Origin of the sequence: Bacteroides sp. AM16-13, from assembly GCF_003602705.1 — a bacterium.
In the GTDB taxonomy this organism is placed as follows: domain Bacteria; phylum Bacteroidota; class Bacteroidia; order Bacteroidales; family Bacteroidaceae; genus Bacteroides; species Bacteroides xylanisolvens.
On sequence record NZ_QTLK01000018.1, the window covers coordinates 39,315 to 96,985 of the forward strand.

Consider the following 57,671-nt stretch of genomic DNA (forward strand, 5'->3'; position numbering starts at 1 on the left):
GACAAATATGCGGCTATAGCCAAGAAAATGGCGGTGAAATGGGAAGAAATGGCGAATGAGGGAGATCATTACCGTCTGGCTTTTGACCGTAAAGATACCTGGAGTCAAAAATATAACATGGTTTGGGATAAGTTATGGAACCTGAATTTATTCCCTAACAATGTAATCGGAAAAGAAATAAACTATTATTTGAGCAAACAGAATCCTTATGGACTTCCTCTGGATTCGCGTAAAGAATACACAAAATCTGACTGGATCATGTGGACAGCAGCTATGTCATCAGATAAGGAAACTTTCCAGAAATTCTCTGATCCTGTCTATAAATATATCAATGAAACAGTCTCTCGTGTACCTATCAGTGACTGGCACCATACAGACAGCGGACGATGGGTTGGCTTTAGAGCTCGTTCGGTGATTGGAGGATACTGGATGAAGCTATTAATGGATAAAGTTCAGAATAATCAATAATTTAAATCTAGTGTATTATGAAATGTAAAACTATGAAACATGGGAGCATAGGGTTACAGTGTATGATGTTGGCATTCGTTTTTGCAGTCTGTTTTACTGGCTGCAAAGATAGCAAAGACGAGACATCAGCACCTTATGATCCGAATCAGCCAGTAGAGGTAACTGATTTCACACCCAAGTCGGGAGGTGGAAAGAAGAAGATGATTATCTATGGCAGTAATTTTGGCACAGATCCTTCTCTTGTTTCCGTTAAGGTAGGTGGAAAAGAAGCTATTGTTATTAGTGCTAAAGGTACTAGTATTTACTGTTCTACGCCGGAAAGCTGTTTCGAAGGAACTATTGAAGTAAAAGTGGGTGAGCAAACTGTGATAGCATCTGAAAAATATCAGTACGAACCGCAAATGGTAGTGACAGACTTATGTGGTGATGTAGATGAATTGGGGCAGGGCGATATTGTAGAGACTGGACCGTTTGATAATTGCGGAAAGATTGATTATCCTTTTTGGTTTTCTTTCGATCCTCAACATCCTAATATCCTTTACTTGTCTCAAAATGATAATGAAAGACCTTTAAGGATACTGGATTTGGAAAAGAAAATGATCTACTCTAAAAAATTAAATGACATTAAACGTGCAACTACTATTACATGGACTAATGATGGTGATATGGTATTGGCTACTCCTCAGACTGGTAATTCTAAGAATAGAAACAACATTATCTTAAAGCGTGGAAGTAGTGTGGACGGACTAGATTTCAAAGAGTCTAGTTGGGTAGCTTTGACGCGTGGTAATGCTTGCAATGGCTCTATGGTCCTTCCGCAAACGGGAGAACTTTACTTCAATTATCGTGCAGAGGGTAAAGTGTACAGATATAATTTTGAAGAGAACGGTTATAATAACAATCCAGAAGTTCCTAAAGGAGAAGGGCTGGATGATCTTTTGGCATTTAGCGTACCTAACCAAACCGTTGACTTTAGTATGGTTCCTCATCCAACAGGTAAATATGTGTATATCATAATGCATGAATCGCATTATATACTTCGCTCCAATTATGATGATGAAACAAAAAAATTGGTGACGCCGTACATTGTGTGTGGACAATCCGGTCAGGCGGATTATAAAGATCTTGTTGGTATCAATGCACGTATCAATAGGCCCGGTCAAGGTGTTTTTGTTCTTAATGAGGAGTACAAGGCTGCCAATAAAGCTGATTGGTATGACTTTTATTTTGCAGATAGAGAGAATCATTGTATCCGAGTGTTGACTCCGGATGGAGTGGTTTCTACATTTGCCGGACGTGGTTCCGCTTCCTCAACCAGTTATAAATGGGGTAAGCAAAATGGGGAGGTGCGTGAAAGAGCACGTTTTAATCAACCGACAGCTTTAGCCTACGATGAGGCTACAAAGACTTTCTATGTAGGTGATTGGGGAAATCATAAGATTCGGAAGATTGCTAGGGAACAAGCCTCTGACGATTTAAGCATAGAAGCATCCGATGATAATCAGAACCAAGGAAATCAATAAAAAGAAGAACGCATGAGAATAAAAGAATTTATTACGATTTGTTTGTTGTTAGTCTCAGTTTCTCTCTTTGCACAAGAAAAAACGATTGAGGTGACAGGAGTCGTGACAGACATGAATAAAGAACCATTGGTAGGTGTTAATGTGACAGTGAAGGACAAACCGGGTTTAGGTGCAATAACAGATATCAACGGACGCTACAAGATTAAAACTGAGGAATTTTCTCGTTTGGTATTCTCGTATATTGGTTTCGATACGCAAGAGGTATTGGTGAAACGTCAGAATCTGGTTAATATATCAATGAAAGAATCGGAAGCTAAGGAAATCGATGAGGTTGTAATCACGGGAACTGGTGCACAGAAAAAGTTGACCGTGACTGGTGCCGTGACGAATGTAGATGTCGAGGTTTTGAAATCTAACCCTACAGCCAATCTTTCTAACGCACTGGCGGGAAATGTGTCGGGTGTGCTTGCTATGCAGACTTCCGGACAACCGGGTGTGAACACTTCTGAATTCTGGATTCGAGGTATTTCCACTTTTGGTGCCAATAGTGCTGCATTGGTGCTGGTTGATGGTTTTGAACGTGATTTGGATGAAATTAACATTGAAGATATTGAGTCTTTTACTGTATTGAAAGATGCTTCTACCACAGCAATTTACGGTTCTCGCGGTGCAAATGGTGTGGTTTTGATTACTACTAAACGTGGTAAGGAAGGCAAGATCAAAATCAATGCTAAGGTGGAAAGTTCTTATAATTCGCGCACCATCACACCTGAATTTGCAGACGGCTATAGTTATGCTATGCTGATGAATGAAGCGCGGATTACACGTAATCAGGAGAGAATGTATCAGGATGATGAAATGGAAATCTTGCGATTGGGGCTTGATCAGGATTTGTATCCGAATGTGGACTGGATGGATGTGCTGATGAAGGATGGAGCCATGACTTATCGTGCTAATCTGAATATGAGTGGTGGTGGTAGCACGGCACGTTACTTCGTATCTCTCAGTTATATTAATGAGGAAGGTATGTATAAGACGGATGAGGCTATGCGCAAGGATTATAATACCAATCCCAGTAGCCAGCGTTGGAACTATCGTCTGAATACAGATATAGACATTACTAAAAGTACACTTGTTAAAGTGGGAGTATCTGGTTCTTTGAAAAAACGTAATGCACCGGGACAAGGTGCTAACGTATGGACTTCCTTAATGGGACAGAGCCCGATCAGTATTCCCGTCATGTACTCTAACGGTTATATTCCCTCACACGGAACGGACGATAATCGCAATAATCCTTGGGTGCTTGCTACACAGAGTGGTTATAAGGAAATCTGGAACAATAAAATTCAAACCAATATTTCTTTGGAGCAAAAGTTGGATTTCATCACGAAAGGTCTACGTTTTGAGGGACGTTTCGGGTTTGATACGAGTAACCAGAGTGAAATAAACCGCATCAGAATGCCGGAAACTTGGCGTGCCCAAAGAGACAGAGATGATGACGGAAATTTGGTTTTTAAACAACAAAATGCTGAGAAGCCTATGGAACAGACTAGCTCTTCGAGTGGTGAGCGTCGTGAATTCTTAGAAGCATTTTTACAATATAATCGGGCGTTCAAAGCACATCATGTGGGTGCAATATTGAAATATACTCAGGACGCTTACCGGACTACAGTTGATATTGGTACAGATGTAAAAAATGGTGTTGCCAAACGACACATGGGATTGGCGGGACGTGTCAACTACAACTGGAACTATCGTTATTTCGTAGATTTCAATTTCGGCTACAACGGTTCGGAGAATTTTGCCGACGGACATCGCTTTGGCTTTTTTCCAGCCTTTTCTTTGGCTTGGAACATAGCGGAAGAGAAATTGGTAAAAAAACATCTGAAATGGATGAATATGTTTAAGTTGCGTTATTCATATGGTAAAGTTGGTAGTGATAAACTTAAAATAGGTGATACAGTACATCGTTTTCCTTATTTATATACTATCAAAGACGATGGAAATGGCTGGACTTGGAGTGATTATGGTTCTCCGGACAATGTCTATACAGGAATGCACTATACGCAATTAGCCTCTAACAATGTTACTTGGGAAATTGCAACCAAGCACGATGCCGGTGTGGATCTTTCTCTATTTAATGATAAGTTAACAGCTACTGTAGATTATTTCCATGAACAGCGTGACGGAATCTATATGGAACGTCAATATTTACCTGGTATTGTGGGCGTGAATAGTAATCCGAAAGCTAATGTAGGAAGTGTTCTGTCGAAAGGCTTTGACGGTAACTTTGCTTACAAACAGAAGATAGGAAAGGTTAATCTGACTGTTCGCGGTAATTTCACTTACAGCAAAAACGAAATTTTGGAGAAAGATGAAATGAATGCGGTTTACCCTTATCAAAAGGAGGCAGGTTACCGGGTGAATCAGGCAAAGGGACTAATTGCTTTGGGACTGTTCAAGGATTACGATGATATACGCAATAGTCCTCAGCAGACAGCATGGGGAAAAGTACAACCGGGTGACATCAAATATAAAGATGTCAATGGAGATGGCGTTGTTAATGACGGAGACAAAGTGGCTATTGGTGCGACAACCAAACCGAATTTAATTTATGGATTTGGTGTCTCTGCACAATGGAAAGGGTTCGATTTCAATGCACACTTCCAAGGGGCAGGCAAGTCTTCGTTTTTCATTAATGGTCCTACAGTATACGCTTTTAGTGGCAGTCAATGGGGAAATGTTCTGACAAATTTGGTGAAAAACCGCTATGTTGATGCGGAGACGGCAGCTACATTGGGCATTCCTGCTAATGAGAATCCAAATGCTTCGTATCCTCGGCTTAGTTATGGAGGGAACGATAATAACTATAGAGCTTCTACTTTCTGGCTTAGAGATGGCTCTTATTTACGTTTGAAGACATTGGAGGTAGGTTATACATTGCCTAAATCAATCGTGAACAAAATACGGTTTAATAAAATACGCGTATTTTTTATCGGTACAAACCTCTTGACGTTTGCTAAATTTAAAGAATGGGATCCGGAAATGGGAAGTACTAATGGAGAGAAGTATCCACTTGCCAAGACATTTACTTTGGGATTGACTGTGAATATCTAATTAAATACATGAAAAATGAGAAAGATATATAAACTGTGTATTGGTATTGCGTTGAGTGCGATTATTGTTGCTTGTGCGGATAAACTCGACTCTGATAAATATTTTAAAGACCGTCGTTCTTTGGAGGATGTATTTACTGATAAAGAAAATACAGAAGAATGGTTGGCGCATGCTTACTCCTTTTTAAATGGTTACAATTTGGAAGTATCTATGATGTTGAATACCATCACTAATTTTGCCGATGATATCTATTTTGGAGGTAATAGTCTTGCTGTGTATAAGGAGTTCAAGACTGGTACTTACGATGAAAGCTATCGGCATTCGTGGAGTGAAAGTTATAAAGGTATTCGTCAAGCATCTATCTTTATCCAGCATATTGATATGAACACGAAATTTACCGAAGAGGAGAGGGCCGATCTGAAGGCGCAGGCACGTTTTGTGCGTGCTTACTATTATTGGTTATTGTTGCGTAAATATGGTCCTGTGCCTTTGTTACCTGATGAAGGACTGGATTATACTGCCAGTTATGATGATTTGGCCATCCAACGTAGTTCGTATGATGAATGCGTAGAGTATATCGAATCGGAGATGCTCTTGGCTGCCAAAGATTTGCCTCTGAACCGAGCTCTTAATCAGGGCGCGCGTCCTACACGCGGAGCGGCATTGGCGGCTCGTGCCAGAGCGTTGTTGTATTCGGCAAGCCCTATTAATAACCCACGTCCGGGGGAGGCAGATAAGTTTTCGGATATGGTAGACTATGATGGAAATTGTCTGATGTCTCAAGAATATAATGAATATAAGTGGGCAAAGGCAGCAGCTGCGGCCAGAGATGTAATGGAACTTCCCGGGGAAAATAACGGACGTCGTTATGAGCTTTATCATAAGAAGGCTACTGATATTGCCGAACCTGGATATCCTGCTACCATTGCTCCTTATCAGGATGGTGATTTCTCGACAAAAACATGGAATGAAGGTGGTTATAGTGATATAGATCCTTACGAATCTTACCGGTCGGTTTTCAACGGTGCGTTAGCGATGTATCAGAATCCGGAGCTGATTTTCAGCCGTGGACGTAACCAAGGGGGGAACAGTTTGGTTGAAATGGTGAAACTTCAAATGCCGAGAACATTAGGTAATGGAAGCAATGCTTATGGTATGACAATAAAGATGTGTGATGCTTACTATATGTATGATGGCTCGGAGTTTAACCGCCAAACCTTTTTGGATACCTGTCAGGTTGGAAATCGTTTTGTGACTAAAAAGGAAGGAGAAGCAGGAACATATCCTCATTTAAAGAAGGGGGTGTGGAAAGAGTATGCATGGCGTGAACCGCGTTTCTATGCTTCCGTTTCGTTCAATGGTTGCGTGTGGCCTTTACTAAAAAATGCAGAGACAGTTGATTATAAAAATGACGTTGAGAAACAAGTTAACTATTATTACGGTATCAATACGGACGGTTTCTCCGGTACTGGTGTCTATTTACGATCCGGGATTGGTATCATGAAATATGTGCATCCGGATGATACGAATCGTAAGGAAATCAAAGCGAAAGCGGAGCCTGCTATTCGTTTTGCCGAAATCCTGTTGATTTATGCTGAAGCACTGAATGAATTGGAAGACGGCTCTTCATACGACATTTCGTCATGGGATGGATCTACTACTTATTCTGTCAGCCGTGATATTAATGAAATGAAAAAAGGTATCAGACAAGTACGTCGCCGTGCAGGTGTGCCTGATTATACAATGTCGGAATATCAGGATCGGGATGTATTCCGCAAAAAGTTGAAACGTGAACGTCAAATTGAACTTATGGCCGAAGGGCAGCGCTATTTTGATTTACGTAGATGGAAAGATGCAGAAGTGGAAGAGTCCAAGAAAAATTACGGATGTAATTTCTATATGTCGGACACAGAGGAGCAGAGAGAACAATTTTATACTCCGATTGAAATTGCAGACTTACCTACTGCTTTCTCGCGTAAACTCTATTTCTGGCCTATCAGCCATGATGAGTTGAAACGTAATAAACGGTTGACGCAGAATCCGGGATGGACGTACAATGATTAATCTCCTAATAAGAATATGATATGAAAAATATATATATATGCTTAAGTTTATTGGCTGTCATCGTCTTGGGAACCGCTTGTAATAATGAGTGGGAAGATGAGCAGTATGGACAATACGTATCTTTCAAAGCGCCTATCGCTTCAGGAGGCGATGGTGTTACTACTATCTATGTAAGATATAAGGACAATGGAAAGGTGACTTATCAGCTACCTATCATTGTCAGTGGCTCTACAGTGAATGGACAAGACAGAGATATACGTATAGCAGTAGATAAGGATACGCTGGAAACACTGAATATTGAGCGTTTTAGTCTTTATCGTCCGGAATTGTGGTATACTGAAATGGAGGAAGATAAATACGAATTCCCCGAAACAGTACATATTCCTGCCGGTTCGTGTGTAGAGCAATTGAATATAGATTTTAGTTTACAAGGTATTGATATGTTGGAGAAATGGGTTTTACCATTGACCATTGTTGATGATGGAGCCTCTGATTATCAGAGTCATCCGCGTAAGAACTATGCAAAAGCTTTGTTGAAAGTGGTTCCTTTTAACGATTATTCCGGTTCGTACACGGCTTCTTCCATGAAAGTGTACACCTATATAAATGGCAAGCCTGACAACAACGCGAGAACGACGAACAAGCGTACAGGATATGTGATAGATAACAATTCCGTATTCTTTTATGCAGGCCTGATTAATGAGGATATGGATAAAGACATACGTAAGAAGTATAAAATTAATGTACATTTTAAAGAGGATGGAACATTGGATATGGAGCCGGACGATCCAACAAACGAGATGGAATTCAAACTGATAGGAACACCTATCTACAGTAGTACATCGATTATGGACGCTACCCGTCCTTACTTGGAACGCCGTTATGTTCAAATTATGTTTGAATACGATTTTCAAGATTTTACCTATGGTGGAAGTGGTACGGAAGTTATTCCTATCAAGTATAGAGTAGAAGGAAGCATGACGCTTCAACGGAATATCAATACGCAGATTCCGGATGAAGATCAACAGATTGAATGGTAATCTTATAAATGAGTAGAGGTAGGGAAGATATTAGGAATAGTGTCTTCCCTATTTTGTTTATATATGGGGTTAGATTAGCTGTTCCTCATCTCTGTTTACCTGTTTTTTTCCTTTATTGATTTGTATTTTTCCCTTTCTCTTAAAAAACTTCTCTACTTTTGCTACATAAGTCAGTCACACGGAACCGACAAAAAGCATAGTTAATTAAATCAGAATAATTATGAACATCAAAAAACATTTGCCTTGGTTGGGAGCTTTATTACCCGTGGCCAGTATGCAGGCAGAGACAAAACCCAATGTGGTCGTCATCTATGTAGATGATATGGGAATCGGAGATATCGGTTGTTATGGAGGTAAGTTTGTTTCTACTCCGAATATTGATAAGATAGCGCAGGACGGATTGTTATTCAATCAGTATTATTCATCCGCACCGGTCAGCTCACCTTCACGTTGCGGATTGACAACAGGCAAATTCCCGATTGAAGTAGGAATTAATACCTTTTTAAATAATAAAGCCAGCAACAAGAATTGTGAACAGCGTAACTTTTTGAGTGACAAGAATCCTTCCATGGCACGTGCTTTCCAAAGTGCAGGTTATGCCACCGGACACATAGGTAAATGGCACATGGGAGGCGGGCGCGACGTACACAATGCACCTTCTATTAAAAATTATGGTTTTGACGAATATATATCGACGTATGAAAGTCCGGACCCGGAACCGGCAATCACTGCTACGAACTGGATATGGTCGGCCAAAGACAGTGTAAAACGCTGGAGACGTACCGAGTACTTTGTAAATAAGAGCATCGACTTTGTCAAACGTCATAAAGACCAGCCTTTCTTTTTGAATCTCTGGCCGGATGATATGCATACCCCTTGGGTACCGGAATTTAAGCAAAAGGATAATAAAAGCTGGAATACGGAAGAAGCCTTCATCCCTGTTCTTGCTGAAATGGACAAACAGATCGGACGTTTTATCAAAGCATTGGATGAGTTGGGATTGTCGGAAAATACAATCGTGATTTTCACTAGTGACAACGGACCGGCACCCAGTTTCCAATCCGCTCGTGCTGCCTATTTAAGAGGAACGAAGAACAGCCTTTATGAAGGTGGAATTCGTATGCCGTTCCTTATAAAATACCCCAAGAAAATAAAGGCTGGACAAGTGAATAATGAGAGCGTACTGTGTGCAGTCGATTTATATCCCTCTTTATGTGCGATAGCCGGAATTGAAACAGAGAAAGGTTATCAGGGAGACGGACAAAATTATGATAAAGTTCTTTTGGGCAAATCGAAAGCTAAACGTAAAACGGATTTGATGTGGGATTTCGGTAGAAACCAATTCTTTAAGAAACCGGGAAATGCAAACGACAGAAGTCCTCATCTGGCTATACGCAGTGGCAACTGGAAGCTATTGATAAATAGCGATGGAAGCGATGCACAGCTGTACGATATTGAAAAAGACAAATTCGAGAAGAACGATGTGGCGCAGTCGCATCCGGAAGTCGTAGCTAAGTTGAGCAAAAAAGTATGTAAATGGTTTGAGGAAAACAAAGACAAAGGAAAAGAGTAATACAGTGAAAAACAAATTATAAACCAATATTAAACTTATGAATTCTAAATTATTACTATTACCGACCGCCTTGATGGTTGCTGGCCATTCTGCAGCAGAGGCGAAAGGCAAGAAATCGGACAAACGTCCTAATATCTTGGTAATTCTTGCAGATGACCTTGGCTATTCCGATCTGGGATGCTATGGTAGCGAGATTCATACTCCTAATTTGGATAAACTGGCACAAGAAGGAGTACGCTTTAATCATTTCTATAATGCAAGTCGTAGTTGCCCGACTCGTGCTTCCCTGTTGACGGGACTTTACCAGCACCAAGCCGGAATCGGACGAATGACCTTTGATGCTCACTTGCCGGGCTATCGCGGAACACTCTCACGCAATGCCGTTACCATTGCCGAGGTGTTGAAAGAAGCAGGATATACCACCAGTATGGTTGGAAAATGGCATGTTGCAGAGACTCCACTCCGTAAAGACCAACGCGAATGGTTGGCACACCGTGTCTTCCATGATACATTCTCTGATTTATGTCATTATCCCGTCAATCGTGGGTTTGATTCTCACTATGGAGTAATTTATGGAGTGGTGGATTACTTTGATCCGTTCAGCCTGGTAGAAGGTGAAGTGCCTATAAAAGAAGTACCCAAAGGATATTATATAACCCAAGCTCTTTCTGACCGCGCTGTGCAAGAGGTAGAAGAATATGCAAAGGATGATAAACCATTCTTTATGTACTTGGCTTATACAGCACCGCATTGGCCGCTGCATGCACTTCCTGAAGATATTGAGAAATATAAGGATACTTATAAAGTAGGTTGGGAAGCTATCCGTAATGCCCGTTATGAACGTCAAAAGCAGTTGGGTATTTTTCCGGGAATGGATAACTTTTTGTCCGAACGTCAGTTTCATGACAAATGGGAAGACAATCCACATGCAGAGTGGGATGCCCGTGCGATGGCCGTTCACGCTGCAATGATCGACCGTGTAGATCAGGGTATTGGACAAATTATCGAGGCTTTGAAAAAGACCGGACAGCTTGATAATACATTGATTCTTTTCTTGTCTGATAATGGTTGCAGTAACGAAGACTGCCAGAACATGTCTGGTGGAGAGAACGACCGTCCGGATATGACTCGTGATGGAAAAAAAATCATTTACCCGCGTAATAAACAAGTATTGCCTGGACCACAGACTACATACGCTTCATTGGGAGCCCGTTGGTCTAATGTAGCGAATACTCCATTCCGCTTTTGGAAAGCCAAATCTTATGAAGGAGGAATCTGTACTCCGATGATTGCTCACTGGCCGAAAGGAATTAAAAAGAACGTGGGTGGCATGACATCTGAAATAGGGCATGTAATGGACATCATGGCTACTTGTGTCGATTTAGCGGATGCTGAATATCCAACTACCTATAAAGGACATGATATTCTTCCAATGGAAGGAAAGAGCTTGCTTCCTATCTTCAAGACCGGACATCGCAAGGGACACGACTATCTGGGCTTTGAACACTTCAACGAACGTGCTTTTCTTTCCAATGATGGCTGGAAATTAGTTCGCCCGAAAAATAACTCTCAATGGGAATTGTACAATCTGAATGAAGACCGGAGCGAGCAACATGATCTGGCTGCTAAATATCCGGAGAAGGTGGCAGAAATGTCAAAAGCCTACGAAGCATGGGCTAAGCGTTGCATGGTAGAACCTTACCCGGGACAGAAAAAAGAAATAACTGTCATTCCATTTAAAACGGAATGAATAGAACATTGAATGAATAATGGGGATGAGGTTGTTCTTGATTAAGAATCATTCATCCTCATTGATATATCTAAAGATCTTATTCTTTTGGGAATAAAAATAAGTACAAATGAAAGTTCCATATAATAATTTGGATATGCAGATGCAGAAGAGTTTCTTAATAGTGTTTATTTTAATAGTGACAAATACAGCAAATCTTGCAGCAAAAAGTTCACCTTGGGATATAGCGGACAAAATAGTAGCAGAACTTAATCCGGTGACTTTTCCTGATAAGACATACAACATTGCTGATTTTGGTGCTGTAGCAGATGGGAGAATGCCTTGCAAAGGTGCTTTTGATAAGGCTATAACACAATGTAGTGATCAAGGCGGCGGTAGAATAATTGTACCTGCAGGAACTTATTATATGAATGGACCGCTGGTATTTAAGAGTAATGTCAATATCCATTTGGAAGATGGTGCTATATTGAATTTTAGTAGTAACCAGGAAGATTATTTGCCCACGGTAATTACACGATGGGAAGGTACGGAATTGTTTAATTATTCTCCGCTGATTTACGCTTATCATGTACAGAATATCGCTTTGACTGGAAAAGGCACGATAAATGGCAATGGTTCCAAGAAATTTTCTGCCTGGGCTGATAATCAGAATATAGACAAGGAAATACTAAGACGAATGGGACGTGAAAACCTGCCTATTTACAGGCGTATATTTGGAGAGGGTTTCAGATTACGTCCAGGGTTTATCGAACCGTATGGTTGTGTAAATGTGCGTATTGAAGGTATCACAATCAAAGATTCACCGTTCTGGGTGATCCATCCGATATTTTGCAATAATGTTATTGTTCGTGATGTAACGGTTGACAGTCATAATCGGAATAACGATGGTTGTGATCCTGAATCATGCAGCAACGTTTTGATTGAAGGTTGTACTTTCTCCACGGGCGATGATGCTATTGCTATTAAGTCGGGACGGGATAATGATGCTTGGCGTATTGGACAGCCTACTGAAAATGTCGTCATTCGCAATTGCACCTTTTGGTCAAAAATAAACGGGGTATGTATCGGAAGCGAAATATCGGGAGGTGTACGTAATGTATTTATAGAAAATATTAGTATCCTTAAATCATCGAATGCCATCTATTTCAAATCGAATCTTGACAGAGGGGGATATATCGAAAATATTTATGTTCGCAACATACAGGCTGACTCGGTGCGCACAGCTTTGGTTCGCGTAGAACCGAATTATAAGGGAGAGCGATCGGGATTTCATCCTACCTTGTTCAACAAGATTACGGTCGAAAACGTAACTTGTGGGCAAACGAATGAGTGTGCTATATCCATGGCTGGATTCCCGGAACTACCTATAAGAAACATTACGTTGAAGAATATCACCGTAGATAAGGCTGTGTCGGACTATCGCTTGGAGCATGGTGAGAATATTATTTTCGAGAATGTGAGAGTAAATGGTGAAAAATTACCGGAAAAACCAGAAGCGAAAAAGATTAAGAAACTTCGTGTTTTATAAGATATACTGTCATTATTAAGTGCCAAACATACTTGTAATGGGATATTCTTTGAATTAAAAAAATATATAAGGCAACTGACTCGCAATGAGCTAGTTGCCTTTTTGAAAGTGAAAATTACTCTTGTTAGGATAGAAAAGTGAAAATTTTCAGAATGTTCTTGTTCGTATACTTACTCTTTTGTAGTAAGGAATATTATTCTATTTGTCCAATGGTAGAATACCTCATACTTCCTATCTGTCCATCTTTTCCCAGCGTTTCCGCTTGAATAATCAATGGAGTGGAATATTGATTATTATAGCATTCAATCACCGCTTTTCCATTTTCATCAGCTTGTACGGATGGATTCCAGTATAACGTCCGTCTTTTATCAACTTTGTCCATATACAGTTCCTTGGTCGGGTAGGCAGGAGAATAATATTCCAAAGGACGGGTATATCCCTGGATAACGGTTTGTCGGGTACCAAGTACGGCACTCTGACTTTTATTCAACACATCGCGTCTGGGTAGGGGAATCAGGTAGAAAACACTATATTTATCCAGTTTGCTTATATCGACTCCCGTGCTATCGGTCACCTCGGACATCTTTGTATTTTGGATAATGTCGTCATCGATACCTCCAGTGCCTTTGCTAATAATGATAGAGGCCAATCCATCCACCTCGGTCAACATCATTTGAGTTTCTGTTTCGGACAAAATGTGATTATCCATAATATAGCAGATCGGTTTCTGCCGATAAGTAAGCTTGTCATTGCTACGATCCCAATCGAATTGCGGACTCAACTTTTCCATTAATTCCGGAATAGTTGTGACAATCTTCCCATTGTCACGTAATAAATCTACAGAACGGCGTACGTCGTAATAAGCGTCGATGCTTTTCTCATTGATTTTAGTAGCCATATTACTTCCTTGCCGGCGTTTACTTTTTATTTCCACCTCATCCAATACATAAAGTCCTTCTACCTTTCGGATAGAATCCATGTATAGAGAATCAAAACTCTCGGCTTTCTGTTGCCAGTAGGCCAAGTCTTTCCATTCTGGATGAAGCTCCTTGTAGCCGTAAGCCCGCGGAGCGGGGGAGAAATTACGGTCGATCAGGATAGAAGCATCCTTATTACGTTCTTTACCGACTTTCCGGGTTTGGATCACTGCCTCCGTCGTTCCTTCAAAATCTTCCACCGGAATGCTGAAACGGCCGTTTTCATCGGTCACGGTTCCTCCGGTTATGAATTGATCGTCCTTCTTTACGATCACGCTAAGCGCAATATCTTTCAGTTTATTTTTGAGAATGGTTGATTTCACCTGCCCGTTCAGTGCTAATTGTGTTTCCGGCAATTGAAGCGGAGTGAAAGGAGCGGTAGAGATGGCTTGGCTCATGTCGTATTTACGCCATCCGTGCACCATCAATAAAACATCCAGTTCGGTTTGCTTCCGCGGAGACGGAGACGCAAAGTAATAACCGGGTTGATGGATATATCCTTTTAAATCGGAGGTTAATAGCAGGTCAGTGAAAATATTGTTGTCATACTCCAAATAATCCGACCGGACACCATCCCGGATGCTGACCGACAATTCTCCGGACACAGGTTCCCCCTTAGCATTCTTTATTTGCAATTCACAACGGATGGGAGCGTAGGGAGCATACACCTCTTTCAATTTTTTTGTCGATATTTGCAGGGGAGCACGCGGATTGGCAAAGACAAAACGTTCGCACAATGTATTGCCTGCCCGGTTGATGAGGCTGACTTGCAGTACGCCTGCCGGTAGCTTACGGGTGGGTAGAATAAACTCCTGCGGAGCATCCGACCGGCAACTAATCAATTGATGAACATACGGGCGTCCCTGATGACTGATAAATACAGCCAGTGTATCTTGAGGAGTAGCGGCATTACAGAAAACTCTCACCAAAAGGGCACCGGCATTACTGACAGTGCTCAAAACATACCCGTTAGGCAATGCCTGTGGAAGGGTAAATTCATATTTCTTTCCTTGAAAATCGACTTTAGCAATCGCAGGTTGAGCTGAAGGCGTATATTCAAAACGCCCCATTCCATCGTGCAAAGTCTCGAAAGAAGTGATTTCTGCCCCTTCTTTGGTATAGATCGTTCCCGATAATTCGATATTCCCTTCATTTTTACTCTCCGCCTTGAAAGCCACTTGCGAAGTCACCCCCTCCACTAATTGTCCTCCTTCAGGGAAAAAGCGTACATTTAACTTCTCCTCTGTTTCCGACGGACGGTTCTCCATCGACGAACTAAGTTCGTAAGTCGTGATACTACGTTCCAGCTTATCACTATTTGTCAGTTGATAAATAGGAAAAGTGCGCGAAAAGTACTGTGGTTCATTAAAAGCAAGCATCCAGCGGGTATAGGCACGTACCTCGTAATAGCCGGATAACATGGAAGGGGGAAGAATGAATTGTCCGTTTCCTTCTCCCTGTGTCAGTTTGATGATTTGTTTATCTGCTATATGCCCTGTCTGGTCTACCAACTCTACATATAGAGGACGACTGATCTGACTGAAAGTCTGTTGTTCAGCAAGAGTGACATAAGCCTTGAACCAGATCGTATCTCCGACGTAATAACTCGTATTGTCAAAATGCAAATACGCCTTCTCCCGTGGAAAGTTGTTGGCAAATGTTTGTGCCTGGTTCATGTATTGTTGGAATACAACCTTGGCGGGAGGTACTTCTCCTGACACATACGCGGTCAGGAGATTACATACAATGAGTATCAGTATGAATAGTTTGTTCTTCATGATAGCTTACTATTTTATCTTTTTCGGTCTGCTTGGAATCTTTTCGAAGATAGTCTTAATACGCTGCATATCCAGCTTGGGACGTCGGTCATAATAATAAATTCCATTTTTCTCTAAATCAATGTCGGTCAATTGCGTGTAGCAAAATCCTGTAACGTCCGGTGAGGAAGCTATTGTCTGTATCAACCCTTCCAGCCGTTCGTAGAATCCTTCTTCGTTGGTGAGCATACCTCCATACCCCCATGAGTTATCCCGTTTGGTAGATTCTGTCCAAAGTATACCTCCGAATTCTCCGATGAAAAAAGGCTGGTTGTTGTAAAATGCCATTCTGTTGTTAGGCTTCAAGTGCTGTGCAAAACGCATGGCATCAGATTCGTAGTTTCGGATGCTCCATATATCACTCATGAAATGCACATCTCCTGCAATACCGTTCACAGGACGTGAAGGGTCTATGGCTTTGGTCAGTTGATAGGTACCGATGCACAGGCGCATCATTGTACCCGTCAGGAGGGTTAATGCGTCTTCAAGCGGCTGATTGAAGGGAACCCAGGTGATGATTGACGGGTGGTTGCGATCCCGTGTGATAACTTCTGCCCATTCGCTAAGGAAGTTGCGTGATGCTACTTCGTTCTTGATATTCATCCCCCAGTTGGGAGATTCTCCCCAAGTTATAAATCCCAATTTGTCGGCCCAGTAATGGAATCTTTCTTCAAATACCTTCTGATGAAGACGTGCTCCGTTGAATCCGGCAGCTTTGCTTAATAGAATATCATTTTTCAGAGCTTCGTCGTTTGGAGCAGTCCAGAGTCCATCCGGATAATATCCCTGATTTAAGACGAGGCGTTGAAAGTAAGGTTCATTGTTTAAATAGATCATTCCATCTGCCGTATGCACCTTACGCATACCTATATAAGATTTTACCTCATCTACGGTTTCTCCGGTCGGACTTTTGATACTGTAGACAATATCATAAAGGTGTGGATCTTCGGGACTCCAGAGTTTCATGTTTTTAATGGGAAGGATGACAGGAGTTCCGTTGTTACATTTTACAGTTTTTTGAACCACCTTTTTCTGATTGTCATACAAGGTGATTTGAAGCGTCCTATCATTGGATGCCTGATAAAATTCGGGTGTGATGATTAACTGCTCTTCATCAATATCCGGAGTGGTTACGGCTGATTTCAGACCATAGTGAGAAACAGCTTCCATCCATACGGTTTGCCAAATACCTGTGACACGGGAGTAGAAACATCCATAAGGAGATATCCGGGTAGATTGCTTACCGATAGTTTGAAGCCCTGAACGGGCATCATCCGTGACATAAACAACTAGGTTGTGCTTTTGTCCCGCTTTGACGGCAGGAGTTACATCCATTGAAAAAGAAGAACTTCCTCCATAATGACTGCCTACATAATGCCCGTCAATGAAGACTTCTGCATAATAATCGACCGCTCCGAAGTGCAGTATGATTTTCTTTCCCTCCCAGTCGGAAGGTATGGATATGGGACGTTGGTACCACATCTGATTGATAAAATCGGTATAATTCACTCCTGACAGTTTACTTTCAGGACAGAAAGGGACGGTAATCGTATTACTGAATTGCTTGGCTATTGTCAACCGCCGGCTTTTCCCCGAATTGGAGAAGTCGAACTCGTATGTCCATTCACCGTTGAGATTAATCCATTCGGATCTTTCAAATTGAGGTCTTGGATATTCCGGACGAGGAATATCATTGGCTGCGTTTAATGTAAAGGATAACAATAAGCCGGCCAAAATCAGATGTGCCTTTTTCATTATTTATTTTTTTTGTTTTGCGTTTTGTGCGCAAAGTGTATTAGTTTATACAAAGATAGGACATTTGACATACAAAAGAGGAAACATATTGTTCAATAAAAGAAAAAAGCTGTTCATTCTAAAAAACATTGGTGGTAACATTGAATCAAATGTTGAAAATAGAAGGGAACTATTGTCTTTTAAATAGGGAATTTTCTTTTCGGGTATCACATATACCTGATTTTGTTCTTTATTGATTAGCATTTTTCCTTCCTTTTCCATAAACTTCTCTACTTTTGTTTTCCAGATAATTGATAATACTATGGTAAAGAAGAATTTCTTAATGACTGCCCCCTTACTGATGGCATCGTTTTGTTCGGCACAAGAGAAGCCGAATGTCGTACTGATTATGGTAGATGATATGGGTTATTCCGATATCGGCTGCTACGGTGGAGAAATACTGACCCCTAATATTGATGCGTTGGCATCCAAAGGAGTACGTTTCACACAATTCTACAACACTTCACGTTCTTGCCCTGCCCGGGCCAGTTTAATGACAGGGCTATATCAACATCAGGCAGGTATCGGTCAGATGTCCGAAGACCCGTTTAAAAATCCCGGCCAGAAGAGTCCGAATGATTGGGGAGTGCCGGGATACAAAGGATTCCTCAACCGCAATTGTGTCACAATAGCCGAAGTTCTGAAAGAAGGCGGCTACCATACCTATATGGCAGGTAAATGGCATCTGGGAATGCATGGAGAAGAAAAGTGGCCCTTGCAACGGGGATTTGAACGCTTCTACGGAATTTTGGCAGGAGCTTGCAGTTATCTCCGTCCATCGGGAGGACGCGGCTTAACCCTTGACAATACAAAACTTCCGGAGCCGGAAGCACCTTATTATACAACAGATGCATTTACCGATTACGCAATCCGCTTTGTTGATGAGCAGAAAGACGACAAACCTTTCTTCCTATATCTGGCATTCAACGCTCCTCACTGGCCGTTGCAGGCAAAAGAAGAAGATATTCAAAAATTCACGAAGATCTATCGTGAGAAAGGGTGGGATGAAATTCGTGAAGCAAGACGCAAACGGATGACTAAGTTGGGAATTATTGATCCGAATACAGAGTTCGCCGAATGGGAGAACCGGAAGTGGGACGAACTGACAGAGAAGGAAAAAGATGAAGTAGCCTACCGGATGGCCGTTTATGCAGCGCAGGTGCATTGTGTAGATTATAATGTAGGAAAACTGCTGGACTACCTGAAGAAGAATCGTAAGTTGGATAACACGCTTGTCATGTTCTTGTCCGACAACGGTGCTTGTGCCGAGCCATACGCTGAATTGGGAGGCGGGAAAGTGTCTGAAATCAACAATCCGGCTTGTAGCGTGTTCCCTTCTTACGGAAGAGCATGGGCACAGGTTTCCAATACTCCGTTCCGTAAATACAAATGCCGTTCTTATGAAGGAGGTATTTCTACCCCTCTCATCGTGTCGTGGAAAAGCAATCTGAAGAATAAGAAAGGTGAATGGTGCCGTGTTCCCGGTTATCTGCCGGACATTATGCCGACCATCCTGGAAGCAACAGGAGTCGCCTATCCGGAAACTTATCACGGCGGAAACAAAATATATCCATTGGTAGGCAGTAGCCTTTTCCCTGCTATTCAAAAGAAAGCAGACTCTATCCATGAATATATGTATTGGGAACATCAGAACAATAGAGCGATCCGCTGGGGAAACTGGAAAGCAATCCGCGACGAAAAAGGAAAAGAGTGGGAATTGTACGATGTGGTTAAAGACCGTACCGAACGTAACAATCTGGCAGAACAGCACCCTGAAGTGCTTACCAAGTTAGTTGCCGAATGGGAGAAATGGGCGAATTCAAACTTTGTATTACCGAAACATCCGAAGAAATAAATAAAGGAGGAACACAAAATGAATAAATTACTAGTAAGTGCATCCGTAGCCTTGGGAGCTACCAGCCTGTCTTTCGCCCAACAAACGGAAAAACCGAACTTCCTATTGTTCATAGCCGACGATTGTTCTTATTATGACTTGGGCTGTTATGGTAGTGTTGATTCGAAGACTCCGAATATCGACCACTTTGCCACACAGGGAGTACGCTTCACACAAGCCTATCAGGCCGTTCCGATGTCGTCGCCTACCCGGCACAATCTATATACCGGTTTGTGGCCTGTACGCAGCGGAGCTTACCCCAATCATACTTGTGCCAATGAAGGAACATTGAGCGTTGTACATCATCTGCAACCGTTGGGTTATAAAGTCGCATTGATCGGAAAATCGCATATTGCCCCGAAATCAGTATTTCCTTTCGACCTTTATGTACCTCCTTTGAAAGGTGGGGACTTGAATTTTGAAGCAATTCAGAAATTTATTTCCGATTGCAAGGCGAAAGGCGAACCTTTCTGTCTGTTTGTAGCCTCCAATCAACCGCATACTCCCTGGAATAAAGGCGATGCCTCTCAATTTAATGCGGACAAACTGACACTGCCTCCTATGTATGTAGATATTCCCCAGACTCGCGAGTTGTTTACCCATTATCTGGCAGAGATCAATTATATGGATCAGGAATTTGGCAACGTCCTTTCTATTTTAGATAAGGAAAAAATGACGGATAAATCTGTTGTCGTATATTTGAGTGAACAAGGCAACAGCCTGCCTTTTGCCAAATGGACTTGTTATGATGCGGGGGTACACTCTGCCTGTATCGTTCGTTGGCCGGGAGTGGTTAAGCCGGGAAGCGTAAGTGACGCATTGGTGGAATATGTAGATATTGTCCCAACTTTTGTCGACATAATAGGAGGAAAGCCGCAGGCAAAAGTAGATGGCGAAAGCTTTAAACCGGTATTGACAGGCAAGAAGAAAGCACACAAGAAATATTCTTTCTCCCTTCAGACCACGAGAGGCATCAATGCCGGATCGCCTTATTATGGCATCCGTTCGGTATACGACGGCCGATACAGATATATTGTCAATCTCACCCCGGAAGCTACTTTCCAGAATGTTGAAACAAAATCTCCTTTGTTTAAGGAGTGGCAAAGTCTGGCAGAAACGGATAGTCATGCAAAAGCGATGACGACTAAATACCAGCATCGTCCGGCTATCGAATTGTATGATGTGAAGAACGACCCGTATTGTATGAAAAATCTGGCGGAGGACGCGAAACAAGCTTCTACCATCAGCCGCTTGGATAAAGAGTTGAAACGCTGGATGAAGGATTGTGGAGACGAAGGACAACCTACCGAGATGCGTGCCTTCGAACACATGCCGGGAAAGAGAAAATGAACCGTCACACATCAAAACGAATAAAACACAGAATGTTATTTATAAATCGTATATCATGAAAAAAGAATTTTTTGGTTTGCTTTGTGGATGTACTCTGCTTCCGGCATTTCTTCATGCGCAGACAGAGCGTCCTAATATTGTGATTGTATTGGCCGACGATTTGGGTTGGGGAGATGTAGGATTTCATGGTAGTGAAATCAAGACTCCCTGTCTGGATGCTCTGGTAGGCGAAGGAGTGGAACTCGAACGCTTTTACACTTCTCCCATCAGTACGCCCACCCGTGCGGGACTGATGACGGGACGTTACCCGAACCGATTTGGTGTCCGTTCGGCTGTTATTCCGCCCTGGCGTGAGGACGGACTGGATGAGAATGAAGAAACGATGGCCGATATGCTGGCACGTAACGGATATAAGAACAGAGCTATTATTGGTAAATGGCATTTGGGGCATACCAAGAAAGTGCATTATCCGATGAATAGGGGCTTTTCGCATTTCTATGGTCATCTGAACGGTGCGATAGATTATTTCGATCTGACGCGTGAAGGTGAACTGGACTGGCATAACGACTGGGAAACCTGCCACGACAAAGGATATTCTACCGAATTGATAACCAAAGAAGCCATCCGCTGTATCGATGCATACGAGAAAGAAGGTCCGTTTATGTTGTATGTGGCCTATAACGCACCTCATACACCTTTGCAGGCACAGGAAAAAGATATAAAACTCTATACTGACAATTTCGACAGCCTGACACCGAAAGAACAGAAAAAAGCGACTTACAGTGCAATGGTTTCCTGTATGGACAGGGGAATCGGTGCTATTGTAGATGCCTTGAAGAAGAAAGGAATTATGGACAACACTTTCTTTATCTTCTTTAGTGATAACGGCACTGCCGGTGTTCCGGGATCTTCATCAGGACCTTTGCGTGGACATAAATTCGACGAGTGGGATGGAGGGGTACATGCACCGGCTGTTCTTTATTGGAAGAAAGCAGAGAAACAATATAAGAACTTGAGCTCACAAGTGACGGGTTTTGTTGACCTTGTTCCCACATTGAAAGATTTGGTAGGAGATCACAGCCGTCCGAAACGTGAATATGACGGTATCAGCATCCTCCCTGTATTAAACGGTAAAAAGACCTGTATCGACCGCGATTTTTATCTGGGACACGGAGCAGTAGTCAATAAAGACTATAAGCTGATAAGAAAAGGTATGAAACCGGGACTGGATTTGAAACAGGACTTCCTGGTTGATTATAAAACGGATCCTTACGAAAAGAAAAATGCCAGCGCAGGAAACGAGAAAATTGTGAAAGCTTTGTATGAGGTTGCCCTGAAATATGACACGATCACTCCTTGTATACCGGAAGTACCTTACGGTAAAGGTCGTGACGGATTCAAAGCTCCTAAAGAATGGAAAGTAGTACGTTGAATCTGTTAACCCTATGAATTGAAAATAATACAAGATGGAAAAATCAATGATTAGTTTATGCCTCTTAGGCGGATTGGCGATAGGAAACGGGTTTGCCCAAACTCCTTCAAAGCCTAATATATTATTAATCATAGCCGATGACTGCTCCTATTACGATATAGGCTGTTTCGGAGCGGTCAACAACAAGACTCCCCATATAGATGCATTGGCTCGACAGGGGATAAAATTCAACAGTGCGTATAATTCTGTTTCGATGAGTACGCCTACCCGGCATTGTGTTTATACAGGTATGTATCCGATGCATCATGGCGGTTACGCCAACCATAGCTCGGTCAATGCCGATGTAAAATCTCTTCCCACTTATCTGGGAAATCTGGGTTATCGGGTTGGATTGGCCGGGAAGTGGCATATCAAACCTTTGGCTAACTTCCCGTTCGAAGATGTACCGGGATTCCCCAAAGGATGTACAAGCCCAAACACTGACTATCATACCAAAGGTATCGAGAAGTTTATGGAACGTGATGCTTCCCAACCTTTCTGCCTTGTCTTGGCATCTATTAATTCGCACGCTCCCTGGACGGGTGGTGACGCTTCCGTTTTCGACCGGAAGAAACTTCAGTTGCCGCCACAGTTTATCGACACGGAAGTAACACGTGAATACTATGCCAGATATTTGGCAGAAGTCGGCTTGCTCGATCAACAGGTGGGTGACGCTATGCAGATTCTGAAAGAAAAGAATCTGCTGCAGAACACTCTTGTCATTTTCATATCCGAGCAGGGTACGCAATTTGCCGGAGCCAAATGGACCAATTGGAGTGCCGGTGTCAAGTCGGCGATGGTGGCTTCCTGGCCGGGTGTCATTAAACCCGGTACGGAGACTTCCGCTATTGTGCAATATGAAGACCTTCTTCCTACATTTATCGATGTTGCAGGCGGAAAGGTGCCTGACGTAATAGATGGAAAGAGTCTGGTAGATGTATTTCAAGGGAAAACAAAGACACACCATAAGTATGCTTATCATGTTCACAACAATGTTCCGGAAGGTCCGGCATATCCAATCCGTTCTATTTCAGACGGACGCTATCGTCTAATCTGGAACTTGACTCCGAAGGAAACATACGTAGAAAAGCATATTGAAAAGGCAGAATGGTATCTCTCGTGGAAAGCACAGGACACGGAACAGGCACATAAAATCATGAATCGCTATAAGAATCGTCCCGAGTTCGAACTATATGATATCAAGAAAGATCCGTTCGAAATGAATAATCTGGCGGATGTGAAGAAATATAGTAAGAAGAAGGCAGAACTGACGATGGAACTGCAAAAATGGATGAAACAGCAAAATGATACCGGAGCTGATAAAGACCGGCCGCGTGCTCCTAAGAATAAGCAGAAGAAAGCAGCCAATGTATAATATTCGTAATGCTACCGCTTGTTGCTCTCTGAAAGAGATTTATCTTTTTTATTTCTCATTTCTCATAAAATCTAGATAATTAGCTTATAATCAGTAATATATAGTATGAGAAATGCTTTCTATACAGGCATTTCTCATGCTTTTTACAGATATTTTAACGAAAAAACGGCTATTTCTCATTCGTTTTTCAATGATTTCTCATACATCTGCCCTGTATTCATCCTGCATTTCTCATACATTTCTCATGATGATTGCATAGACGATGGTTGCTGATCTTATTTACATTGAAAACAGATGAAAGGTACTTATCATTCAAACAACCCTATGCCGGCATGTTTTTCATTCGTTATCGTCCAGTTATTGATAGAGCATCTCAATCGTTCCACTAGAGTGACGAGGGTTGTTCACTAGAGTGCATAGATTCGTTCACTGGAGTGAAAAGACTTGTCTACTGGAGTGGAACGATTGAGATGTCAGTCAGATAATCCGGGCATGTCGGTTGGAAAACATGAAGAGATAGGTTATATCATACATAAACTATAGCTTTAATACATTCAATATATGAATAAACTAATCACAATCTCCTCTGCACTTCTTACAGCTGCTGCTGTAAAAGCGCAAACGCCCAATATTGTATTTATATTGGCGGATGATTTGGGTTATGGAGACATCTCGGCCTTTAATCCCGAATCTAAAATCCATACTCCTAACATTGACAAACTGGCCGAGCACGGGATTGCCTTTACGGATGCCCATGCTTCTTCCGCTTTATCCACTCCTTCCAGATATTCTCTTCTGACCGGAAGATATCCGTGGCGAACTAAGCTGAAACGAGGTGGTCTTGATGGCGATTCGCCTGCAATGATTGATCCTGAACGTTGCACAATCGCGCAAATGTTTTCTGCCAATGGATATAATACTGCTTGTATTGGCAAATGGCATTTGGGCTGGAGTTGGGGATATACAGGAAATGGCAGAAGCATGAAAGATATAGATTTCTCGCTTCCGATCAAAAACGGACCTACCGACAGAGGATTTAATTACTATTTCGGCATACCGGCATCATTGGATATTTCTCCTTATGTATATGTAGAGAATGATGAAGTGACCTCCATCCCCGATCATGTGATAGAACCCCAAAAGAAGAATCTGGCTTTACTGATGCACGGAGGATTGGCAGGGGCCGATTTCAAGCCGGAAGAATGTTTTCCCAACATCATTCGTCATAGCCTGAACTACATCAATGAGCAGAAAGACAGCAAGAAACCATTCTTTTTATATTTGCCTATTACTGCTCCTCACACCCCTATATTGCCTTCGAAAGAGTTTCAGGGCAAAACCAGTATCGGTCCTTATGGCGATTTCGTAGTCATGATAGACGACATGGTGCGCCAAATCGTAAAAACATTGAAGAAGAACAAGCAACTGGATAATACCATCATTGTCTTTGCTTCGGATAATGGGTGTGCCGGTTATATCGGAGTGAAAGATATGGAAAAGAAAGGACATTTTCCTAGTTACATCTACAGAGGCTACAAAAGCGATATTTACGAAGGCGGACACAGAATTCCCCTTATTGTCTCCTGGAAAGGAAAATATGGGAAAGAGACAAACAACTCTCTAGTCTCATTGATAGACTTTTATGCCACTTTTGCCCAAATGCTTAACCACAATTTGGAGACAGAAGAAGCTGTTGACAGTTACAGTATGTGGCCGATATTGAGTAAGAAAGGTGCTTCTGCACGTAAAGACCTGGTGCACGAAGCGGGAGAGGGGTATTTGTCTTTGCGTACTTCCCAACTGAAATTGGTGTTCTACGGAGGTTCGGGTGGCTTTTCCTATCCTGTCAAACCTTCTGATGTGGCGAAGTTCCCTCCGATGCAATTGTTTGATATCGTGAAAGATCCTTCGGAAAAAGAAAACATTATCGGTGATAAGCGTTACGAAAATGAGGTGAAAGAAATGAAACGGGCTATGAAGCAATATGTAGAGAATGGCCGTTCTACTCCTGGTGAAAAAGTATCGAATGATACGAAGAATAGTTGGAATCAGGTAAAGATCTTCATGCAGGAAGAGGAGGGAATATAATATACTGTATACTTTTTTACTAGTAGGCATGGATTACACGGATCTTACGGAAAGAGAATAAACTTGTCCCTATTAATCCGTGTAATTCGTGCCTGAATGATGTTAGTCAGTGAGCAAAGGTGCTGGGAAGGTACGCATTGCTCCACTCAAACGCGGATAAGTTTCCCAGATGTCATCTTGAGTCGGATCATCTAAGTAGCGTGTATCTTTGGTCTTTTTAAGTAATTTGTCCATTTCTTTACGTAGATTATTTAGCTTTTCAGTGCATTTACCATTTCCAACTAAATTATGAAGGCAACCGGGATCGGTAGATACATTATACAATTCTTCATAAGGTCGTTTCCCTGCTGCTTTCAGAAAATAAGGATATATTTCTCTGTCATCTCTGTTGCTGACAATGAAGTCCCATGCCGGACATTGGTCTATGTCGTAATAAGCACTATGCATTGCTTCTAGTTTCCCTTTTTTATCAATAGCGCAAGGGTCACCTGCAGGCCATCTCTCCGGACGGAAGTTTCTGATATAAAGAAAATCTTTTGTTCTTAATGCACGGCTCGGATATCCCCAATTATTATATCGCGCAGAAGCATGACGTTCTCTTCCTGCAAAAACCATCGTTCTTCCTGTGTCTTTTCTCTTTTTCTGAAGATAGGGTAGTAGACTGATACCTATCATTTGCCCTTTATTTGGTATACCGACTGCATCAAGGATCGTTGGGGCCAGATCGACACCACTTACAAATTCATCGCTGATACCTCCTTCGTTAATCTTACCTATCCAGCATATAGCCATTGGAATATGGATACCATATTCAAAACAAGTTGCTTTGGCTGCGGGGAAAGGCATTCCATTGTCTGCCATGACAATAATCAGGGTATTCTCTAATTCGCCCTCTTCTTTCAATGTGTCAAGGATACGGGATAATTGGCTGTCATACCATTCTATTTCCGTTCCATAGTCTAATAAATCTCCTTTTATGGCCTCCTTATCGGGAAGAAAAGAAGGAACTTTTGCATCGGCCAGTTTTCTATTGGCTTTTTTCCAGCTATTCTTTTCATAAGGACGATGCGGCTCACGTGAACCGACCCAGAAATAGAAAGGCTGTTTCTCCTTTCTGGCGTGGAGAAATTCTTTAAAGTTTTGATAATAATCGGTATTGGACACTCCTTTGAAAGGAGGTTGAATGTGTCTTTTATTGTATTCCGGACCTGCAGGGTTATGCTTTCGTCCCGATATTTTCCAGTCGCCGGGGCCCCATCCTTTCCCTGTGCAGCCAACATGATAACCTGCTTCCGCCAAAATATCAGGAAAGCATTTATATTCGGCAGGGAAGGAGGAAGCATGAGTGCCTGCTTCTGCTATTTGCCAGGGATAAAGTCCGGTTAAGATAGAAGCTCGCGAAGGGCTGCTTCCAGGAGAAGTAACGAACGCATTGTTGAATAACCAGCCGTTACGGGCTACAAAATCAAATGCCGGTGTTTTAGCTATGGGTGAACCATAGGCCGATGCGTGCGGGTAAGACTGGTCGTCAGAAATGACAAATAGTATGTTGGGTCTGTTGGTTTCGGCTGCATTGAGTGACGGAATTACTAAGGGACCGACTAAGGTGGATAAGAAGATATGCTTGCTGTTCATAAAAATCTCCTTTAAATGAAACATTGCTCTCTGACTGATGACAATGGGAGAGCTTTCTTATTATAAATGAAAATACAGCACCTCGAATTTAAAAATTCAAAGGTGCTGTCTTGATATTCAACAAGGAAAAGAGTATTTATTTAATTTGCTATTTCCTATTTATTCAGAGAGTTACAGATCTGTTGGTTGATTTCTCTGACTTTAGCTTCATTCATCTTGATAACTTTACGGTCATAAGTCATCAGACCGTTGATTTCACCTTCTACGTCTGTTGTCTGGGTATATACGGCAGCAGAGAATCCTTTCTGGATCAATTCCAACAGATGTTTGCCATACTTAATGTATTCGTTCGTTACTTCGTCCGATGTATTGAACTTCACATAACCCCAGTTTTTCTTGTCATTCACCCAAGTGTTTCCTTCTACTACCAAGCCGATACCTCCATATTCACCCAATACGGTAGCGCGTCTCGGATCGTAAAGGAACATGTTCGGGCCCGGATAGTGGTGAAGGTCGAGAATATCGCCACAAGTATAGTGATTACCACCACTGGCAGGATTCACTAGGCGGCTAGGATCGTATTCTTTAGTCCATGCTACGATTTCCGGAGTCTTGAATTGTCCCCATGCTTCATTGAAAGGAACCCATACGGCGATACTCGGATAAGAATACAGACAGTCGATGATTTCTCTCCACTCTTTGCGGTAGTTAGCTTCAGAAGCAGCAGAACGAATCACTTCCGTACCGTTGAAATAGTTGCGTGCCTGCCACTGTGGGCTAGGACCACCGTTCGGCATATCTTGCCATACAATCAATCCTAATTGGTCGCAATGAGTGTACCAGCGTGCAGGTTCTACTTTGACGTGCTTACGTACCATGTTGTAGCCGAAGTCTTTCGTCTTCTTCAAGTCATAAACCAATGCTTCATCTGTCGGTGCAGTATACAAACCGTCAGGCCACCATCCCTGGTCGAGCGGACCGAACTGGAAATAGTCTTTGTTGTTCAATTGCAGGCGAGTGATACCATTCTGACCTTTGCGGATAGAATATTTACGCATAGCCGTATAACTCTTTACCTGGTCTATTGCTTTTCCGTCCTTATACAGAGTCACTTCCATGTTGTAGAGGAAAGGAGAGTCCGGAGACCACAGTTTAGCATTAGCCGGCATTGCCAGTTCAACAGGTACTCCGTTCAACGCTGCGCCTTTGGCTACAAGGTTCTTGCCATCGAATACTTTTACTTCCACTTTGTCTGCTGAAGTTGTATTAGCGGCAACTTCTACCTTAACAGAATTATTGTCAATATCAGGAGTAGTTTTCAGATTAGTGATGTATTGTGTTGCTACCGGTTCCAACCACACTGTTTGCCAGATACCTGTAACCGGAGTGTACCAAATGCCATGAGGATTTGCTATTTGCTTTCCTCTGGGTTGTTCACCACGATCTGAAGGGTCCCATACTTTTACTACCAAGTCATTATTTCCTTTATTAAGTACAGAAGTAATATCGAAATAGAAAGGAGTAAATCCGCCTGTGTGTTCGCCTACTTTTACATCATTCACCCAAACTTCTGCTTTCCAGTCTACCGCACCGAAATGCAACAGGATTTGTTTACCACGCCAGGCAGAAGGAACGTCGAAAGTACGTTGGTACCACAGTTCTTCTTTCTCGTTTATCATTTTGCCTACGCCTGATAAAGACGATTCTACGGCAAAAGGAACAAGAATATCGCCTTGGTAAGCAGCAGGTGCAGGAGTACCTTTGGGAGTGATTGCATATTTCCAAAGCCCGTTCAAGTTTTTCCAGTCACTACGTTCCATGATAGGACGCGGATATTCCGGCAATACGTTTTTAGGGTCAAGCTGTTCTCCCCACGATGTTTTGATTTTGTCACCGGCAGGTTTCCATTGAGCAAAAGTCGAACTGCATAAAGCCAATGCAAGTAGCATTGTTAGAAAATTCTTTTTCATGTTCATGGTATAAAAATATAGTTAGTTATTAGATATAAATTCTATTAAAAGGATATTGCAAAGAAAGGGGAATTAAAAGAGAATAAAGGAAATTTGCCGTTCAAAAAACAATAAATTCTCTTCTTTTTGATCAAATTAAAGAGTTTTTGGTGCTATAAAAGGGGAATTGACTGATTTTTATTCTTTATTGAACCGTTATTTTTATATGATATTGGAAATAATGTACACCTTTGTAATGTAATATCAGGATACAAAAATATAATAGTCTTAAAAGTTTCTTTTATATGAGATTTTATATATTTTTGTATGACCGATGATTGTTAATCTATTCTTATTTGATATTTATGCAGGAACATAGACAAAAATACGTTTGGGACTTTTGGATAATATTCTTTATTATTATTTCTATATTTTATATGGGTTGTACAAGTGGAAAGCCATTTCAATATAGGGAGGATGTTGCTAAGCAGATGTCACTCGCTTTGCAGCAGAAAGATGTGTATTGCCGGGAGAAACTGAATCATATAGACTCTATCCGGAATTTCTTGAATACCAACATAAAAAGGATGACAGATGAAGAAAAGTTTCAAGTCAATGCAAACTTATATAATGAATTTAAACTATATTCTTTTGATTCTGCCTTTCATTATGCTACCCAGTTGTGCAGGATAGCTAGTGTCATAGACAGTTCTGCATATATGGTAAGTGCCAAAACGCGGTTGGGATATATTTTGGCACGCGGAGGACTTTTTAAGGAGTCTCTCGATTCACTATCTTCCATTCAAATAGAAAAAGATGCATTACCTGCTAAAGTGTTGGCAGACTATTACATTAGCTTCGGACGTGTATATCACGATTTGGCGGATTATACAAAAGACGATGTGTTCTCATCCAGATATAACCAATTGGGAAATGAACTTTTGACGGAAAGCCTGCCTTACCTTTCCGATTCATCGACGGTCTGTTATGTAAAAGGAAAGATCGCTCTGAAAGAAAACAAATTGGAGAGAGCCAAACAGCTTTATCAACAAGCCCTGAACCTTTGTGATACAACTGATTCGGAAACACTTTCCATCCTTCTGTCCACAATGGCATATATCAATCGTAATTTGGAACTGGATGATGAAGCTATCCACTATTATGTGAAGGCGGCTGTGAATGACATTCGTAGTGCTACTAAAGAATCGGTATCCATGAGAGGGTTGGCAACCATGCTATATTATCATAAAAATGATGTGAATCTAGCATCTGAATATATCAATGAAGCATTTGAAGATGCAGCCTTTTACGGAACGCGTCATAGAATAAATGTCATCGGAACCTTATTGCCTGTTTTTGTTGGGGAAAAACTTGATATAGAGCAGGTGAAGCGACAGACTTTTCAGGATAGTTTTATCTTGACTTCTGTTTTTGCAATCGTATTGGTGATAGCTATCATTTATATCCTGGTGCAGATGAAACGTCTCCGCCGCTCCCGTCAATTATTAGAAAGGCTGAATCTGAAATTGTCGGAAGCGAACCGGATTAAAAACTCATATATAGGGCACTATCTGGATGCTACTTTTAAATTGGTGAATCAGCTTGATAATTTTGTATTGGTCGGTCAGCAAAAATTGGAAAATAAGCAGTATGATTCTCTCTATACGATGATTCATCATTTGAATTCGGATTTTAACAGGAAAAGTGCTTTTGCTGATTTTGACAGAACGTTCCTGTCTTTGTTTCCGACGTTTGTGGAGAACTTCAATTCATTACTTCAACCGGATGATAAATTTATTCTGGAGAATAAAGATGCATTAAATTCTACCTTGCGCATTTTTGCCTTGATCCGGTTGGGAATTACAGAATCCGAACAGATTTCAGAGATCTTGGGATATTCTGTAAATACGGTCTATAACTATCGGGTTCGGACTCGCAACAAAGCGGTCGATCCTGCGAGTTTTGAAAAAGGTGTCCAAAAAATAGGTCTTTAGGGTTATATAAGCGGGTATAAATCCCTATATTTTTGCCCTGAACGTATTTTGCTAAATATTTGAATGATAGTGGAGTAGACCTTTTGAAATCCTATATTTTTATTATATAGCAGGTATACCTCCTCTTTTCTCGGTAAGTAATTCCTATTTTTGCCTATGCTTCGATTGGCGAAGAGTACAAAATGGCTTAAATCAAAAAAAGAACCGTGAAAAGTATGGAGAACTACAGCAGATTATTTTTATTACATCTGATTGCTTTATTTTTTATTTCTATCCCCTCTTTAGCAGTAGGCACTGATTCCTCTTTAAAGCTGGAAAAGGGAAATTTCAGGATCCAATTATCCGAGAATGAAGTGGAACCCGTAAAATTGGCGGCAAAAACTTTATGCAAGGATTTTGAGAAGGTGATGCGTTACAAACCTGAAATCTGTCAGACTACTGGTGATACACAGGATATTGATATTGTTATTATCAATGAGGCAGTGGGCAGTCCTTTGCTTCAATCACGATTTATTCGCCCTTTGGATGGCTTTGAATCTCATAGAGTATATTGCAGTCCGGATGAAAAACGTATTTATCTTCATGGAAAGGATATGCGTGGGGCTATTTATGCCATTTATACCTTTAGTGAGTTATTTCTTGAAGTACCTCCATTGTGGTATTTTTCTTCTTGGGAACCACCATATAAGAAACAGGTGGAGATGCAATCCGATTTTGATTATTTTAAAAAGTCCCCTCAAGTCCGGTATCGTGCCTGGTTTCCTAATGATACGGACTTGTTCACACCTTGGCGGCGATTATCGAAGGAGAATGATGAACTGTGGCTGGAGACAATGCTTCGATTGAAACTTAATACGGTGGAATTGGAAGCAACAGTCACATATCCTGATTACAAGCTAAATAGGCAGGCCGCTTTATTACGTAAATATGGTCTTGTACTGACCTCGCATCACCACGTAGCTTGTAATAATAATCTGATGAATTGGGCCGGATACTGGCGGAAAGTACGTGGCATTGAACCGCCGGAGCTACTTTTGTCAAATGAAAAAGCGTTGATTGAGTTTTGGGAGTATAGCATCGAAACGGTGTGCCGTAACAAACAGGAGAATCTGTGGCAGATTGCTTTCCGTGGTGTAAACGACCAACCTTTCTGGGCGGCTTTCTCTGATGCGCCGACAGATGATAAGGAACGTGCAGAGGTGATTAACCGTATGATACGTATCCAGTTGGCTATGATAAAAAAAGCGACCGGTGAGGAAGATCCTTTCGTTCGTATGACTTTTTATGATGAACTTTCTGACTTGTTGGCTAAAGGGTATCTGCAACCTCCAACAGGTAAGAATATGCTTTGGACGTTTGTAGCAGGACGGCGAGATCACTATCCTTACGATGATTTGGTTGCGTTTGACACGACGAAGCAAGTAAAACTGGGGTATTATATGAATCTCCAATTTACATCGACCGGTGCTCACTTGGCTCCTGCGGAAGGTCCCTGGAAGATGGAAGCGAACTATCGCTATGTAAATACTCGCGGTCCGCTAACTTTTTCGGTGGTTAATGCCGGCAACTTGAGGGAGTTTGTGATGGAGATGTCCGCCAATGCCCGTATGATGTGGAATATGCAGACCTATAACACTAACTCGTTCCTGCTTGATTTTTGTACCCAATATTTTGGAAAGAAACATGCTGCAGAAGCTGCCAAGCTTTATCATGACTATTACTATGCTTATTGGCAACAGAAACCTTCGGAATTTCCGGGAATGGAACGGCAGTTTGTTTTTCAAGACTTGCGCTACTCCCGTGTTTTCGACCAGATAGGTAAGCGTTTTAATGACTTCTCTCCTAATCCTCTGTATGACATTGGATTTGAACGGGTTCCCGGACGTTCGTTCCGTATTGATGGTGATAATCAGGTTGATTCTTTGATTGCAGGGATGGAAAAGACGGCTGTACGTTTTGAGGAAGTTTCGCGTCGTTGTGAAACTCTTCTGAAACGCCTTCCGAAGCAAGATCAACGTTTCTTCAGAGATAATATGGCTGCTCCCTGCCATTACATGGCGGCATTGAGTCGTTCACTGTATCATTTTGTTTCTGCTTATAAAGAAAAGGAACATAGTAAACGAACTGAAAATCTGGATATTGCTATCCGGCAACTGGAGGAAGCACGCGATATGCTATATGCCACCCAAGAAGGGGTGTTCTCAACTTGGTATGCCGGCGATTCGGCAGATGGCAAATTTAATATTCCAGCCAAGCTCAAACTATTAAGAGAATTGCGTAACAAAATATAATAAGGCGAATCTGTATCTAATTCTTTTTCCTTGGAAAATGACATGATGAGGTCATTGATTGAATAATAATATTTTAACATGCGAAAGCTTAGTATATTAAAATACTAATTCGCATTCATAATAATTTTGTTAATTAAATAGAATCACTATGAGACATCAAAGCATGAAACTAAAGTGGATGTGTCTGCTTTTTTTGTCCCTGTTGCTTTCTCCTCCCTTGCTTTGGGGGCAGAATCGTAGCATCAAAGGGCAAATAGTAGACGCAAAAAGTAATGAGCCTTTAATTGGTGTGAATATCACTGTTGAAGGTACTTCGAACGGAACCATTTCCGATATGGATGGCCGATTTACATTAACGGTGACTCCCAATGCCGTACTAAAAATCTCTTACATCGGATATCAGGAGATGCAGTTAAAGGTAGCTGACTTGAAAAAGGATGCTATTATCTCTCTGGAAGAGGATAGCAAGCAATTGGAAGAAGTTGTTGTGGTTGGCTATGGAGTACAGAAGAAAGTCACCAGTGTAGGTTCCATCACACAAACCGGTGGTAACGAACTGATGAAAGGTGGTAGTGTAAACTCGGTATCCGAAGCATTGCAAGGAAAGCTTAATGGAGTGGTAGCTATCAATTCGTCGGGTATGCCGGGCGACAATGAGGTTAAAATGTATATTCGTGGAAAAAGTACTTGGGACAATACCGATCCGTTGGTGTTGGTGGATGGCATCGAGCGTAACATGAATGATGTTGACATGAACGAAATCGAAAGCATCTCCGTGTTGAAAGATGCTTCGGCAACAGCCGTTTATGGTGTTCGTGGTGGTAATGGAGTTATCCTTATCACAACCAAGAGAGGTACTGACACGGCTCCGGTCATCAATTTTTCTGCCAATTACACTTTTAAATCACCGACCACAAGCATGAAGCTTGCTGACCACGTCACTGCCATGCAGGCCTATAACATGGCAATGGCCAACGATGCCAGTTGGGACAAGTTGATACCACAATCTACCATTGATGCATGGAGCAGGGCTTATGCTGAAGGCAACTATGGAGCTTACAACGACGTATTTCCTTATGTTAACTGGTGGGATGAATTGATAACGGGTGGATTTACTCAAAACTATAATATTAACATACGTGGTGGAACCGATTACATGAAATATTTTGCTTCGGCGGGTTATCAGGGTGATGGAGATATCTACGACCTGAAAAAGAATGACGACTTTGATCCGCGGCATACCTACAAACGGTACAATTGGCGGTCGAACTTCGACTTCAACTTCACCAAGTCTACCAAACTATCCATTAACATAGCCGGGAGCATGGGTTATCGCAACAAGTCGATTGATAACGACAGTCCCTTTAATCGTATTCTGACCGAATCCACCAGCGACCATCCGATTATGTATTCTGATGGCAATTGGGGTGATGATGAAGAAAAGAATCCGGTGGCCAACATGAATCTGGGAGGTGCCAAACTTCGTAAAACGTTTCAGGGATGGTATGATGCATCTCTGGAGCAGAAACTGGATTTCATCACCAAAGGATTGAAAGTGGCTGCAAAAGTATCTTATTCGTCTTCGTCGACTACCAATACCGATATTTATCGGGGAGGAGAATCTGCCGACCGAGCCTTAAAATCCATTGTCCGGTATCACCGCGTCTATGATTATGCCAATCCGGTGGTCAATACCGATGGGACCATCACCTATCCGATGATAGAAGATAAAAGGCTTCCGGCTTCCACATCGGAGCCTCTGCCTCCCGGTGTGACTATGTGGGACGGATTGGATGCCTATACGCGTCGTTTCTACTATGAATTTTCTGTTTCCTATAATCGATCTTTCAACGATCACAATGTTAGTGCGCTTGCTTTGGTCAACCGTAAAATTTATGACGAAAGGTACACGGAGAACAATACCCAATACATGCGTTTTCCCAACTACAACGAAGACTGGGTGGGACGTGTCACTTACAACTGGAAAGAGCGTTACCTTACGGAAATGAACATCTCGTACACAGGTTCCGAAAAGTTTGCCCGTGGAGATCGGTTTGGTCTGTTCCCTTCGTTCTCCCTGGGATGGCGGCTTTCGGAAGAACCGTTTATCAAGAAAAGCATAGGCAAGGTACTTACAAATGCCAAGTTTCGTTATTCGTGGGGTAAGGTAGGTTCTGATGCAGGTGCCAAGAGGTGGAACTATATACAGCAGTTTACTTCGGACGGTAACATTACGTTGGGTACAGATGCCTCCGGACAGATTTGGGGTCCTTTGTATCACGAAGGAGATGTAGCCAACCTCAATTCCACGTGGGAGAAATCAACGAAACAAAACTTTGGTATTGAAATTGGATTGTGGAACAAGCTTGACATCACGCTCGATCTTTTCGACGAGAAACGTAAAGACATCCTGATGGAGCCTCAAACGACTTCTTTCATTACGGGAGCCAAATTCAATGCGTTAAACATCGGTTCCACTAAGAACCATGGGTTTGAGTTAGAACTGCATTACAACGATAAAATAGGTTCCGACTTTCGTTATCATGTAGGTTTCACATTGGCTTCGAGCGAGAACAGGGTAGTATTTCGCGACGATCCTGTCAACGGTCCCGACCATTTGAAAGAGGCGGGAAAACCTATCGGACATCAAAATCGCTATTTGGCGGTGGGTAATTATGAAACTATCGACGATGTTTTCAATAATGCGCAGACCGGTTCCATCAATTCGGTAGCTCCCGGTCAGGTGGTGCCTGGTGATTTTATTTACATAGACTTTGATTCCAACGGTATTCTCAATGGTCAGGACAAAGTGGCAGTAGACGAGCTCAACTATCCGTTGCACACGTATGGTTTGAATCTGGGATTTGATTGGAAGGGATTGAGTTTCAGTGCTATGTTTTATGCGCCTACCGGCGTTTATAAATTGGTAGATTCTGTTTATTCTGCTTCATTTAAATCCGGGAAAATTAATGCGCAGCCTGATGTGATGAATGCGTGGACACCTGAAACAGCCAATACTACCGGTCTAAGAGCACCCGCCTTACACTTGAAGAACGACGACGGTGCTTTTAACGGAACCGAAAGCACTTATCGCTATCAAAACTTCTCGTACTTGAGACTGAAAACCATCGAATTAGGATACAATCTGCCTAAGAAGTGGTTGAAAACGGTAGGATTGAAGAGTTTACAAGTTTACGTCACCGGAAATAATCTACTCACTTGGTGGGGCGGCGATGACCGTATTGATCCCGAGGGCGGACAAGTCAAATATCCTATCTTACGTTCGTTTACTTCGGGCGTGCGAGTTTCATTTTAATCTATTAAAACGATGAATTCAATGAAGAAAACATATAAATATGCAGTGATCGGAGTGCTTTCCCTGCTTTTGGCAGGTTGCGAAGACTTTCTGGATAAGCGTGAAGACTCCGGCGGTCTGACGGAAGATGCCGTATATAGCAGTTATGAGTCCATTCGTGGATTCTTGGATCAAGTATATCCTAAGTTAGAAGCCTACAACACATTTGAAGGTGCAGATGATGGAAAGAATCAACGCACGTATGTAGGCGTAATGGGCGATGAGATGTCCGCAACATATAATAAAACCGCTTTTGCCAAGTTTTTTTCCGGATCATGGCTGACTACTGACAAGGCCGCTAATGTGGCAGAGGTCGGCAATGGCAACAATACTCCTGTTGGCAAGGCACTTCCTGCCATACGTATAGTAAACCGGGTCATTGCAAACATTGATAAAGTGCCGTTGACAGGAGAACAACGTAATGAAATTCTAGGGCAGGCCTATTTCTATCGTGCTTGGTTCTATTTCAACGTTATCAAGCGTTATGGGGGCATGCCGATTCTTGATGTACTATTTGCTGGTGGTGATGATGACATTCCTCGTGTCACTTATCACGAAAGTAGCGCATGGATGGTGGGTGATATAGATCAAGCTATTTCTATGCTGCCCGATACATGGCCGGACAATCAGTATGGCCGTCCTACTAAATTAGCAGCTCTGGCATTCAAAGAGATGGCTTTGCTCTACGACGCCAGCCCATTAATGCAGAACGATCTGAACTCTGTTCAAATAAAAAGCTATGATCAGGAACGTGCAAAGGCGGCTGCAAAGGCTGCATGGGCAGCTATCACCTATATGAAGCAGAATGAAGCGAAAACAGGTGTACGACTGGCAACTGCCGATGAGTATATGAATCTGTTCTGGTTTCCCGATACGGAACTCAAGCGTGTAGAGACTATCTGGTGGCGGCGTAGAATACCTAGTGATACCGATCGTTCCAAAACAGTACGTGCTTTTTGGCTTTATGCTGACATGACGGGAGGAACCGGTTCGGAATCATTCGCCCTTTGCTGTCCTACACTAAATGCGGTAAATATGTACGAACGTAAAGGAGCAGATGGTGTTTACTATCCGATTGATGATACCCGGTCGGGTTACAGTTTCGATCCGGAACATGCTTTCATTAATCGTGACCCTCGTTTCTACAACAACATCCTTGTTCCTGGTGATACTTGGGGAACTTATCAGAGTGGGAAACCCTATTACATCCGTTTGTGGAGAGGTTGTAGAGCTTATGATGCCTATGCGTCGTCAAAGCATACCAACGGGCGAGATTTATCGGGCTTTATGTGCAGGAAGTTTATATGGCCGGAGGCAAACTTTCGTCATGATGAATCGTTAAAAACAACCAAACCGTTTCTTAAGAAGATTGCTCAAACCGTCTTTATCCGTGCTACGCAACTTTATCTTGATTTTGCCGAAGCCTCTTTTGAAGCTACCGGAAGTGCGACTGCTAAAGTAGAAGACTGTGGTATGACGGCAGAAGAAGCCCTTAATACTATCCGCAACCGTATCGGTGTGACGGATATTCCTTCCGACATCGTGTCCGATCCCGAAAAGTTCCGCAAAGCCTATCGCAGGGAACGGGGAGTGGAACTGATGTTCGAAAACCATCGCTGGTGGGATGTTCGTCGTTGGATGATCATGCACACACTGTTTAGCGAACCCTATCCGATAAAGGGAGTTTACTTCGATCCTGTAGGCAGTTATGAAGACGCAGAGAATGGGCAGTCTGGTACGCGTCCGGCAAGTTTCACTTATACGGTGTTTGACATGGAGAAGGAAATTCGCGGATTCTCGAATATGCGCAACTATTGGTATCCATTGCCGCAACACGATGTGGATGCACTTCACAATTTGCAGCAGAATCCCGGTTGGTAATCACACTTTAATATTTTGATATTTATGAGAAATAGTTATAATAGATTCTTAAAAGGATTGTTCGCCGGCATCTTCTTCCTGGGGATAACATCTGTTGCGAATGCCCAAAAAGAACAGCCGGATTCGGTAAGTGCCGTAAGCCGGGTCAATATGGATCACCTGAAGAAGTATCCTACTTTGCAACTGTCGAATGCGTTGCAAGGACAGGCTGCCGGACTGATAGCGATCCCTAATGTGGGAGGTATCGGTTATGATAACTCTACTTTCTATGTGCGAGGTCTGCACAATAATGGAACGAGCGAAGCCATTGTGATTATCGATGGTATCAAACGTCCGATTGATGACATCCTGCCCGAAGAAATCGAATCCATACAGATTTTAAAGGATGCCACTGCTAAAATTATGTATGGAGAGCAGGCTACGAATGGAGTGATACTCGTTCGTACCAAACGGGGGAAAGCCAATGAACGCGTGATTCGTGTAGGATTGGAATACGGTATACAACCGGTTACTCGTATGCCGGAGTTTCTCGACTCTTACAATTATGCCACGCTGTTCAACGAGGCTTGTGTAAACGATGGTATACAGCCTTTTTATTCGGCAACTGATCTTGAAGGTTATAAAAATTCGAAGGGTGTGAATGATTTGCGTTATCCTAATGTCGATTATTACAAAGAATTTCTACGTGACGCAAGTACATTCCGCAAGGCTACGATCGAATTGAACGGAGGTACAGAGAAAGCGACTTATGCCGTGACAGTAGGCTATACCGGCAGTTCAGGTTTGGAAAAAGTCAGTGATCGTTCGAATTTGAATCGTATCAACGCGCGAGGTAATTTGGATTTGCGCATTACCGACTTTCTGACTGCTTCGGCTGATGTAGCAGGACGGATTGAGAAGAAAGATTGGGGGGCTGTGGATGGAGCCACGCTGTTTAGTGAAATCTCTACCCTTCGTCCCAACGAATATCCTTTTATGATTGCTCCGGAAGATATTAATGGTCGCGATGGAGTCACCACCGACGAATCGTCTTTGATATTCGGAACCAGTGTCCGCAAGACTAACAACCTGTATATGGATATGGCTTATGGAGGCAACACTTCGGAACGTTATGTGAATAGTCAGACCAATTTAGGATTGAAGTTTGACCTGAAATCATTGACTGAAGGTCTGACGGCAAATGCTTATGTGACATTTGATAATTATAGTTACTTGCGTCAACAGTTACGTAACGCTTATCCTACTTATTCTATCGAACGCTACCTTGACGATGAAGGGGAGGAAGTGCTTCGGTTCACGGAACGTAAGAGGTTGAATTTGCCCAAAAAGCAATCTATCTCATCCAACGATACATATCGTAACTTTGGATGGCGTGCCAACGTAAACTATGAACATTCATTCGATTTGCACGATGTATTGGCAGAAGCCGCTTTCCGTTATACTACTGAAGAGAAAACCGGTAATACACAAGATGTGAAAGACGGCACTTTTACCTTTCGTGGTAACTACGCTTACAATAAGCGTTACTTTTTGGAAGGCGTTCTCTCGGCTATGGGGTCGAACCGCTTTAGCGGCAGTAACCGCTACTTCTTTGCTTATGCCATTGGGGGAGCATGGATGATTTCTAAGGAAGATTTCATGAAAGATGTAAAAGCCGTTAATTCGTTAAGGTTGAAGATTAACTACGGACATTTGGGATATGCCGGCAATACGGGACATTTCCTTTATCGTACTAACTGGAAGAACGGTGATAAATTCGAACACAAACCTAGTACCGGAGGTCCAACTACCGACTTGGTGCGTTATGGCAATCCGGACTTGAAATGGGAATATTCCAATGAACTGAATATAGGCATAGAGGGACGTTTCTTCAACAACCGCCTTTCGGGTGACATAAATTATTTTCGCGAAATGCGTAAGAATATCATTGGAAAGAACACTGCTAAATACGCTGCTGTAGTGGGAGACTTTATTCCTGCCGAGAACATCGGTGAAGTGATGAACCAAGGCATAGATGCGCAGGTAAGGTGGCAAGATAAAATCGGTGAGATTCATTACAATGTGGGGGTGAACCTTACTTTCACCCAAAACGAATTGCGTAAGAGCGATGAATTGGACAACATCGAAAACTACCGTAAGAGCGTGGGACGTGCCACTAGTACTATTTTTGGTTTGCAGGCAGAAGGATTGTTTGGTAAAGACGTGCAGTTGGCAGGGCATCCGTTGCAAAGCTATGGTGCCTATCAGGTAGGCGATATCGCTTATGCCGATTTGAATGGTGACAATATGATTAATGATAATGACGTAACCGATTTGGGACAAAGCTTCCCCACTACCACGATGGGTATTGATCTTTCGTTGAATTACAAAGGTTTTGGTCTTTACATACTGGGTACAGCTACGACAGGCGTCACGAATATACTTTCTAGTTCGTACTATTGGAACAACGGCCTGGACGGATATTCCGTATTGGCGCTCGACCGTTATCATCCGGTAAACAATCCTACCGGGACCCAGCCCAGACTGACTACCACCTCCGGAGCAAACAACTCCCGCAATTCCTCTTTCTGGTCGGAAAACGGGTCGTTTTTCCGTCTGAAGAATGTGGAGTTGAGCTATACGCTTGCCAATAAAACGGGCAAGTTTATAGGAAAAGATTTCAAATTCTTTGTGAGGGGAACCGATTTGTTTGTACTTTCGGGCATCAAAGACTTAGACCCCGAACGTATGTTGTCCGGCTTGACCAACTATCCGACTTACCGAACCATTACGGGCGGAATATCCATTAACTTCTAAATGAAAGAAATGATGAAAAGATTTAGATACATAATAGTCCTTGCATGGGTTGCATGCATCGTAAGCGCCTGCACCGACCTCGATACCAAGCTGAATAATCAATGGTCGGTGGATGATACATGGACCAACGGTGAAAAGGCACAAGGTGTGCTGCTCTCGGTTTATCAGGATGTATTGACCGCCCCTGATGCATGGGACGGCAACTTTCTGGATGCGGCAACAGACAATGCCATGACACGTGTTTACGATTCCAGTGTTTATCGTGCCGGACAGGGCGGCTTTAGCCGCACGAACAATCCCTTGGGAAATTGGAGTGCTTGTTATGATCAGCTGCAACGTATTCACACTTTCCTCGACAATGGACTTACGGATGAGGTGAGTTACAATATATCCGACAATAAAATCGACCAGGCTTACAAAAAGCGTTTGCGTGGAGAAGCTATTTTTCTTAGAGCATGGTGCAGTTTCAATCTGTTGAGAATGTATGGTGGAAAGACCGATAACGGACAAGTGTTGGGCTATCCTATCGTAACACATTATATTACTCCGGAAGAAGCGGCGCATCCGGAAAGTTTTTCGCGCGATAGTTATGAAGATTGCGTCAAGCAAATTTGTTACGATTGTGACGAAGCAATGGCGTTACTTCCATTGACTTATTCCGGAGGGGATGCCGTATTTGGCAACGATGCATTCGGTCGTGCTTCGGGATTATCCGCCGCAGCACTGAAAGCACGAACGCTACTCTATGCTGCCAGCCCTGCTTATCAGCCAGATAACATTGTACGATTGAACGGCATGGGCGATTATACGGTGTTGGACGAAACGGCTTACCAAGCCAAATGGGAACGTGCGGCCAATTATGCCGATGAAGTGTTGGCAATGAGTGGAATGACGAACTACTCGGCATTAGTTCCGAAGAACCTGTACGATGGAGGGGATGACCAATCGACTGAATTTCTTTTTCGCACATTTATGGGACGTAATCATGGTCTGGAGCAACGGCATTATCCGCCGTTCTATTTCGGGAACGCGCAGACCACGCCTTCGCAGAATCTGGCTGATGCTTTCCCGGCAAAGAATGGATTTCCCATTACTGATGCGCGGTCGTTGTATGACGAAACTTTTCCTTATGATTGCCAGCGTGACAACCGTTTCAATGTGAATCTTTACTATCAGGGACGTCAGTTTGGGGCTAATAGTTCGTATATTGACGTTACTCCGGGCGGAAAAGATTCCGGTTACATGAACGTAAATGCTACACGTACGGGTTATTACTTGGCAAAGTTTATGAATACGGTTGCCGACTTTCTGAAACCGCTCGAAGAACAGGATTCCCGTCACTACAATCCGATGTTGCGCAAAGCAGAGGTATGGCTCAATTTCGCTGAAGCATCCAATGAAGCTTTCGGACCGAAAGTTGTGGGACCCGGATGCACCAAGTCTGCCTACGATGTGATAAAAACTATTCGGGAGAAGTCAGGCGGAATTACCGACGTGACTTATTTGGACGAGATGGCTGCTTCGAAAGAAACGTTCCGTACATTGATACAAAATGAACGCCGAATTGAATTTGCGTTCGAAAATCAACGCTTCTGGGATTTGCGCCGTTGGCTGTTACCTCTCAATGAGCCTATTTATGGAATGAAGGTCACTCGTGACAGTTCAGGCGATGACGAATTCGAGGTGGTAAAGGTAGAAGATCGCCCATTAAACGATGTTCGCTATTATTACATGCCATTGCCTTATTTAGAGGTACAGAAAAATCCTAATCTTATCAATAATAAAGGATGGTGATTGTGTTTAACTATAATAAGAAGAAAGTATGAAATCTGCAAAACTTTTACTGTCCGCACTCCTGCTGTTAGTCGGGATGACGGCATGTTATGACGACTATACTCACGACTACGAAGGAGCCGACATGGGCTTTGCCGTAGCAAAACCGCTGCGAACTGTGATTAGCGACCGTGATATGAACATTTATGTCGGAGTGGCTATTGGTGGGAAACGTGAAATAGACATGAATGATTGGGCGAAATTTACCATTGACCCCTCCTTGCTTGAAGGAACGGGGAAAACGTTGCTTCCCGCCAACTATTATACACTGGCGGATCCGGAATATTTCCGTGTGCGTAAATCGAACTCTCCGGTAGCTGATGTAGGCATCAATTTTACTGATGCTTTCTATAGCGATCCGCTCTGTCTGACGGATCATTACGCACTCCCTTTCCGAATGACGGAAAACTCGATGAACGCTTTGAGAGAAGGAGCCGAAACATGTGTCGCTGTTATTAAATATATCAGTACTTACGCTGGCACTTATTACCGCATGGGAAGTGTAACTGAAGTGGATGCCGGAGGAAATCCTGTTGGTGCACCGGTAAGTTATGGTAATACCAAAGATATTATCAAATGTAGTACTACCACTTTTAAGACTACGACTCCGCGTGTAGTGGTGTGTCCCGGTGTAGGCAATAAGTTGGAAGCAGTAGGTAGTTTGACATTGACAATGGATGCCAACAAGAATGTGACAGTGGAAGGAGTGAGCGGCAAAGCGGCAATCACCAATGCAACGGGTACCTATCAGACTGAAGGAGACTACGATTATGTGGCGAAGGCTGGTACTCGTGCTCCGCAGTTCGATCTGGAATATACGTATGAGAACGGTGGCAAGTATTATCATGCGGTGGAGAAACTGGTGTTGCGTCAAGATCCGCTTTATGATTTGCGCGTAGAGACTTGGTAACCATAAAAAAATGAGTAAAGATGAAAAAAATACTATTAATGCTGCTGTTGTGTACTCCTTTATTATATATGGGGTGCAAAGCAGAACCTGAATGGGTAAACTTGATAGCACAACAGGAACAGGAAAAAGGGCAAGAGGAGGAACAGGAAGAGGCAGACTCTGAATTCAAGTGGGCTAACCTTGCCGACAGTTGTACAACGGTGCTGATAAACCAGTTCATGAACAAACCGAAAGGCACTTTCTGGGCAACACCCGCAAATGAGAGCAATAACTCCGGCAATATCTATTGGCAGCAAGCGCATGCCATGGATGTAGTAATCTATTCCTATCAACGTATTAAAGATAAAAATCCGAGTTTGGCTGATACGTATGAAAACTATTTTAAGTTGTGGTATGATAATAAAGCCAATAACTATGACAAGGGTGACACAAAATATGGGACTACCGGATTCGGAAATCGTTTTACGGATGATATGTGTTGGATTTGTCTTACCTTGATACGTTTGTCGGAGGCTACCGGGGACGATACCTATATCAATATGGCTAAGACTGTTTATGATACTCAAATTATCACCCGTGCATGGGAAGACGAGAAAGGGAAAGGACTTCCGTGGAAAGAGTTAAGTGTTGATAAAACCAGAAACGCTTGTACGAATGCTCCGGGTTGTCTGGTAGCGGCAAAGCTCTATCTGAAGTTTCAAGATGCGAAATATCTGACGGATGCGAAAACACTCTGTGCTTATGTTAATGCCAATATTCTGAAAAGTGACTATCGGGTGGGAGAACCTCCTCTGACTTATACACAGGGAACATTCGGCGAAGCTTGCCGACAGCTATACCACATTACACAGGAACAGTCATACATGGCAATTGCGGAACAGGTAATAAGTTATGCCTTTACCAGTACTCGCTGTACTAACAAAGGATTTCTGCGCGACGAAGGGACAGATATGAACCAAAGCATTTTCAAAGCAGTGTTAATTCCCTATGCCGTGAATCTCGTTTTGGATGATGCGGCATCGGGTACTGTTAGAAATACGCTGACGCTCAAATTGCAAGACAACGCGGAAGCTTTGCGAAAAAACATGGACAGAACACAATGGCCTGCCATGTATTGCAATTATTATTGGGGAAGTTCATTCAACTCGGCTAATATAGCTTCTATGGGAGCGCAGGCAAGCGGTGCTTCTTTAATGGAAGGAGTGGCTCGATTGGAGGCTGCTCAAGCAAAATAAAGTTTTAATATGCATAAAATAGAAACTCATGAATCACTGTTTTCGTTGCTTTAGCATCGTTCTGTTCTTCTTTCTGGGCTCTATGAGCTATCTTTATGGTCAGGAACAGACGTTATCTACCGTAGATACGGGGTATGAACTTTGGATGAATTATAAACCTCTTCCCGAGTCCGGCTTGAAACAATCCGCGATTCGGTATGGTAGTCGGATTACTCTGCCCGGAAGCCGGTATGATGAAGTAATAAGAGAAGAACTGGAGCGTGCCTTGAAAGCGTTACTGACTGTTACATTAACATTTGTTCAGGACGAGGCGGCAGGGATTCAGATGAGTTTCTGTAAAGATAAAGGGCTGGGAGAGGAAGGATATATCATCCGCAGTGGTAAAAAGAGGATAACACTTCAAGCCTATTCCGATGCAGGATTTCTTTACGGTACGTTCCACCTGATTCGACTGATACAATGTGGATATCCGCTTGAACAGTTAAATATCAAAGAAACTCCTGCATTGGAATTCCGCATGATTAATCATTGGGTAGGCTTAGGCGGAACGGTGGAACGCGGTTATGCCGGAAAGGGATTGTGGGCATGGGACGATTTGCCAAAGAAAATCGAACCTCGATATACCGACTACGCCCGTGCGGAAGCATCCATCGGTATCAACGCCGTGATTCTGAACAATGTCAATTCCGACCCACGTATCTTAGGGCACGATTATTTAGAGAAGGTTGCCGCGTTAGCTGATATCTTCCGAAAGTATCACATCAAGGTGTATCTTGCACCCAACTTTGCTGCTCCCGTAAAACCTTCTACAACCAAAGACGCGGGGAAACAATGGGGAGGTGTCGGAATTGGACATCTGGATACAGCCGATCCTCTCAATCCCGAAGTGCAAAAGTGGTGGACGGATAAGGTCAACGAAATTTACAGTTTGATACCAGACTTTGGAGGTTTCCTTGTAAAAGCCAACTCTGAAGGCATGGCAGGTCCGCAAGATTATCATCGTAGCCATGTGGATGGCGCCAATATGTTAGCCCGTGCACTCAAACCTCATGGAGGCATTGTGCTTTGGCGTACCTTTGTCTATAATCCGGAGATTGATAAAGATAGAATGAAACGTTCTTATAAGGAGTTTCAACCTTTGGACGGACAGTTTGATGAGAACGTAGTGTTGCAAACCAAAAACGGAACACTTGATTTTCAGCCCAGTGAACCGGCTCAACCGTTGTTCGGAGCCATGCGTCATACTCCTTTGTTCCCCGAACTTCAAATTACGCAAGAGTACTTGGGACGTTCCGTTAGCCTAGTTTATTTGTTGCCCATGTGGAGGCAAACCTTTCTCGACTTCGATACATATTGCAACGGAAAGGGGAGTACCATATCGAATATTATCACCGGAAAGACATTCCCGTCCCATATGCTTGGTATGGCAGGAGTAGGCAATATTGGTCGTTCGCGCAATTGGACTGCTCATCACTTTGCCCAAGCCAATTGGTATGCTTTCGGACGTCTGGCATGGAATCCGAAAGAAACGACCGAAAGTATTACATCCGATTGGATAAAGTCTACCTGGAATTGTGACGAAGCAACGCTGGAAGTCATCCGGCAAATGATGATGCCAACATGGGAAAGCTTTGTCTGTGCCCATGCCCCTTACAGTCTAGGATTTACTGTAAAGCGGGAAGATCATTATACGGCAGGGTTCGAACAGCGTGCAAACAAAGAGTGGCATGTGAGCAAAGAGTCTATCGGTACTGATCGTACCACAAAAGGTACGAACTATGTGTCTCAATACTTTAAATACAACAAGGATATATTCAACAGTTTGTCACAATGTCCCGAACTTTACTTGCTTTGTTTTCACAACGTGCCGTGGTCGCATAAAATGAAATCCGGGAAGTCATTACGTGAAGAGTTCAAATCTAATTTGAAACGAGGCATTGAGCAGGTTGATGTGAACATCGGGCTATGGAAATCTATCCGGAATAAGATTGACCCGGTTAGATATGAAGAAGTATTGGAGAGCCTATATAAAGAGCAAAGAGATACAAAGGCCTTTTACCAGGCGGCTTTGAATTTCTTTAGTCAATATTGGTAATTGCTCTGTGTATAACTATTGATCGTGGTCAATAGGCTCATCGTGTGTTTGTAACTGGGCTATTTGTCATTTTTTGTCCTTTATTGAACAGCTATTTTCGTAGTTTGTCAAATGAATTGTCGAACTTTGGGCGTGAACGATTAAAGAATTTATTATATGAATACAAAAGTTTTAGTTTCAATCTCTGCGATTTCCAGTATGGTTAATGTTATCCCAATGTCGGCACAAACACCCAAACCCAATGTTGTTATCATCATGACCGACCAACAGCGAGCTGATTTGTGCGGTCGCGAAGGTTTTCCGATGGCTGTCACTCCTTTTGCCGATTCGCTGGCATTGAGTAATGTCTGGTTTGATAAGGCGTATACGGTAGCTCCTGCTAGTATGCCTGCGCGTTGTTCCATGTTTACAGGACGTTATCCGACTGCTACGCATGTCCGTACGAACCACAACACTCCCGATATGTATTATAAGAAAGATATGCTCGAAGTGTTTAAAGAACAAGGATATAAGACGGCATTAGTGGGAAAGAACCATGCGCATGTGAAAGGGAAAGATTTTGATTATTGTGAGGAATATTTTCATTGGGGAAAGAATCAGCGTGATACGCAGGAAGATAAGGACTTTGCATTTTTTCTGAATAATAAAGCGAGAGGTCAATATTTGGAAGCCACCCCTTTCCCGGCAGAAGCGCAGAATCCGGTGAAAATGGTTACCAAAGCTTTGGCTTGGGCGGAGCAGCAAAAAGATTCCGCATTCTTTATGTGGGTTTCAATGCCTGAACCGCATAATCCATATCAGATATCAGAGCCTTATTTCTCAATGTTTTCTCCGGAAAAGATACCGGCAACTTTGACTAGCCGGAACGATTTATCTAAAAAAGGAAATAAGTATGAGATTTTGGCGGAATTGGAAGATACAGCCTGCCCGAACCTGGCGGAAGATCTTCCTCGTTTGCGTGGGAATTATTTAGGAATGCTTCGTCTGATTGATGACCAGACCAAACGTCTGATTGAAGGATTCAAAGCAGCCGGGCTTTATGAAAATACCATTTTTGTAATCCTGTCAGACCATGGGGATTATTGTGGGGAGTATGGCTTGATTCGTAAAGGTGCAGGAGTGCCTGAATGTTTGACCCGTATTCCGATGATTTGGGCAGGATATAACATTCATCCGCAAAAATCTCCAATGGATGCGCATGTTTCTATTGCTGATGTATTTCCTACTATTTGTACAGCAATCGGTGCAGATATACCTTTGGGAGTGCAAGGACGCAGTTTATGGCCGATGTTGACGGGTAAATCGTACCCAAAGAAAGAATTCTCGAGTGTAATTGTACAACAGGGATTCGGTGGTGAAGATTTCACCCGGGATGAACCGTTGACATTTGCTAAAGAGGGGGCTTTGCAACCCAATAAAATAGCTCACTTTGACGAACTGAATACCTGGACACAAAGCGGAACTGAACGTATGGTTCGCAAAGATGACTGGAAACTAGTACTCGACAATTATGGTCGTGGTGAACTGTATAACTTGAAAGCCGATCCTTCCGAGATTAATAATCTTTATAATAAAAAGAAATATGCCTCCAAACAAATGGAATTGCTGGAAGAATTGATGACTTGGGAACTGCGTGTACAAGACCCATTGCCGGTGCCAAGAAATCGTTATCATTTTAAGCGGAATCCATATAACTATCATTTTGAAGATAAAAAGAAATAGAACTGAATAACTAGAACTACTGTATCAATGAGAATCTTTTCGCTATTAATATTATTGGTAGTGGCATCTGCCCTGCAATCACAAGTGGTTGTGAATGAGAATGTAAAACATAGTAAATATACTTTCCCATTAGTCGCATCGAAAATAAAGGCGACCGTGTGTTATGATGCCAATGATTACCCGGTTGTAAAGAAGGTTGCCGAACTGTTTGTGTCTGATATTGAAAATGTCACAGGACAGAAATTAAAATTGGCAGATGAATGGAAGAAAGGAAGAACAGTGGTGATTGTTGGTACTATTGAAAAGAATCAGGCAATTCGTCAGCTAGCCTCCAATGGGAAAATAGATATATCTCCTTTGGAAGGAGCATGGGAACGTTATCTGATCCAGACAGTTAATCATCCTTTTCCAGGAGTAGATAAAGCGCTGATTGTAGCCGGAAGTGACAGGCGAGGAGCTTCTTACGGTTTGTTTTCTCTTTCGGAAATGGCAGGTGTGTCTCCCTGGTATTGGTGGGCGGATGTCCCTGTGAAGAAACATAAAACACTTTATGTGGATGCTCCCACCACTGTTTCCAAGACCCCTTCCGTGAAATATAGAGGTGTTTTTCTGAATGATGAAGATTGGGGACTGAAACCTTGGGCCGCTAAGACTTTTGAGAAAGAGCGTGGCAATATAGGTCCCCGTACTTATGCCAAAATATGCGAATTGTTGTTACGGTTGAAAGCCAATCATCTGGCTCCTGCCATGCATCCGGTGTCGACCGCATTTTATAAGATACCTGAAAATAAGTTGGTGGCAGATACTTTTGCTATTGTAATGGGGTCCAGTCATTGCGAACCATTATTGTTAAATACAGCTAGTGAATGGAATTCAAAAACGATGGGGCCTTGGGATTATGGTAAAAATAAGGATAAAATTAATGAAGTTCTAGGAAACCGTGTAAAGGAAAACTGTGCTTATGAGAATGTATATACATTGGCTTTGAGAGGATTGCATGATGCGGCAATGGGAGGAGGTGATGTCTCCATGAAAGAAAAGGTCAAAATGCTGGAGAGTGCGTTGAAAGACCAGCGTAATTTGATTGCAGAACATATTGATCGACCGGTTGAAACAATTCCACAGGCATTTACTCCATACAAGGAGGTGTTGGAAATCTATTCGAATGGATTGGAATTGCCGGATGATGTAACCATTATTTGGCCGGATGATAACTTCGGCTACATGAAGCGCTTAAGTGGCCCGCATGAACAGAAGCGCTCCGGGCGTGCAGGTGTTTACTACCATGTCTCTTATCTGGGAGTTCCCCATAGCTATTTGTGGTACAGCACTACTCCCCCGGCTCTGATGTATGAGGAACTCCGAAAGGCTTATGATACGACGGCAGACCGTATCTGGCTGGCTAATTGCGGTGATTTAAAAGGAGCCGAAATGCAAGTGTCTTTATTCCTTGATATGGCTTATGATATAGATAGCTTTAATGCGAATAATGTGGTTACCTATCCCGCCCGTTGGTTGGCAAAGATGTTTGGGGATCAGTATTATAGCGTATTTGAAGATATCACTTCTTCGCATATCAATCTGGCCTTTTCCCGGAAACCGGAATATATGGGTTGGGGATATTGGAATAATTATTGGGGCGGGGGAGAGAAACGTACGGATACGGAGTTCTCTTTTGCCAATTATAATGAAGCAGAAAATCGTCTGAACGAATATAGCCGCATTGGGAAGAAAGCGGAAAATCTTTTGGCATCTTTGGATAAAGACAGTCAGCCGGCTTTTTATCAGTTATTATACTATCCGGTGAAAGGTGCCGAACTGATGAACCACATGACTATAAAAGGACAATATTATCGGCAGTATGTTCGTCAGCAGCGTGCCGCTGCCAATTTGATAAAGGAGAAGGTAAAGAATTACCATGATAGTCTGCAAATCATAACTGAAGGGTATAATTCTTTGTTGAACGGGAAATGGAAATATATGATGTCTTTGAAACAGAATTATGAAGGTTCCAGTTCTTACTTTATGCTCCCGTTGATGGAAGAAAGTTATACACCGGTTGGTGCTCCTAAATTAGCTCTTCAGGCAGAAAGTGAAATTTTGGATAAAGGTGGGTTGAGCTATCATAGTTTGCCTGTTTATAACACTTTTTCCCGTAAAAGCCATTGGATCGATGTGTATAATCAAGGAAGTGGAGATTTGAGTTGGACTGCAAAGTCTTCGGACGATTGGATTATAGTGTCTCAAAAAGCTGGGAAAACTCCGACAGAGGACCGAATCAGGGTATCTGTTGATTGGGAGAAAGTTCCGGTTGGAGAGAGTATTAAAGGTGCTGTGGAGTTTAGTTCTAATGATCAAAAAGAATGTGTATTGGTTTCTGTTTTTAATCCGGCGTCTCCTGTGCGTGATGAGATGCAAGGAGTATATATGGAAGAGAATGGGTATGTCTCTATTCCGGCTGCAGGGTTTCATCGTAAGTTTGAGAGTAATGACATAAAAATGAATATTCTTCCCGGGGTTGGGGTTGAAGGGTATGCTTTGCAATTAGGGAATCCTATATCTCCCTTACAGATGTATCGTGCTGGTGATGTACCTAGAGTGGAATATGATTTTTATACGTTTAATGCCGGGATTTATGATGTGTATACCTATGTTCTACCTACATTCCCTTTGCACGCAGAGCGAGACTATAAATTGCCGGAACATACTAATTCGGACACAAAGTATAGTGTCCGTATAGATGATGGTTCTATTTCTACTCCATCTACTTCTGCTATTGAGTATTCTCAAGTTTGGTATGATAGTGTACTGAAGAATTGTAGAGTGAATAAATCTACTTTGTATGTGAAGAAGCCGGGCAAACACACCCTACAGATACGTTGTGGTGATCCCGGGGTCGTCATTCAGAAAATAGTCATCGACATGGGAGGATTAAAACGTTCATACCTTGGACCTGAAAGTACAAAATGTAATTAGTCTAATTGATTGGAGAACCCGATGGCTTTGCCATGGGTTCTCCGGTTTTATCCGGTATTCCCAGTACAGGCATCCCATCTTTGTCCCACTCTATTTTTTGTAAACGGGGAGTACGTGAGTCCATTGCACCCGGAGCATCATTCGGTATCTGACGGGCATGATAAAGCATATAACATTCCTTTCCATCCGGTGAAGAGACGAAAGAACTGCCGCCGGGGCCAAAAACTTCATTCTCCGGTTCCTGCTGAAATACGGGTGTCGGATGTTTCTTCCAGGAAGCAGGGTCCAATAGGTTGGCATTGGCGTCTGCTGTCAGTAATCCTACACAATAATAGGGAGTCCAGCTACCGCTGGCGGAATAAAAAATGCATACTTTATCTTTATTCTTCGGCTGAAAGAAATGAGGTGCTTCGTTCACATGGATCGGATAGGCTGTTTTGCTGCCATCGGGATTCACCCATTGACACTCCCATTCATATTCAGGTTTGGAAATCAGAACTCTGTCGGAAGAAAGAGTCCACGGATTTTCCATCGAAGCGATGTAAATACATTGTGTCTCGCTGTCAATTCTTCGTTTTTGCCATCCGCACCAAATCATGTAACGCTGTCCGTTGTGTTCGAAAGTACTCGCATGAATTGCCCAGTTGTTATCTTTGTCGGTCGGTATGCGCCCTTTCATGACAAACTTACCCTCTGTAGGAATATCAGCCTCGTTTTCAATTACATAAATCTGGTGATTGTCCATGTTGCCATCGTCTGCAGCGAAGTAAATATACCATTTGTTGTTGATGCGATGCATTTCGGGAGCCCATAAGTGATGGGAGTTACTAGGGTCGGTTGGTATCCATACAGGCTTTTTAAGACTATCGTTCAAGTTTGTAATATCACTGGTTTCCCAAAGCACGATTCTGCTTTCAGCGCCTTGCGTATAATAATATTTCCCTTTATAAAAAACAGCCCATGGCTCTGCTCCTCTTTCACGTAGCGGATTTGTATAAGTAGCTCCTGTTACGGCTTCCTTTTCCGGCTCTGTTTTCTTCTTGGGTTGACAGGATGCACAAATAATGACTAAAAGTACGGCTAGTAATAACAATCTGCTTTTCATGGTATTTTTCATTTAATAATGACACTGCAAAGAAAGCACAAAATCCTGATAAATCATCTTTTTTTTTGCAGATTGGTTAGTATTTATCCTTAATTGGTTTGTATTTATTGAATTTCTAGTTGTTTTTTCTCATCTTTGTGGCACGAACTTTAAAATTGATATTGTATGAAACTGAAGCACCTTATTCTTCTTAGTGTTATTTGCTGTTCCCAGTCTGTATTTGGACAAAAAGCCAATCAACAACCGAAGACGAGTGGCAATCCTGTATTTCCGGGATGGTATGCCGATCCGGAAGGAGTTGTATTTGGGGATGAATACTGGATTTATCCTACGTATTCGGCGCCTTATGACGAACAGACTTTCATGGATGCTTTTTCATCTAAAGACCTGGTGAATTGGACAAAGCATCCGAAAGTGTTATCAAAAGAGAATATAAGTTGGTTTAAACGTGCTTTATGGGCACCTGCCGTGATTCATGCGAATGATAAATATTATATATTCTTCGGTGCGAATGATATCCAAAGCAATAATGAACTGGGCGGTATTGGTGTAGCTGTGGCCGACAATCCTGCCGGACCATTTAAAGATGCGCTAGGCAAACCTCTGATTGATAAATTTGTAAATGGTGCGCAACCGATCGATCAGTTTGTTTACAAAGACGATGACGGACAGTATTATATGTATTATGGTGGCTGGGGACATTGTAATATGGTGAAACTGGCCCCGGACTTGTTGAGTATCGTACCGTTTGAAGATGGTACCCTTTATAAGGAAGTAACCCCCGAAAAATATGTAGAGGGACCTTTTATGTTGAAACGTAACGGAAAATATTATTTTATGTGGTCAGAAGGCGGTTGGACCGGACCGGATTATTGTGTTGCTTATGCCATTGCCGACTCACCGTTCGGACCCTTCAAAAGAGAAGCAAAAATATTACAGAGAGATCCCAATATTGGAACAGGTGCCGGTCATCATTCAGTTGTAAAAGGGCCGGGAGAGGATGAGTGGTACATCATTTATCATCGCCATCCATTGGGTGAAACGGATGGAAACGCTCGTGTGACCTGCGTTGACCGTATGTACTTTGATAAAGATGGAAAAATAAAACCCATAAAGATGACTTTCGAGGGAGTAAAGGCAAGCCCATTGAAGTAAAATCTGAAAAGTTTAGCTTGGAAGTAGTTAATATTATATATTTTTGTTCATAGATAAAGACTCGTCAGAAGTTGTTGCAGCACATGTTTTCATGTTTAATGTCGCAAATTGAAATAGTCCATGGTATTAATCAGGTTTATATGATTGGTATTTTTAATCGGATAGAGTTAAATATTCCCCTTATCTCTGTCATAAGGACAGAGTGAGGGGAAATTATTCTCCAATAACCCTTTATTAATCCTTTATTTTTATTGTAGAAAAGTGTTTTGGTCTGTATTTGTTCTTTATTGAATAAATATTATCGTTTTTTTTCAGCTATTTCTGCAATCTTTGTAACAGGAAAAATACTATAAACTTATAAACTATCATGAAAAGCAAAATTCTTTTGGCTCTGACACTACTATTGGGAGTATCAACTAGCACATGGGCAGTCGGTAATTTAGGAAAAGCAAACCAGAAGAAGCATGCGTATACGAACGAAGATGTATGGGCAGCTTATGAAGGATTTAATAATACACTACTAGACTTCAATAAATATATTTACAAGACAAATTCGTCCTATCCGAGTGCTGTTGACCGTGGCAATGGAGCAGCGGCTATCTGGTGTCAGCCTATTTATTGGGATATGGCAATGAATGCCTATAAACTGGCAAAGGCACAGAAAGACAGAAAGAAGACAAATTATTATAAAACACTCTGCGAGAAAATATTCGCAGGGAACAAAGCGCAATATTGCCAGTTTGATTTTGATGATAACAATGAAAATACCGGCTGGTTCATCTACGATGACATCATGTGGTGGACTATCAGCCTGGCACGCGGCTACGAGCTTTTTGGAGTGGATGAATATCTGAAACTTTCGGAAGCCAGTTTCAAACGGGTATGGTATGGCTCGGAAAAAGTGGGTGATACAGGTTCGTATGACAAAGAAAACGGAGGTATGTTCTGGCAATGGCAACCCATTCAAAATCCGAAACCGAATAAATTTGGTGATGGAAAGATGGCATGTATCAACTTTCCGACAGTTGTTGCAGCATTAACCCTCTACAATAACGTGCCTGAAAATAGAAAAGAATCGACCGACAAACGGCCGGATTATCAGACGAAAGCTCAATATCTTGCCAAAGGTAAAGAAATCTATGAATGGGGAGTGGAAAATCTCTTGGATAAAGCAACAGGAAAGATTGCCGATAGCCGTCATGGAAATGGCAATCCCGCGTGGAAAGCACATGTATACAACCAGGCAACCTTTATCGGAGCGTCCATACTGCTTTATAAGGCGACCGGAGAGAAATGTTATCTGGACAATGCTATTCTGGCGGCAGACTATACAGTGAAAGATATGTCTGCAGAACATAAAGTGCTACCTTTCGAAGGTGGTATTGAACAGGGAATCTATACTGCCATCTTTGCGGAATATATGGCATGGTTGGTGTATGATTGCGGACAAACCCAATATCTCCCGTTCCTGAAACGTACCATCAAAGCAGGTTGGGCAAACAGAGATAAGACACGGAATGTATGTGGAGGCGAATACTATAAAAAGTTGCCGGAAGGTGCGGAAATCGACAGTTATTCTGCTTCCGGTATACCGGCATTGATGCTTTTGTTTCCGGCTAAGAAGTAAATAGAAAACGACACAGAACCACGTAAAAATGAATAATAAACAACTACTGATAATATTCAGCCTGTTATTAACCGGCAATTATGCTTCTTTTGCTCAAACTCAAAAGGCCAAAGACAAGGAAGCAAAAACGACTTTTCAAACTGCCGAACCCTGGAAACCCGAAACAGATGTGCGTGCTGATGCCACAATGGTGTATGGCACGCTGGATAAAAAGGGTGTTTCTTTTGAACAGCGTGTTCAGTCGTGGAGAGACAAGGGGTATCAGACACAATTTATGACCGGAGTGGCATGGGGAGATTATAAAGACTATTTTCTCGGCAAATGGGATGGAATAGACGGTCACTTGAAAGAGGGGCAGCGGGATCGTAACGGAAACGAGATAGCCCACGGGCACTTGATACCCTACATTGTGCCTACCGAAAGTTTTATCCGTTATATGCAGGAAACACAGATAAAGCGGGTGATTGATGCCGGCATTACTTCCATCTATTTGGAAGAACCGGAGTTCTGGATGCGTGGCGGATATAGTGAAGCCTTCAAGTCCGAATGGCAGAAATATTATAATTTTCCCTGGAGGCCCCAACATGAATCTCCCGAAAATACCTACCTCTCCAATAAATTGAAATATCATCTCTACTATAATGCATTGGATAAGATATTCACTTATGCGAAAGAATATGGTAAATCGAAAGGGCTGGATGTGAAATGCTATGTGCCTACTCACTCTTTGATTAACTACACTTCCTGGCAAATTGTAAGTCCGGAGGCCAGTCTGGCTTCATTGGATTGCGTAGATGGTTACATCGCACAGGTGTGGACAGGTACTGCCCGTGAACCGAACTTCTATAACGGCGTAAAGAAAGAGCGTGTATTTGAGAATGCTTTTCTCGAATACGGCTGCATGAAATCCATGACTGCCCCTTTGAATCGTAAAATGTATTTCCTGACCGATCCGATTGAAGACCGTGCCAAAGACTGGCTGGATTATAAAATCAATTATCAGGCCACTTTTGCCGCACAGTTAATGTACCCGATGGTAGATACTTATGAAGTGATGCCATGGCCGGACCGTATTTATCAGGGATTATACCGGATAGCAGGAACGGATCAGAAAGAACGTATTCCCCGTTCGTATTCTACGCAAATGCAGGTGATGATTAACACATTGAATGACATTCGCACTTCTGACAAACAAATCAGCGGTACGCACGGCATTGGTGTATTGATGGCAAATTCGCTGATGTTCCAGCGTTTCCCGGATCATAACGGATATGACGATCCGC

Annotated in this window: 32 protein-coding genes (1 of these 32 only partly in view); 27 read left to right on the forward strand and 5 right to left on the reverse strand. The window is 42.4% G+C overall.

What is annotated here, in order from left to right:
* The 8 genes from DW173_RS15280 to DW173_RS15315 form a co-directional block, all read left to right on the forward strand.
* Positions 1-468: DUF1793 domain-containing protein (locus DW173_RS15280; protein ID WP_233562186.1), on the forward strand; the 468-nt coding region annotated here is incomplete at its 5' end.
* A 17-nt stretch (positions 469-485) separates the two neighbouring features.
* A complete protein-coding gene (locus tag DW173_RS15285; protein WP_120144699.1) occupies positions 486-1,991 on the forward strand; it encodes an IPT/TIG domain-containing protein in 1,506 nt (501 codons plus the stop codon).
* Between the two features lie 12 nt (positions 1,992-2,003).
* Complete coding sequence (locus DW173_RS15290; RefSeq protein WP_087322879.1) at positions 2,004-5,108, forward strand: SusC/RagA family TonB-linked outer membrane protein; 3,105 nt, start codon at positions 2,004-2,006, stop codon at positions 5,106-5,108.
* Positions 5,109-5,123: 15 nt separating this feature from the next.
* Entirely contained in the window at positions 5,124-7,172 is a 2,049-nt protein-coding gene (locus tag DW173_RS15295) for a RagB/SusD family nutrient uptake outer membrane protein (RefSeq protein ID WP_074638157.1), read from the forward strand.
* 20 nt (positions 7,173-7,192) lie between these two features.
* Positions 7,193-8,212: a DUF4973 domain-containing protein gene (locus tag DW173_RS15300; protein WP_120144700.1), complete on the forward strand. Its 1,020-nt coding sequence runs from the start codon at positions 7,193-7,195 to the stop codon at positions 8,210-8,212.
* Between the two features lie 220 nt (positions 8,213-8,432).
* On the forward strand, positions 8,433-9,785 hold the full coding sequence (locus tag DW173_RS15305) for a sulfatase (RefSeq protein ID WP_117811486.1): 1,353 nt from the start codon (positions 8,433-8,435) through the stop codon (positions 9,783-9,785).
* 37 nt (positions 9,786-9,822) lie between these two features.
* Positions 9,823-11,535, forward strand: a complete 1,713-nt coding sequence (locus tag DW173_RS15310) for an arylsulfatase (protein WP_120144701.1) — start codon at positions 9,823-9,825, stop codon at positions 11,533-11,535.
* 109 nt (positions 11,536-11,644) lie between these two features.
* Entirely contained in the window at positions 11,645-13,063 is a 1,419-nt protein-coding gene (locus DW173_RS15315; RefSeq protein ID WP_120144702.1) for a glycoside hydrolase family 28 protein, read from the forward strand.
* A 193-nt stretch (positions 13,064-13,256) separates the two neighbouring features.
* Here DW173_RS15315 and DW173_RS15320 read toward each other — a convergent pair whose 3' ends face one another.
* Both DW173_RS15320 and DW173_RS15325 read right to left on the reverse strand, forming a co-directional pair.
* Entirely contained in the window at positions 13,257-15,818 is a 2,562-nt protein-coding gene (locus DW173_RS15320) for a hypothetical protein (protein ID WP_074638160.1), read from the reverse strand.
* A gap of 9 nt (positions 15,819-15,827) precedes the next feature.
* Complete coding sequence (locus DW173_RS15325; RefSeq protein WP_087318146.1) at positions 15,828-17,612, reverse strand: glycoside hydrolase family 2 protein; 1,785 nt, start codon at positions 17,610-17,612, stop codon at positions 15,828-15,830.
* A 301-nt stretch (positions 17,613-17,913) separates the two neighbouring features.
* Here DW173_RS15325 and DW173_RS15335 point away from each other — a divergent pair, with 301 nt between their 5' ends.
* The 5 genes from DW173_RS15335 (at position 17,914) to DW173_RS15355 (ending at position 25,829) form a co-directional block, all read left to right on the forward strand.
* Positions 17,914-19,506, forward strand: coding sequence for an arylsulfatase (locus DW173_RS15335; RefSeq protein ID WP_192918818.1), 1,593 nt, complete (start codon positions 17,914-17,916; stop codon positions 19,504-19,506).
* A gap of 18 nt (positions 19,507-19,524) precedes the next feature.
* Positions 19,525-20,895: a sulfatase gene (locus tag DW173_RS15340; protein WP_120144704.1), complete on the forward strand. Its 1,371-nt coding sequence runs from the start codon at positions 19,525-19,527 to the stop codon at positions 20,893-20,895.
* Between the two features lie 55 nt (positions 20,896-20,950).
* Entirely contained in the window at positions 20,951-22,327 is a 1,377-nt protein-coding gene (locus DW173_RS15345) for an arylsulfatase B (RefSeq protein ID WP_008024198.1), read from the forward strand.
* A gap of 34 nt (positions 22,328-22,361) precedes the next feature.
* Entirely contained in the window at positions 22,362-23,741 is a 1,380-nt protein-coding gene (locus DW173_RS15350) for a sulfatase (protein ID WP_120144705.1), read from the forward strand.
* A gap of 561 nt (positions 23,742-24,302) precedes the next feature.
* On the forward strand, positions 24,303-25,829 hold the full coding sequence (locus tag DW173_RS15355; RefSeq protein WP_008024201.1) for a sulfatase-like hydrolase/transferase: 1,527 nt from the start codon (positions 24,303-24,305) through the stop codon (positions 25,827-25,829).
* Between the two features lie 102 nt (positions 25,830-25,931).
* Here the strand turns inward: DW173_RS15355 and DW173_RS15360 are convergent, their stop codons facing one another.
* A complete protein-coding gene (locus tag DW173_RS15360) occupies positions 25,932-27,488 on the reverse strand; it encodes a sulfatase (RefSeq protein ID WP_049701680.1) in 1,557 nt (518 codons plus the stop codon).
* 131 nt (positions 27,489-27,619) lie between these two features.
* On the reverse strand, positions 27,620-29,434 hold the full coding sequence (locus tag DW173_RS15365; protein WP_120144725.1) for a glycoside hydrolase family 2 protein: 1,815 nt from the start codon (positions 29,432-29,434) through the stop codon (positions 27,620-27,622).
* 416 nt (positions 29,435-29,850) lie between these two features.
* On the opposite strand from DW173_RS15365, the gene DW173_RS15370 reads away from it, so the two are divergent.
* The 11 genes from DW173_RS15370 to DW173_RS15420 all read left to right on the forward strand — a co-directional run bounded on the left by DW173_RS15370 (position 29,851) and on the right by DW173_RS15420 (position 52,501).
* On the forward strand, positions 29,851-31,407 hold the full coding sequence (locus DW173_RS15370) for a DUF6377 domain-containing protein (RefSeq protein ID WP_233562188.1): 1,557 nt from the start codon (positions 29,851-29,853) through the stop codon (positions 31,405-31,407).
* Between the two features lie 215 nt (positions 31,408-31,622).
* Positions 31,623-33,698, forward strand: coding sequence for a glycosyl hydrolase 115 family protein (locus tag DW173_RS15375; RefSeq protein WP_120144707.1), 2,076 nt, complete (start codon positions 31,623-31,625; stop codon positions 33,696-33,698).
* A gap of 148 nt (positions 33,699-33,846) precedes the next feature.
* Positions 33,847-37,014: a SusC/RagA family TonB-linked outer membrane protein gene (locus DW173_RS15380; RefSeq protein WP_120144708.1), complete on the forward strand. Its 3,168-nt coding sequence runs from the start codon at positions 33,847-33,849 to the stop codon at positions 37,012-37,014.
* Positions 37,015-37,035: 21 nt separating this feature from the next.
* Complete coding sequence (locus DW173_RS15385) at positions 37,036-38,934, forward strand: RagB/SusD family nutrient uptake outer membrane protein (protein ID WP_120144709.1); 1,899 nt, start codon at positions 37,036-37,038, stop codon at positions 38,932-38,934.
* A 24-nt stretch (positions 38,935-38,958) separates the two neighbouring features.
* On the forward strand, positions 38,959-41,730 hold the full coding sequence (locus tag DW173_RS15390) for a SusC/RagA family TonB-linked outer membrane protein (protein WP_120144710.1): 2,772 nt from the start codon (positions 38,959-38,961) through the stop codon (positions 41,728-41,730).
* A 12-nt stretch (positions 41,731-41,742) separates the two neighbouring features.
* Positions 41,743-43,524, forward strand: a complete 1,782-nt coding sequence (locus DW173_RS15395) for a RagB/SusD family nutrient uptake outer membrane protein (protein WP_120144726.1) — start codon at positions 41,743-41,745, stop codon at positions 43,522-43,524.
* A gap of 28 nt (positions 43,525-43,552) precedes the next feature.
* A complete protein-coding gene (locus DW173_RS15400) occupies positions 43,553-44,473 on the forward strand; it encodes a DUF1735 domain-containing protein (protein ID WP_120144711.1) in 921 nt (306 codons plus the stop codon).
* Positions 44,474-44,493: 20 nt separating this feature from the next.
* Entirely contained in the window at positions 44,494-45,708 is a 1,215-nt protein-coding gene (locus DW173_RS15405; protein WP_120144712.1) for a glycoside hydrolase family 76 protein, read from the forward strand.
* Positions 45,709-45,736: 28 nt separating this feature from the next.
* Complete coding sequence (locus tag DW173_RS15410; RefSeq protein ID WP_120144713.1) at positions 45,737-47,803, forward strand: alpha-glucuronidase family glycosyl hydrolase; 2,067 nt, start codon at positions 45,737-45,739, stop codon at positions 47,801-47,803.
* Between the two features lie 216 nt (positions 47,804-48,019).
* Positions 48,020-49,525, forward strand: coding sequence for a sulfatase (locus DW173_RS15415; RefSeq protein ID WP_182429368.1), 1,506 nt, complete (start codon positions 48,020-48,022; stop codon positions 49,523-49,525).
* A 27-nt stretch (positions 49,526-49,552) separates the two neighbouring features.
* Positions 49,553-52,501 (forward strand): glycosyl hydrolase 115 family protein, encoded by a 2,949-nt coding sequence (locus tag DW173_RS15420; RefSeq protein ID WP_120144715.1) that lies wholly within the window; start codon positions 49,553-49,555, stop codon positions 52,499-52,501.
* A gap of 1 nt (position 52,502) precedes the next feature.
* Here DW173_RS15420 and DW173_RS15425 read toward each other — a convergent pair whose 3' ends face one another.
* The gene (locus DW173_RS15425; RefSeq protein WP_120144716.1) at positions 52,503-53,606 is read right to left on the reverse strand and encodes a family 43 glycosylhydrolase; all 1,104 of its coding nucleotides are present in this window, start codon (positions 53,604-53,606) and stop codon (positions 52,503-52,505) included.
* A gap of 165 nt (positions 53,607-53,771) precedes the next feature.
* On the opposite strand from DW173_RS15425, the gene DW173_RS15430 reads away from it, so the two are divergent.
* From DW173_RS15430 to DW173_RS15440, 3 genes are all read left to right on the forward strand, one after another.
* Positions 53,772-54,761 carry a glycoside hydrolase family 43 protein gene (locus DW173_RS15430; protein ID WP_118218255.1) on the forward strand — a complete coding sequence of 330 codons (990 nt, stop codon included), beginning with the start codon at positions 53,772-53,774 and terminating at the stop codon, positions 54,759-54,761.
* Between the two features lie 367 nt (positions 54,762-55,128).
* Positions 55,129-56,388: a glycoside hydrolase family 76 protein gene (locus DW173_RS15435; RefSeq protein WP_118218257.1), complete on the forward strand. Its 1,260-nt coding sequence runs from the start codon at positions 55,129-55,131 to the stop codon at positions 56,386-56,388.
* A gap of 28 nt (positions 56,389-56,416) precedes the next feature.
* Positions 56,417-57,671: the 5' portion of a hypothetical protein gene (locus DW173_RS15440; protein WP_118218259.1), read on the forward strand. The gene runs 917 nt beyond the window's last position; only the first 1,255 of its 2,172 coding nucleotides appear in the window; its start codon is at positions 56,417-56,419; the stop codon falls past the right edge of the window.

What these genes read in the sequence shown, in the direction of transcription:
- DW173_RS15285 (WP_120144699.1), top strand. Translation starts at nt 486, where the DNA reads ATGAAATGTAAAACTATGAAACATGGGAGCATAGGGTTACAGTGTATG.
- DW173_RS15290 (WP_087322879.1), top strand. Translation starts at nt 2,004, where the DNA reads ATGAGAATAAAAGAATTTATTACGATTTGTTTGTTGTTAGTCTCAGTT.
- DW173_RS15295 (WP_074638157.1), top strand. Translation starts at nt 5,124, where the DNA reads ATGAGAAAGATATATAAACTGTGTATTGGTATTGCGTTGAGTGCGATT.
- DW173_RS15300 (WP_120144700.1), top strand. Translation starts at nt 7,193, where the DNA reads ATGAAAAATATATATATATGCTTAAGTTTATTGGCTGTCATCGTCTTG.
- DW173_RS15305 (WP_117811486.1), top strand. Translation starts at nt 8,433, where the DNA reads ATGAACATCAAAAAACATTTGCCTTGGTTGGGAGCTTTATTACCCGTG.
- DW173_RS15310 (WP_120144701.1), top strand. Translation starts at nt 9,823, where the DNA reads ATGAATTCTAAATTATTACTATTACCGACCGCCTTGATGGTTGCTGGC.
- DW173_RS15315 (WP_120144702.1), top strand. Translation starts at nt 11,645, where the DNA reads ATGAAAGTTCCATATAATAATTTGGATATGCAGATGCAGAAGAGTTTC.
- DW173_RS15320 (WP_074638160.1), bottom strand. Translation starts at nt 15,818, where the DNA reads ATGAAGAACAAACTATTCATACTGATACTCATTGTATGTAATCTCCTG.
- DW173_RS15325 (WP_087318146.1), bottom strand. Translation starts at nt 17,612, where the DNA reads ATGAAAAAGGCACATCTGATTTTGGCCGGCTTATTGTTATCCTTTACA.
- DW173_RS15335 (WP_192918818.1), top strand. Translation starts at nt 17,914, where the DNA reads ATGGTAAAGAAGAATTTCTTAATGACTGCCCCCTTACTGATGGCATCG.
- DW173_RS15340 (WP_120144704.1), top strand. Translation starts at nt 19,525, where the DNA reads ATGAATAAATTACTAGTAAGTGCATCCGTAGCCTTGGGAGCTACCAGC.
- DW173_RS15345 (WP_008024198.1), top strand. Translation starts at nt 20,951, where the DNA reads ATGAAAAAAGAATTTTTTGGTTTGCTTTGTGGATGTACTCTGCTTCCG.
- DW173_RS15350 (WP_120144705.1), top strand. Translation starts at nt 22,362, where the DNA reads ATGGAAAAATCAATGATTAGTTTATGCCTCTTAGGCGGATTGGCGATA.
- DW173_RS15355 (WP_008024201.1), top strand. Translation starts at nt 24,303, where the DNA reads ATGAATAAACTAATCACAATCTCCTCTGCACTTCTTACAGCTGCTGCT.
- DW173_RS15360 (WP_049701680.1), bottom strand. Translation starts at nt 27,488, where the DNA reads ATGTTTCATTTAAAGGAGATTTTTATGAACAGCAAGCATATCTTCTTA.
- DW173_RS15365 (WP_120144725.1), bottom strand. Translation starts at nt 29,434, where the DNA reads ATGAAAAAGAATTTTCTAACAATGCTACTTGCATTGGCTTTATGCAGT.
- DW173_RS15370 (WP_233562188.1), top strand. Translation starts at nt 29,851, where the DNA reads ATGGGTTGTACAAGTGGAAAGCCATTTCAATATAGGGAGGATGTTGCT.
- DW173_RS15375 (WP_120144707.1), top strand. Translation starts at nt 31,623, where the DNA reads ATGGAGAACTACAGCAGATTATTTTTATTACATCTGATTGCTTTATTT.
- DW173_RS15380 (WP_120144708.1), top strand. Translation starts at nt 33,847, where the DNA reads ATGAGACATCAAAGCATGAAACTAAAGTGGATGTGTCTGCTTTTTTTG.
- DW173_RS15385 (WP_120144709.1), top strand. Translation starts at nt 37,036, where the DNA reads ATGAAGAAAACATATAAATATGCAGTGATCGGAGTGCTTTCCCTGCTT.
- DW173_RS15390 (WP_120144710.1), top strand. Translation starts at nt 38,959, where the DNA reads ATGAGAAATAGTTATAATAGATTCTTAAAAGGATTGTTCGCCGGCATC.
- DW173_RS15395 (WP_120144726.1), top strand. Translation starts at nt 41,743, where the DNA reads ATGAAAAGATTTAGATACATAATAGTCCTTGCATGGGTTGCATGCATC.
- DW173_RS15400 (WP_120144711.1), top strand. Translation starts at nt 43,553, where the DNA reads ATGAAATCTGCAAAACTTTTACTGTCCGCACTCCTGCTGTTAGTCGGG.
- DW173_RS15405 (WP_120144712.1), top strand. Translation starts at nt 44,494, where the DNA reads ATGAAAAAAATACTATTAATGCTGCTGTTGTGTACTCCTTTATTATAT.
- DW173_RS15410 (WP_120144713.1), top strand. Translation starts at nt 45,737, where the DNA reads ATGAATCACTGTTTTCGTTGCTTTAGCATCGTTCTGTTCTTCTTTCTG.
- DW173_RS15415 (WP_182429368.1), top strand. Translation starts at nt 48,020, where the DNA reads ATGTCGGCACAAACACCCAAACCCAATGTTGTTATCATCATGACCGAC.
- DW173_RS15420 (WP_120144715.1), top strand. Translation starts at nt 49,553, where the DNA reads ATGAGAATCTTTTCGCTATTAATATTATTGGTAGTGGCATCTGCCCTG.
- DW173_RS15425 (WP_120144716.1), bottom strand. Translation starts at nt 53,606, where the DNA reads ATGAAAAGCAGATTGTTATTACTAGCCGTACTTTTAGTCATTATTTGT.
- DW173_RS15430 (WP_118218255.1), top strand. Translation starts at nt 53,772, where the DNA reads ATGAAACTGAAGCACCTTATTCTTCTTAGTGTTATTTGCTGTTCCCAG.
- DW173_RS15435 (WP_118218257.1), top strand. Translation starts at nt 55,129, where the DNA reads ATGAAAAGCAAAATTCTTTTGGCTCTGACACTACTATTGGGAGTATCA.